The sequence below is a fragment of the Nonomuraea cavernae genome (assembly GCF_014646355.1).
GTDB classification, from domain to species: domain Bacteria; phylum Actinomycetota; class Actinomycetes; order Streptosporangiales; family Streptosporangiaceae; genus Nonomuraea; species Nonomuraea cavernae.
This window is the reverse complement of the sequence record NZ_BMNH01000011.1, coordinates 110,678-165,710: the sequence shown is the minus strand read 5'-3', so window position 1 is coordinate 165,710 and position 55,033 is coordinate 110,678. Positions and strand designations below refer to the sequence as shown.

53 protein-coding genes and 1 pseudogene (2 of these 54 cut by a window edge) are annotated in these 55,033 nt (G+C 71.1%); 30 read left to right on the top strand and 24 right to left on the bottom strand.

Annotated features, from left to right (window positions below):
* The 8 genes from IEY82_RS19700 to IEY82_RS19665 all read left to right on the top strand — a co-directional run.
* Positions 1-470 carry the 3' portion of an MFS transporter gene (locus IEY82_RS19700; protein ID WP_225263368.1) on the top strand. It extends 967 nt beyond the left edge of the window, so only the last 470 of its 1,437 coding nucleotides appear in the window; the start codon falls outside the window, past its left edge; its stop codon occupies positions 468-470.
* Between the two features lie 239 nt (positions 471-709).
* Positions 710-1,576 (top strand): alpha/beta fold hydrolase, encoded by an 867-nt coding sequence (locus IEY82_RS19695; RefSeq protein ID WP_189125615.1) that lies wholly within the window; start codon positions 710-712, stop codon positions 1,574-1,576.
* A gap of 284 nt (positions 1,577-1,860) precedes the next feature.
* Entirely contained in the window at positions 1,861-2,304 is a 444-nt protein-coding gene (locus IEY82_RS19690; protein WP_189125614.1) for a hypothetical protein, read from the top strand.
* A gap of 16 nt (positions 2,305-2,320) precedes the next feature.
* Entirely contained in the window at positions 2,321-2,875 is a 555-nt protein-coding gene (locus IEY82_RS19685) for a MauE/DoxX family redox-associated membrane protein (RefSeq protein WP_229697612.1), read from the top strand.
* A complete protein-coding gene (locus tag IEY82_RS19680; RefSeq protein ID WP_225263367.1) occupies positions 2,872-3,279 on the top strand; it encodes a hypothetical protein in 408 nt (135 codons plus the stop codon). The genes IEY82_RS19685 and IEY82_RS19680 overlap by 4 nt, the downstream gene beginning before the upstream one ends.
* 174 nt (positions 3,280-3,453) lie before the next feature.
* Entirely contained in the window at positions 3,454-4,095 is a 642-nt protein-coding gene (locus tag IEY82_RS19675) for a hypothetical protein (RefSeq protein ID WP_189125612.1), read from the top strand.
* A 149-nt stretch (positions 4,096-4,244) separates the two neighbouring features.
* Complete coding sequence (locus tag IEY82_RS19670; protein ID WP_189125611.1) at positions 4,245-4,679, top strand: MarR family winged helix-turn-helix transcriptional regulator; 435 nt, start codon at positions 4,245-4,247, stop codon at positions 4,677-4,679.
* The gene (locus IEY82_RS19665) at positions 4,676-5,137 is read left to right on the top strand and encodes a hypothetical protein (protein ID WP_225263366.1); all 462 of its coding nucleotides are present in this window, start codon (positions 4,676-4,678) and stop codon (positions 5,135-5,137) included. The genes IEY82_RS19670 and IEY82_RS19665 overlap by 4 nt, the downstream gene beginning before the upstream one ends.
* Before the next feature lie 165 nt (positions 5,138-5,302).
* Here IEY82_RS19665 and IEY82_RS19660 read toward each other — a convergent pair whose 3' ends face one another.
* The 4 genes from IEY82_RS19660 to IEY82_RS19645 all read right to left on the bottom strand — a co-directional run bounded on the left by IEY82_RS19660 (position 5,303) and on the right by IEY82_RS19645 (position 8,675).
* On the bottom strand, positions 5,303-5,446 hold the full coding sequence (locus tag IEY82_RS19660; RefSeq protein ID WP_189125610.1) for a hypothetical protein: 144 nt from the start codon (positions 5,444-5,446) through the stop codon (positions 5,303-5,305).
* 280 nt (positions 5,447-5,726) lie between these two features.
* The gene (locus IEY82_RS19655; protein WP_189125609.1) at positions 5,727-6,290 is read right to left on the bottom strand and encodes a dihydrofolate reductase family protein; all 564 of its coding nucleotides are present in this window, start codon (positions 6,288-6,290) and stop codon (positions 5,727-5,729) included.
* A 253-nt stretch (positions 6,291-6,543) separates the two neighbouring features.
* The gene (locus tag IEY82_RS19650; protein ID WP_189125608.1) at positions 6,544-7,647 is read right to left on the bottom strand and encodes an epoxide hydrolase family protein; all 1,104 of its coding nucleotides are present in this window, start codon (positions 7,645-7,647) and stop codon (positions 6,544-6,546) included.
* Positions 7,648-7,712: 65 nt separating this feature from the next.
* Positions 7,713-8,675, bottom strand: coding sequence for a LysR family transcriptional regulator (locus tag IEY82_RS19645; RefSeq protein ID WP_189125607.1), 963 nt, complete (start codon positions 8,673-8,675; stop codon positions 7,713-7,715).
* Positions 8,676-8,794: 119 nt separating this feature from the next.
* Here IEY82_RS19645 and IEY82_RS19640 point away from each other — a divergent pair, with 119 nt between their 5' ends.
* Complete coding sequence (locus IEY82_RS19640; protein ID WP_189125606.1) at positions 8,795-9,493, top strand: MBL fold metallo-hydrolase; 699 nt, start codon at positions 8,795-8,797, stop codon at positions 9,491-9,493.
* 182 nt (positions 9,494-9,675) lie between these two features.
* On the opposite strand, the gene IEY82_RS19635 is transcribed toward IEY82_RS19640, so the two are convergent.
* The 6 genes from IEY82_RS19635 to IEY82_RS19610 all read right to left on the bottom strand — a co-directional run bounded on the left by IEY82_RS19635 (position 9,676) and on the right by IEY82_RS19610 (position 16,576).
* A complete protein-coding gene (locus IEY82_RS19635) occupies positions 9,676-12,015 on the bottom strand; it encodes a hypothetical protein (protein WP_189125605.1) in 2,340 nt (779 codons plus the stop codon).
* Between the two features lie 85 nt (positions 12,016-12,100).
* Positions 12,101-13,258: a sulfotransferase family protein gene (locus IEY82_RS19630; RefSeq protein ID WP_189125604.1), complete on the bottom strand. Its 1,158-nt coding sequence runs from the start codon at positions 13,256-13,258 to the stop codon at positions 12,101-12,103.
* Between the two features lie 13 nt (positions 13,259-13,271).
* Positions 13,272-14,183, bottom strand: a complete 912-nt coding sequence (locus tag IEY82_RS19625) for an SDR family oxidoreductase (RefSeq protein ID WP_189125603.1) — start codon at positions 14,181-14,183, stop codon at positions 13,272-13,274.
* Positions 14,183-15,361, bottom strand: coding sequence for a hypothetical protein (locus IEY82_RS19620; protein WP_189125602.1), 1,179 nt, complete (start codon positions 15,359-15,361; stop codon positions 14,183-14,185). The genes IEY82_RS19625 and IEY82_RS19620 overlap by 1 nt, the downstream gene beginning before the upstream one ends.
* A gap of 75 nt (positions 15,362-15,436) precedes the next feature.
* Positions 15,437-15,940 carry a nuclear transport factor 2 family protein gene (locus tag IEY82_RS19615; protein ID WP_189125601.1) on the bottom strand — a complete coding sequence of 168 codons (504 nt, stop codon included), beginning with the start codon at positions 15,938-15,940 and terminating at the stop codon, positions 15,437-15,439.
* 45 nt (positions 15,941-15,985) lie between these two features.
* The gene (locus tag IEY82_RS19610) at positions 15,986-16,576 is read right to left on the bottom strand and encodes a TetR/AcrR family transcriptional regulator (protein ID WP_189125600.1); all 591 of its coding nucleotides are present in this window, start codon (positions 16,574-16,576) and stop codon (positions 15,986-15,988) included.
* 71 nt (positions 16,577-16,647) lie between these two features.
* Between IEY82_RS19610 and IEY82_RS19605 the strand changes: the two genes are divergently transcribed.
* The 3 genes from IEY82_RS19605 to IEY82_RS19595 all read left to right on the top strand — a co-directional run bounded on the left by IEY82_RS19605 (position 16,648) and on the right by IEY82_RS19595 (position 19,146).
* Positions 16,648-17,142, top strand: a complete 495-nt coding sequence (locus IEY82_RS19605; RefSeq protein WP_189125599.1) for an FBP domain-containing protein — start codon at positions 16,648-16,650, stop codon at positions 17,140-17,142.
* A gap of 61 nt (positions 17,143-17,203) precedes the next feature.
* Positions 17,204-18,349, top strand: coding sequence for a serine hydrolase domain-containing protein (locus IEY82_RS19600; protein WP_189125598.1), 1,146 nt, complete (start codon positions 17,204-17,206; stop codon positions 18,347-18,349).
* 125 nt (positions 18,350-18,474) lie between these two features.
* On the top strand, positions 18,475-19,146 hold the full coding sequence (locus IEY82_RS19595) for a Crp/Fnr family transcriptional regulator (RefSeq protein WP_225263364.1): 672 nt from the start codon (positions 18,475-18,477) through the stop codon (positions 19,144-19,146).
* On the opposite strand, the gene IEY82_RS19590 is transcribed toward IEY82_RS19595, so the two are convergent.
* The 3 genes from IEY82_RS19590 to IEY82_RS19580 all read right to left on the bottom strand — a co-directional run bounded on the left by IEY82_RS19590 (position 19,130) and on the right by IEY82_RS19580 (position 23,860).
* Complete coding sequence (locus IEY82_RS19590; protein WP_189125597.1) at positions 19,130-22,531, bottom strand: ATP-binding protein; 3,402 nt, start codon at positions 22,529-22,531, stop codon at positions 19,130-19,132. The two genes, IEY82_RS19595 and IEY82_RS19590, sit on opposite strands and share 17 nt — an antisense overlap.
* A 184-nt stretch (positions 22,532-22,715) precedes the next feature.
* Complete coding sequence (locus IEY82_RS19585; RefSeq protein WP_189125596.1) at positions 22,716-23,150, bottom strand: hypothetical protein; 435 nt, start codon at positions 23,148-23,150, stop codon at positions 22,716-22,718.
* Between the two features lie 131 nt (positions 23,151-23,281).
* Entirely contained in the window at positions 23,282-23,860 is a 579-nt protein-coding gene (locus tag IEY82_RS19580; RefSeq protein ID WP_189125595.1) for a TetR/AcrR family transcriptional regulator, read from the bottom strand.
* A 90-nt stretch (positions 23,861-23,950) separates the two neighbouring features.
* Here IEY82_RS19580 and IEY82_RS19575 point away from each other — a divergent pair, with 90 nt between their 5' ends.
* Entirely contained in the window at positions 23,951-25,339 is a 1,389-nt protein-coding gene (locus IEY82_RS19575) for an MFS transporter (RefSeq protein WP_189125594.1), read from the top strand.
* On the opposite strand, the gene IEY82_RS19570 is transcribed toward IEY82_RS19575, so the two are convergent.
* Together IEY82_RS19570 and IEY82_RS19565 are read right to left on the bottom strand one after the other, a co-directional pair.
* Complete coding sequence (locus IEY82_RS19570) at positions 25,317-25,736, bottom strand: hypothetical protein (protein ID WP_189125593.1); 420 nt, start codon at positions 25,734-25,736, stop codon at positions 25,317-25,319. The genes IEY82_RS19575 and IEY82_RS19570 overlap by 23 nt on opposite strands.
* Before the next feature lie 13 nt (positions 25,737-25,749).
* On the bottom strand, positions 25,750-28,269 hold the full coding sequence (locus IEY82_RS19565) for a PKD domain-containing protein (protein ID WP_189125592.1): 2,520 nt from the start codon (positions 28,267-28,269) through the stop codon (positions 25,750-25,752).
* Positions 28,270-28,745: 476 nt separating this feature from the next.
* On the opposite strand from IEY82_RS19565, the gene IEY82_RS19560 reads away from it, so the two are divergent.
* From IEY82_RS19560 to IEY82_RS19540, 5 genes are all read left to right on the top strand, one after another.
* The gene (locus IEY82_RS19560) at positions 28,746-29,543 is read left to right on the top strand and encodes a class I SAM-dependent methyltransferase (RefSeq protein WP_189125591.1); all 798 of its coding nucleotides are present in this window, start codon (positions 28,746-28,748) and stop codon (positions 29,541-29,543) included.
* A gap of 103 nt (positions 29,544-29,646) precedes the next feature.
* On the top strand, positions 29,647-31,095 hold the full coding sequence (locus IEY82_RS19555) for an MFS transporter (RefSeq protein WP_189125590.1): 1,449 nt from the start codon (positions 29,647-29,649) through the stop codon (positions 31,093-31,095).
* A gap of 73 nt (positions 31,096-31,168) precedes the next feature.
* Positions 31,169-32,248, top strand: a complete 1,080-nt coding sequence (locus tag IEY82_RS19550) for a lipase family protein (protein WP_189125589.1) — start codon at positions 31,169-31,171, stop codon at positions 32,246-32,248.
* A 69-nt stretch (positions 32,249-32,317) separates the two neighbouring features.
* Positions 32,318-32,809, top strand: a complete 492-nt coding sequence (locus tag IEY82_RS19545) for a hypothetical protein (RefSeq protein WP_189125588.1) — start codon at positions 32,318-32,320, stop codon at positions 32,807-32,809.
* A gap of 284 nt (positions 32,810-33,093) precedes the next feature.
* Positions 33,094-35,031, top strand: coding sequence for a hypothetical protein (locus IEY82_RS19540; protein ID WP_189125587.1), 1,938 nt, complete (start codon positions 33,094-33,096; stop codon positions 35,029-35,031).
* A 42-nt stretch (positions 35,032-35,073) separates the two neighbouring features.
* On the opposite strand, the gene IEY82_RS19535 is transcribed toward IEY82_RS19540, so the two are convergent.
* The 4 genes from IEY82_RS19535 to IEY82_RS19520 form a co-directional block, all read right to left on the bottom strand.
* Positions 35,074-36,105: an ABC transporter ATP-binding protein gene (locus IEY82_RS19535; protein WP_189125673.1), complete on the bottom strand. Its 1,032-nt coding sequence runs from the start codon at positions 36,103-36,105 to the stop codon at positions 35,074-35,076.
* Entirely contained in the window at positions 36,102-36,965 is an 864-nt protein-coding gene (locus tag IEY82_RS19530; protein ID WP_189125586.1) for an ABC transporter permease, read from the bottom strand. Before IEY82_RS19530 ends, IEY82_RS19535 begins: the two co-directional genes overlap by 4 nt.
* Positions 36,962-37,765 carry a molybdate ABC transporter substrate-binding protein gene (gene modA / locus IEY82_RS19525; RefSeq protein WP_189125585.1) on the bottom strand — a complete coding sequence of 268 codons (804 nt, stop codon included), beginning with the start codon at positions 37,763-37,765 and terminating at the stop codon, positions 36,962-36,964. The genes IEY82_RS19530 and modA overlap by 4 nt, the downstream gene beginning before the upstream one ends.
* 294 nt (positions 37,766-38,059) lie before the next feature.
* On the bottom strand, positions 38,060-39,013 hold the full coding sequence (locus IEY82_RS19520) for a helix-turn-helix domain-containing protein (RefSeq protein WP_189125584.1): 954 nt from the start codon (positions 39,011-39,013) through the stop codon (positions 38,060-38,062).
* Between the two features lie 98 nt (positions 39,014-39,111).
* Here IEY82_RS19520 and IEY82_RS19515 point away from each other — a divergent pair, with 98 nt between their 5' ends.
* The 3 genes from IEY82_RS19515 to IEY82_RS19505 all read left to right on the top strand — a co-directional run bounded on the left by IEY82_RS19515 (position 39,112) and on the right by IEY82_RS19505 (position 41,678).
* Complete coding sequence (locus IEY82_RS19515; RefSeq protein ID WP_189125583.1) at positions 39,112-40,143, top strand: saccharopine dehydrogenase NADP-binding domain-containing protein; 1,032 nt, start codon at positions 39,112-39,114, stop codon at positions 40,141-40,143.
* Between the two features lie 92 nt (positions 40,144-40,235).
* A complete protein-coding gene (locus IEY82_RS19510; protein ID WP_189125582.1) occupies positions 40,236-40,841 on the top strand; it encodes a TetR/AcrR family transcriptional regulator in 606 nt (201 codons plus the stop codon).
* Positions 40,842-40,850: 9 nt separating this feature from the next.
* Positions 40,851-41,678 carry an SDR family oxidoreductase gene (locus IEY82_RS19505; protein ID WP_189125581.1) on the top strand — a complete coding sequence of 276 codons (828 nt, stop codon included), beginning with the start codon at positions 40,851-40,853 and terminating at the stop codon, positions 41,676-41,678.
* Positions 41,679-41,810: 132 nt separating this feature from the next.
* On the opposite strand, the pseudogene IEY82_RS19500 reads toward IEY82_RS19505, so the two are convergent.
* Positions 41,811-42,176 (bottom strand): annotated as a pseudogene (locus IEY82_RS19500) (SDR family oxidoreductase); the annotation flags it as partial.
* A 48-nt stretch (positions 42,177-42,224) separates the two neighbouring features.
* Positions 42,225-43,250 (bottom strand): helix-turn-helix transcriptional regulator, encoded by a 1,026-nt coding sequence (locus IEY82_RS19495; RefSeq protein ID WP_189125580.1) that lies wholly within the window; start codon positions 43,248-43,250, stop codon positions 42,225-42,227.
* 138 nt (positions 43,251-43,388) lie between these two features.
* Here IEY82_RS19495 and IEY82_RS19490 point away from each other — a divergent pair, with 138 nt between their 5' ends.
* Complete coding sequence (locus IEY82_RS19490) at positions 43,389-43,850, top strand: VOC family protein (RefSeq protein WP_189125579.1); 462 nt, start codon at positions 43,389-43,391, stop codon at positions 43,848-43,850.
* A 43-nt stretch (positions 43,851-43,893) separates the two neighbouring features.
* Here IEY82_RS19490 and IEY82_RS19485 read toward each other — a convergent pair whose 3' ends face one another.
* Positions 43,894-44,301, bottom strand: a complete 408-nt coding sequence (locus IEY82_RS19485) for a RidA family protein (protein ID WP_189125578.1) — start codon at positions 44,299-44,301, stop codon at positions 43,894-43,896.
* Between the two features lie 209 nt (positions 44,302-44,510).
* Here IEY82_RS19485 and IEY82_RS19480 point away from each other — a divergent pair, with 209 nt between their 5' ends.
* The 4 genes from IEY82_RS19480 (at position 44,511) to IEY82_RS19465 (ending at position 49,136) form a co-directional block, all read left to right on the top strand.
* Entirely contained in the window at positions 44,511-45,020 is a 510-nt protein-coding gene (locus tag IEY82_RS19480; RefSeq protein WP_189125577.1) for a PadR family transcriptional regulator, read from the top strand.
* Complete coding sequence (locus IEY82_RS19475) at positions 45,017-45,706, top strand: ABC transporter ATP-binding protein (RefSeq protein ID WP_189125576.1); 690 nt, start codon at positions 45,017-45,019, stop codon at positions 45,704-45,706. The genes IEY82_RS19480 and IEY82_RS19475 overlap by 4 nt, the downstream gene beginning before the upstream one ends.
* Positions 45,706-48,201: an ABC transporter permease gene (locus IEY82_RS19470; RefSeq protein ID WP_189125575.1), complete on the top strand. Its 2,496-nt coding sequence runs from the start codon at positions 45,706-45,708 to the stop codon at positions 48,199-48,201. Before IEY82_RS19475 ends, IEY82_RS19470 begins: the two co-directional genes overlap by 1 nt.
* A 587-nt stretch (positions 48,202-48,788) precedes the next feature.
* Positions 48,789-49,136 carry a histone-like nucleoid-structuring protein Lsr2 gene (locus IEY82_RS19465; RefSeq protein WP_189125574.1) on the top strand — a complete coding sequence of 116 codons (348 nt, stop codon included), beginning with the start codon at positions 48,789-48,791 and terminating at the stop codon, positions 49,134-49,136.
* Between the two features lie 295 nt (positions 49,137-49,431).
* Here IEY82_RS19465 and IEY82_RS19460 read toward each other — a convergent pair whose 3' ends face one another.
* Positions 49,432-50,055, bottom strand: a complete 624-nt coding sequence (locus IEY82_RS19460) for a LysE family translocator (protein ID WP_189125573.1) — start codon at positions 50,053-50,055, stop codon at positions 49,432-49,434.
* Positions 50,056-50,126: 71 nt separating this feature from the next.
* On the opposite strand from IEY82_RS19460, the gene IEY82_RS19455 reads away from it, so the two are divergent.
* Positions 50,127-51,473, top strand: a complete 1,347-nt coding sequence (locus IEY82_RS19455) for an aminotransferase-like domain-containing protein (protein ID WP_225263361.1) — start codon at positions 50,127-50,129, stop codon at positions 51,471-51,473.
* Here IEY82_RS19455 and IEY82_RS19450 read toward each other — a convergent pair whose 3' ends face one another.
* Positions 51,474-52,130: a TetR/AcrR family transcriptional regulator gene (locus tag IEY82_RS19450; RefSeq protein WP_189125670.1), complete on the bottom strand. Its 657-nt coding sequence runs from the start codon at positions 52,128-52,130 to the stop codon at positions 51,474-51,476.
* 187 nt (positions 52,131-52,317) lie between these two features.
* On the opposite strand from IEY82_RS19450, the gene IEY82_RS19445 reads away from it, so the two are divergent.
* From IEY82_RS19445 to IEY82_RS19435, 3 genes are all read left to right on the top strand, one after another.
* Entirely contained in the window at positions 52,318-53,541 is a 1,224-nt protein-coding gene (locus tag IEY82_RS19445; RefSeq protein ID WP_189125572.1) for an oxygenase MpaB family protein, read from the top strand.
* A 170-nt stretch (positions 53,542-53,711) separates the two neighbouring features.
* Positions 53,712-54,929, top strand: coding sequence for an oxygenase MpaB family protein (locus tag IEY82_RS19440; protein ID WP_189125571.1), 1,218 nt, complete (start codon positions 53,712-53,714; stop codon positions 54,927-54,929).
* A protein-coding gene (locus IEY82_RS19435) for a molybdopterin cofactor-binding domain-containing protein (RefSeq protein ID WP_189125570.1) crosses the window boundary here: on the top strand, positions 54,926-55,033 show its 5' end (the start). Its footprint extends 2,190 nt past the window's final position; only the first 108 of its 2,298 coding nucleotides appear in the window; its start codon is at positions 54,926-54,928; the stop codon falls past the right edge of the window. The genes IEY82_RS19440 and IEY82_RS19435 overlap by 4 nt, the downstream gene beginning before the upstream one ends.

Here is a 55,033-nt window from a genome sequence, read left to right as displayed (position 1 = left end):
CCGTCGGCGCCCGGCTGTCGGCCGCCCGCGGCCCCAAGGTCACGCTGATCACCGGCAGCCTCATCATGGCGCTCGGCTACGGCTCCTCCCTGGTCCTGCTCGGCTCACCCTGGGGCATGCTGGTCGTCACCTGCGTCTGCAGCATCGGCATCGGTTTCGCCTACGGCTCGATGCCGGCCCTCATCATGGGCGTCGTGCCCCGTTCGGAGACCGCGGCGGCCAACAGCTTCAACACGTTGATGCGGTCCATCGGCACCACGACCTCGGCGGCCGTGATCGGCCTGGTCCTGTCGCAGATGACCATCCGGTTCGGGTCGGCGATGGTGCCCTCGGAGGGCGGCTTCCGGGTCGGCATGCTCATCGGCTGCGGCGCCGCGCTGACCGCCGCGGCGATCACCCTGGCCCTTCCGCGCCGGGCCGCGCAGCCCGAGGCGCACGCCGAGCCGATCGTTCCCGCCGCGAGCCACTGATAGCGGGCGCGCGATCGTCCCGGCGCCTGAGCGTGCCTTGACCGGAGCCTGCTGCGGCAGCGCACCACGGCTGGTACAGTCAATGGCGATCGAACAAGTGAGCGATAACCAAGCTCGCAACCCCCGGATTCGTCCGTGCGGAGCGCTTCAAGCCGGACGTCCCTGTCAGGAGCCGGTCGGTCGATGAGTTTCGCGGCTCCCGATGGTCCCTATGGCAAACATCGGAACGGAGAACAGCCGTGAGCGAGCCCAAGACCCGCACCCTTGAGGTGCCCGGCGCCATCCTGCACTACGACGTGCGGGAGGCCGAGGCGGGCACCGAGCCGATCCTGCTGATGATCGGGTCGCCGATGGACGCCACCGGGTTCGCCGGCCTGGCCGAGCGTTTCCGGGACCGTACGGTGGCGACCTACGACCCGCGCGGCATCGGCCGCAGCGAGCGGACCGACGGCGCCGCCGAGTCGACGCCCGACCAGCACGCCGACGACCTGCACCGGCTGATCACCGCGCTCGGCGGCGGACCGGTGGACATCTTCGCCAGCAGTGGCGGGGCGGTCAACGCCCTGGCGCTGGTGGCCCGGCATCCGGAGCAGGTGCGCACCCTCGTGGCCCACGAGCCGCCGGCCGCCCCGGTGCTGCCGGACCGTGAGCAGGCGATGGCCGCGATCGCGGACGTCCGCCGGACGTACGAGCGCGAGGGCTTCGGGCCGGCGATGGTGAAGTTCATCGCGGTCAGCAGCCTGCGGGGCGAGATCCCGGCCGACCTCGCCGGACGGCCGGCTCCGAGCCCGGGCGACTTCGGCCTGCCGGCGGAAGACGACGGTTCCCGCGACGACGCGCTGTTCGCGCAGAACCTCATCAGTTGCACGCACTACGAGCACGACTTCGAGGCGCTGCGCGCGGCGTCGACCCGCGTCGTCATCGGCGTCGGAGCCGAGTCGGAGGGGGAGATGGCCCACCGCGCGGGCGTGGCGGTCGCCGAGCGGCTGGGCACGACCCCCGTGACCTTCCCCAGCCACCACGGCGGTTTCCTCGACGGCGACTTCGGCATGAAGGGCGACCCGGACGCCTTCGCCGTCACCCTCCGCCAGGTCCTGGCCGGCTGAGACGGCCCGATCCAGCGCACGTGGCACCGCGATGGCCCCGCCACACGTCCGGCGGGGCCATCGCCGGCACGCTCGGTCGGCGAAGTGGATCCACGGTGTAGAGACCGCCATGGCGTTCGAACTGCCGTGCCGGCCGGGGCCCGGCCCGGCGGGTGTGACGCGCCCACCACTGAGGCCTTGGCCGCGTACGGACGCCATCTGGGGATCGCGTACTCACTCGTCAAGGGGGCCCAGAGCGACCTGGGCGGTTCACGCGACGAGGAGTTCTTAAGAAGTCAGCCGCGGTGGCGGCCGGTGCGGCCGGTGTGGTCGCCGTGGGCGACAGCGCGGCCATCGGATCAGCGGGCCCCGGCGCGCAGGTCGGACAGGTGACCCGAGCAGACGGTGCGCTGGTCGAGGTAGCGCTCGACGCAGGCGGTACCGTGCTGGTCCCGCCGGTCGGTTTCCCTCCCGGTTGGCAGTTGCGGCCGGGCGACCCTGTCATGGTGATGAAGGCCGAGTTCCACGGCGTGCCCGACCATGCGGCGCCGGTGGTCGTCTCCGTCTCCGGCTCGCTCGGCACTCAGCGCGGACGCTCCGTGAGCGTGGCGGGCGCGAGCATGAACATCACCCCGCAGACGATCCAAATGGGCGAGAAGTCGGCGGACGGCTCCCATGCGGATGCTTTCTGCATCCGCAACCGGACAGACAATTCTTTGACCGCGGTCGCTTTACGCTTCCATGGCTGAGGCGGGGATAGCGGCATTGCTGCTGACGTTTCCGCTGTCCGGGATCCTGCTCTGGGCAGGGCTCGAAAAGCTCCGGGAACGCGGGCAGTTCATGGGCACCCTCGCGCAACTCGGTTTCGCCGGAAGAGCGGGGAGCCTGCTCGCCGTCGCCGTTCCCGTCGCCGAGATCGTCACGGGCGCCGGCCTGGTTCTGGTCCCGTCGGCGACCTGGCCGGTCGCATCGGTCGCCGGGCTGGGAGTGTTGTTCGCCGTCGCCGGGTTGCTCGCTCTCCGTACCGGCCGAAACATCACGTGCTCATGCCTTGGCGCGGGCGGCAGCATGCTCGGTCGTCGGCAGATCGGTCTCCTACCGGCCTGGCTGGGCGTGGCCGCCGCGCTGTACCTGCTGGCTCCGGACTGGCCGGCCGCTCAGGGCATTCAATCGACCCCGGTGGCCATCGTGGTCGAGGAGGGGCGGTTCACCCGGGCGACCACCGTTCCGTCCTCCCGACAGCTCTACGCGCTGCTCGAGTCGCTGCGCGCCAACCGAACGATCGAGGTCGGCGGGCCGTCCTCGCTGGAGGTGAAGTGATCGTGAAGATGACTGCCCCGCCCCTTACCGGTTCAGTCGCCGAGCACGCCCACGACGAGTCCGCCGGCTTCGAGCCGATCCGTCGTCGCGGCCTGCTCGGAATCCTCTCCAAAGGTGGGATCGCCTTGGTGGGAGGCATCGCCACCATCGTCGCGACCTCCTCCCAGGCCTCGGCGGACGGCTACCACAAAGCCTGCTGCCACCTGGCGAGGAACAACAACTGCAGCCGCGGTTGCCCGAGCAACTGCAGCTTCTGCTGCCCATCCGGCTGGACGAAACGGTCATGGGGCTGCATCGCCGGTGTCCGGCCGATCACGTGCGGAGAGTGCCAGAAGGGCGGCACCTCGTGCTGGAACGGCACCTCCTACACCTGCTCCGTCATGATCGACCAAAACGCCTGCTGACTGATCTGAGGATGAACGGGGTGGAAGTGCTCACGGCAGCCGGGCCGGGCGACCGCCGTCAGGCAGGGCCGCGTCACCGTGCCCCCTGACGCCATAGCCCTGGGGGCGGTCCTGCTGGCGGCGGTGGCCGGGTTCGCCCAGCTGTTCAGCCCTTGAGGCCTCTCCTTCGTCGGCATGTTCAGACCAGCCATGGAACTGCCGCACCCCCTGGTCCAGGGGGCCACCAAGATCCGTCGCCACCGCGCAGCGCGTCCCCTCGCCGCGCTGGCTGCCGGATTCGTGCTGTCCGCCACGCTGGTTTTCGGCTTGGTGACCTTCGTCGGCGCCGCGTTCGGGATCGGCTGGTTGCCGGAAGGCGTACGGGTGGCGCCGGCGGGGATTCTCGTCGTGGGCATGCTCGTCGTCGACATCATCAGTCTCAGGGCAGGGGATGTCTGCAAGCTGACGCTTCGCAGGCAGACGCCCAAGGCGTTGGAGGACAGGTTCGGCCCTTACCTGGGCACGTTCATGTGGGGCATCGACACCGGGACGGCGGTGACCACGATCAGGGTGTCCTCCCTGACCTGGGTCACCCTCGGCCTCGTGCTGCTCCAGCTCGCGCCCTGGTGGCTCGGCCTGGCCTACGGCCTCGGCTTCTCCTTGTCCTTGGCCGCCTCCACGCTCCTTCCTCCCTGGCGACCGGTCAACGCGTTCGGTGAACCCATGTGGGTGCAACGACTGCTCACCCGCTCCCGGCCGGCCGTGCAGGTGGTGTGCATCCTCGGGTTGATCGGTTTCGGTGCCGTTGCCGGCGCCGCCGTCATAGGCGCGCTCTGACACCGGTCCCGCGAGGGGCGTCGTCCGCCATCGGAGCCGCACCGGCCGGTGGTTCAGGCGCGTCTTGGGCGGTGACGCATCGAGGTGATCCCCGAGCCGTACGGCTGGCGTCTTGCAGCAAATCTACCGATATCGTAATATCCGAAAACGTGAAATCCGAATCCGTATCATCGGGCCGGTCAGCGCTGCTGGCCTTGCAGCGCGCCACCCACGCCACCTTGCACCTGATCGCCACTGAACTCGTCGACCTCGACCTGACCGCCTCCGAGATCAACGCACTGGCCAACCTCGCCGACGGTCATGCCCGCACCGTCTCCCAGCTGGGGGCCGCGGTCGGGGCCCGCCCCACGACGCTGACCAGCGTGCTGGACCGGCTGGAACGCCGCGGTCACATCACCCGCGGCACGCGCGCCGGCGACCGCCGCTCGGTGCTCATCGAACTGACCGACTCCGGGCGCGCGGCGGCCGCCGTCATCACCCAGACCCTGACCGACGTCGAGAACCGCGCGCTGGAGGGCCTGCCCGCCGAAGCGGTCGCCGGCTTCTACGCCGTTCTGGACGCGCTGGTCAAGGAGGGGTCATGACCACACCCGACCACGGCCCGCACTCCGGCCACGGCGCGAACGGCACGGACGAGGAGTCCTCGCCGTTCGCCGAGTTGATGGGGGAGGTGATGGCGACCGCCGAGCGGTTCGGACACCGCCAGCACGTCCAGCTGACTTGGCTGGCCGTCCGGCGCTACGGCACCACTGCGGCGGTCGACCTGGTCAGCGACGGCATCCAGCGCACCGCCCGCTACGCGGGCGCACCGCGGAAGTACAACGCCACCGTCAGCCGGGCCTGGATCGAACTGGTGGGCCACCACGCCGGACAGTCGGAGACCGCCGACTTCGACGCGTTCGCCGACCAGAACCCTGCGTTGCTCGACAAGAAGCTGCTCGCCCGCTTCTATCGGTCCTCGACGCTGGCAAGCGACCCGGCCAGGACCGGCTGGGTCGAGCCGGACCTCGCTCCCTTCCCCTGGCGGCAAGCCGGCGAGTGAGACGGGGCTCAACACTCGCCCCTGTCTGCCGGTCTGGTCGAGCTGGGGGGCTGAAGCCGGCCCGCAGGATCGGCAACGGCCCTCCCGCCTCGCCTGGCAGCGACGTGAGGGGGATGGACGCGGGCGCTCTGCCGACCAGCGGCGGTGCCGCATGCGGAAAGACGGTCACAGGTACCACAGCCCGGCGATGACGTCGATCTCATCGAGTGAGCGTTCCATGAAGGTGTCAAGCACGCGCATGGCGGCGTTCGCCCTACGCCAGCGCCAGGTGGTGCGGTCTCCCCGGGATTCGGCCTTCACCGTGGTCAACACATCAAGGTGATTCGCTCGGTCCCAATACAACTGGCTGCCGAACTCGCCGGGCGGGGTCTGTATCGGGGGTCCGGCCGGTCAGGACCGCCGCAACCGAAACAGCGCTTAATCGTCGCGCGAGCCGCATCGCCCCTCCTTGATCGCCGCAAGGCGTCCCATTATGGTGGCGCGCTAGCACAACTCCTTGTTGCTCGGCCAGTCCCGCGAGAAGGCGAGGTGCGGTTCCGTTGGAGGGCCACCTCCTCGTCCGCCATCGGAACCGCACCGGCCGGGTGGTTCAGGCGCGCCTTGGGCGGTAACGCATCGAGGTGATCCCCGAGCTGTACGGCTTGGCCTCGATGAGCTCCAGGTCGAGGCGGCCCAGGTCGTCGGGGAAGAGTCTCTGACCGGCGCCGACGGCCACCGGGATCACGCGGAGCTGGAGCTCGTCCAGCAGACCCGCCCGGATCAGCGAACGGGCGAGCGACAGACTGCCCCAGAGCATGATGTCGCCGCCCGGCTCGCGCTTGAGCTCGGCGACCTTGTCGGCCGCGTCGCCGCGCACCACCCGCGCCGGTTCCCAGTCTCCCCACGGCGCCTTGTCGAGGGTGCTGGAGAAGACCAGCTTGGGCATGGTGTTCACCGACCTGGCGACCGTCTCGTCGGCGGTGGGCCAGTACTCGACGAACATCCGGTACGTCGCGGCGCCCAGCAGGACGGTGTCCACGTTCTCCATGATCTGAAGGTTGTCCTGGTCGACCTGGCTGTAGTCGGTGACGGACTCGAAGAAGTCAAGCTCTCCATCGGGTCCGGCCGCGTAGCCGTCGACCGTGACGAGCTCTTGGATGATGAGTTTGCGCATGCCGATCAGACTAGGCGAGCTGATCGAACTCATCGGTTCACACGGGCGGATGGTCGTAGGTGATCGTTTGACCCGGCGGAGGACGAGGGTGGTGTCCACGTCAGGACGCCGGCCCAGGCGCCGATCGTGTCGCTCAGGCACAGGTCGCCGGTGGCGCGCGGCCGCTCCATGCGCCGCCCGACCACGGCCTCGGTCCGACCACTGGCCGCCCGCCACCCGACACCGACAGGGCAGTCAGGCCACCCGGGCAGTGTCACTTCACCTGCTCGAAAAAGGTGCGCAGATCCGAGGCCAGCACCTGCGGCGCCTCCATGGCCGGGAAGTGTCCGCCCCGATCGTGCTCCACCCAGTGGGTGCCGGCGGGCGGGGCGAGCAGCTTCCGGACCGTGGTGTCGGCGCCGAACACCGAGAATCCTTGCGGAACCGCGGACGGCGCCCCCCAGTCGGACGAGTGTGCCTGCTCGTACAGGTAACGGGCGGCGGAGACGCCGGAGCCGGTGAACCAGTAGAGGCTCACGATCGTGAGCAGCTGGTCCCGGTCGTACGGCAGGTCGGTCCACTCCTCGAACTTCTCGACGATCCAGCCGAGCTGCCCGGCCGGCGAGTCGTTGAGCAGATATCCGATGGTCTGGGGCCGGCTGTTCTGGATCGCCAGGTAGCCGCTGCCCTCGCGCTGGAAGGCCGCCATCCGGTCCAGCGCCGGCTTGTCCGCGGGGTCCGCCGGGTCCAGCCGGTCGGCCATGCCCGGCAGGAAGGTGGCCGTGTTCGCCGCCGTGAGCGGGTCGGTCACCACGTGGACTCCCACGACGTGCTCGCCGTCGATGCCGGCCACGGCGCCCGAGACACCCGCGCCGATGTCGCCGCCATGGACGCCGTAGCGGTCGTAGCCGAGGCGGCGCATCAGCTCGGCCCAGGCCCGGGCGGTGCGGCCCATCGCCCAGCCGGGCTCGCGCACCGGGGTGGAGAAGCCGAAGCCGGGCAGCGACGGCGCCACCACGTGGAAGTCCTGCCGCAGGTGCCCGATCAGCGTGCTGAACTCGGCGAACGAGCTCGGATATCCGTGCGTGAGCACCAGCGGGAGGGCGTCGGGACGGTCGGAACGGACGTGCAGGAAGTGGATCCGCTGCCCGTCGATCTCGGTGGTGAACTGCGCGAACTCGTTGAGCCGCGCCTCGGCGGCACGCCAGTCGTAGCTCGACGCCCAGTACGTGGTGAGCTCCCTCAAGAACTCCAGTGGTACGCCGCGGCTCCACCCGGCACCGGGCGTTTCGTCGGGCCAGCGGGTCTTCGCCAGCCGGTCGGTCAGGTCGTCGACGGCGGACTGCGGGACGGCGATGGTGAACGGCTCGATGCTCATCGAAAGACTCCCTCGGATCGTTGGGTACCGCCACGGTACGAGCCGATGCGGAAGACTTCTTGCCGCTATCGAAGGCCGGCCTCCCCTGGTGAAACCGGGGCCCGGTCGATCTCCGGAATCCAGTGCCGCCGGTCGGCCGGATCGGGCGGGGACACGGGCCGCAGGTGGCCGAGCAACGTTCGCAGCAGCGGGCGCGGGTTGCGCCGGTGCCAGACCACCGACCACGGCATGAGGGGTGTCGGTTCGACGATCGGGATCCTGCGCAGCCCGCTCCCGGCCGCGTCGATGCTCATCTCGCCCAGGCCCACGGCGTTCTTCTCGCGCAGGAACTGCTCCACCAGATGCCGCTGGCCGATCGCGGGCGCGGTGAAGCGCAACGGGACGCCGAACCGGCCGGCGAGGCGTCTCAGGTAGCCGCGCCACTCCGCGGCGCCCGCCGGGTCGGGCATCGCGATGCCCCCCGCTCGCAGGTCGGCGGGCCGCAGCTCGCTCCTTCCCGCGAGCGAATGATCCTCCGGCACGTACGCGGCCAGCGGCTCCAGACGGATCAGCCGGGACGCCAGCTCCTCCGGCCACGGCCCGGGCAGGTCGCGCGCCCGCCCGAAGGCCGCGTCGATCTCCCGTCGGCGCAGGGCCGGGAGCGCGACCGCCAGCCCTTGCCGCATGCTCAGCTCCACCCGCAACCGCGGATCGCGCTCGCTGGCCTCGCGGACCATGCGCAGCGGTGTGAACCGCTCGTCGTAGACATCCACCCGGACCGGGTCGTCCGCCACGCGGACCGCCTCGACGGCCCGGTCGAACGCGGCGATCGCCTCCACCGCCATCGGCAGGAAGTCCCGCCCCGCCGCTGTCAGCTCGACGGACCGGGTGCTCCGCTCGAACAGCGGCGTGCCCAGCGCCTCCTCCAACCGGCGGATGCGTCTCGACAGCGCCTGCTGGGTGACGAACAGCCGCGCTCCTGCCCTGCCGAAGTGCAGTTCCTCGGCGGTCACGACGAAGGCACGCATGCCTGGGATGTCCGCATCCATGCCGGGAGCCTGGAGCGACAACGATCGGTTGTCAATGCGGCGTCGATCATTGTTGGACGGCGACCTCGATGAGCGGGTTGTCTGGTCGCCTGACGTCATCCGGAAGAGAGGGCTGGGCAGTGGAGATCGTGGAGATCCGGCGAGGGCTGCACCTGCTGCGGCTGGAGTTCGGGCAGGCCTACCTGTGGAACGACGCGGGCGCGCTCACGCTGGTGGACACGGGCATCGCCACGTCCGGCGACGAGATCGCCGAGGCGATCGGCCGGCTCGGGCTGCGCACGGACGCCGTACGGCAGGTCGTGCTCACCCACTACCACGAGGACCACAGCGGCGGCGCGGCGGCGGTCGTGACGTGGGGAGAGGTGACGGTCATGGCTCATCGGCTGGAGGCGCCGGTGATCCGGGGCGAGACGCCCGCGCCGCCACCGAACTTCACCGACCAGGAGCGGGAACTGCACCGCAGCCTCGGTGCTCACCTGCTGCCCCCTGTCCCGCCGTGCCGCGTGGACCGCGAACTGGAGGACGGCGACCTGATCGGTTTCGGCGGTGGAGCCCGCGTGATCGCCACCCCCGGGCACACCGCCGGCAGCATCGCCCTCCACCTGCCGGATGCGGGGGTGCTGTTCACCGGCGACACCGTGGCGCACGTCAACGGCCAGGTCATGCCGGGGGTGTTCAACATCGACCGCGACGAGACGCTCCGCTCGTTCCGCCGGCTCGCGGACCTCGACGCCGAGGTCGCCTGCGTTGGCCACGGCGACCCCGTCACGGGAGCGCGCACCGCGCTCCAGAAAGCGGCGGCCGCCCTCTCCGCCTGACCGGCCGCGTGCGTGAGCGGCCTCGGATCGGCGAGAGTGGGTGGCTGGTGCGCCGGACCGGCTACGAGTTCCTCACCTCGGCCGCCGCCCGCGAACTCCTCCGCGAACAGCAGATCACCGTCATCGACTACCGGCTGATCCAGCGGGCCTGGCCGATGGAACATCGGCCAGGCCCGCTGGCGTCAGTTGTGCGCGACGACCGAGCCGTGCGCGATCTCCTGTGGCCGGGCCACGTCGAGGTCGAACCCGGCGCCTCTGACGTTGTCGTACGTCAGCGTGTCCGTCGGATAGGCCCCCGCCGTCAGCGGCCAGACCACCAGCCGCACCCGGTCGGGGTCGGCGTCGTAGGAGTACTGGACGAACCCGTAGCCCGGCCGGCCGTCGACGCTGCCCGTGCCCTTGACCGCGAGCTTGTCGTCGGGCGTCACCACCAGCCATTCGAGGCTGGTCGAGTCGAGGTCGAACCCGGCCGGAGTCACCCGGAAGGAGACCTTGCCGTTGCCGGGCACGGGCCCCTGGTCGTGGGGGAGATACTTCACGTTCGCCTGGAAGTGCCCCTTACCGCTCGCCGACGGGTCGGCGGTGACCGAGCCGGCCGGCGAGGACAGCCATCCTCCCTGGGTGCCGAAGCCCGCGTCCGGATCGTAGACGATCACCATGACCTCGTGCCCGCCGGAGCCGGTGTCGTCGTCGGTGATCTCGGTCTTGATCGTGAACATCCCCGGCCGCGTGTAGACGTGGCTGTCCCGGCAGGTCAGCCCGTCGGCCGCGCCGGTGGACGTCGTGCCGTCGTCCCAGTCGGTCAGGCAGGTGTGGGTGTCGTTGCCGCCCGGGTCGGTGAAGGGCACGCTCAGCGACACGGCGGCGCCGGCGCGGAACACCTGCCAGGGCTGGGGAGTGACCGCCGAGGCGGCTCGCGCGGCCCTCGGCGTCTCCGTGGCGGGCGCCACGTTCGTCAGCTCCAGCCGCGCCTCGTCGCCGACCGCCGCGTTGACGCCGTCGTACGCCGACAGCCTCAGGGTGAACGTCCCGTCGTCGTCGCAGGTCACCGTGGTACGGGTGGCCGTCGGGGCGGAGAAGGAGCAGGAGGCCCCGGCGTCGACGTCCGGGCCGGGCTCGACGCTCCAGTGGACGGCGGGCGTGCCCTTGTCGTCGTTGGCGAGCCCGGCCAGCTCGATCGCCTGGCCCTCGGCGCCCGTGCGGTCCGGACCGGCGGAGACGACAGGGGGCTGGTCGGGATCGGGGTCCTGGGGGCCGCCCGTGTGGTTGAAGATGGCGCCCCGGTCGCCGCCGTTGGCCACGTTCGTGTTCAGCTTCAGGATGTAGCTGCCGTACAGGCCGTAGACGGTCTTTTCGCAGACGCAGTCCGGCCCGCCGACGGCGTCGCCCTCGTCGACGACGATGCCGTTCGCGGCGTCCACGAGCTTCCAGTGCACGGTCGAGCCGAGCTTGGCGCCGATGTCCACCCGTACCCAGTGCTGGCTGCGGTGGGAGCGCAGCGGGTGGTCGGTGCGGCACTCCATGTCCGGCGAGGAGATGAAGCAGTCCTCGTTCTCGAAGTCCCAGCAGGTGTTGTCGCCGTTCAGTTCGCGGATTCCGCAGTTGACCTGCTCGGCCACCTTGTTGAGGCGCTTGATGCCGTTGAAGGGCCAGTCGTAGGGGCCGGGGATCTCGACCTCCTCGTTGCGGTCGCTGAGGAAGGCCGTGACGTAGTCGTAGCCCTGGTTGCCGCCGGAGACGTACCCGGCGACGTTCGTGCGCCATTCGTGGTTGCTGCCGCCGAGTTTGCTGAAGCCGACCTTGAGCGCGTGCGTGGTGCCCGGCGGGGCGAAGGACGGCACGCCGTAACGGGGTTCGGCCCGGCGCAGGAGGTCGAGGGCGTAGGCGCGCCGGGTCTCGTTGATGACCGGGTTGGGCGCGCTGAACAGCCGGAACAGCCTGACCTGGTCGCGGGCCGTGGTGTGGGTGTCGCCGAAGGCGCCCTCGTCGTCGGGATAGGTGTTCTCCATGCCCGCCGCCTCGAGGAACGCCCTGAACAGGTCGCACGGCCGTACGGTGCCGTTGTCGTCCTTGCCGCAGCCGAGCGACTCCCGCCACAGGCGCAGGGAGGTGTCGTTGTCCGACTCGAGGATCATCTTCTCCACCAGCGGCCGCTCGGCCGCGCTGAGGTCCTGCGGCCGGTGCAGCAGCGCGCCCATGATGGACGCCTTGACCAGGCTGCCGGTCTCGAAGAACTTCTCCGTCGTGCTGTAGCACTCGGTGCCGGTGACGTGGTCGTAGAAGGCGACGCCCGGCTCGCGCAGTCCTTCCAGCCTGACGACGGTCCCCACGTTGACCGCGATGCGGATGAAGTCGGCCATCTGGTCGGCGAACTGCGGATGTCGTTCGGAGGTGCAGGTCACCTCGGGCTTGCGGTCGTACTCACCGGCCCAGGCGGGCTGCCCCGTCACGAACAGGGTGCCGATCAGCGCCGCGAACGCGACGACGGCCTGGGGTAAGCCCTTCTTCCCCGTCTTTCTCATCACATGTCCTCTCTTGGCACGGCGAGTGCCGGGTCCTCGGCCGAGTGTGCCGGAGACCCCGGCGCCGCGAAAGCCGGAGGACGTGTCAGCGGGCGAGGCTCGCCAGGTACCCGGCGAAGCGTTCGTCGATCTCCTCACCGGTCAGCCCGAAGTCGGCCAGGTCGTAGCTGTGGGACGGACGGCCCCCGCCGGAGCGGCTCTCCTCGTGCAGCCCGGCCATGGCCGCGCGGGCCGCGTCACCGAGCGGCAGCCCGAACCGGTCGTAGACGGCCTCGACGGTGCCCAGCGGGTCGCGGACGAACGCGTCGTAGTCGACGTCGCAGAACCGGGCCGGGTCGTGCCGGGCCCGCTCGGCCCGGAACCGGTCGAGGCCCCGGCTCCACAGCTCCACCTGGTCGCGCCCGATCACCGCGCCGGTGAACACCTCCGACCAGCCCTCCGTCGCGTGCGCGGCGAGGCTGCACATCGACGCCATCGCCGTGCGCGGCGAGCGGTGCGTCTGGACGACCAGCGCGTCCGGATAGACCTCCAGCAGCGCGTCCAGGGCGAACAGGTGGCTGGGGTTCTTCAGCACCCAGCGCCGGCCGGGGTCGCGCAGCCCGATGAGCCGCAGGTTGCGCCGGTGCCTGCGGTAGGCCGCGGTCCAGTCCTGGCCGTCCAGCCAGGCGGAGTAGGACGGCAGGTGGGCCAGGCACTCGAAGGAGACCGACCGCATGGACTGGCGCAGCAACCGCCAGCACTCCTCGACCTGCCCGGCCGACATGTAGTGGACGCCCATGAACTCGGGGTTGCGCACGTGGTGCCGTTCGTAGGCGGCCTGGATCCGCTGGAAGGCCGGGTTCGCCGGCCAGGTCTCGCGGGCCGGGCGCGGCTGCGGCACCTCGGTCAGCCACACCTCCAGCCCCTGGTTCGCCGGGTCGGCGGTGAGCAGCCGGTGCAGGGCGGTCGTGCCGGTGCGCGGCAGCCCGGTGACGAAGATCGGCCGCTCGACGGGCACCTCCGCGTGCTCGGGGTGCTCCCGCCAGGCCGCCTCCGACAGCAGCCGTGAGGTCAGCGCCCCGCGCAGCGTCGCGCGCGTCACCTTGACGCCCAGCGGCGTGAGCGCCTCGTCGCGGGCGTAGGACTCCAGCAGCGCGTCGAGCCCGTCGAGGTACGGGTCGTCGCCGAAGTCGTGCAGGCCCGTGTAGGCGGTGGCCGAGGCGAGCAGGTCCGCGGCCGTGCCGACACCCGTGTCCGTGGTCATCGTCCCTCCGGGGTCAGTGGTGCCATTCGCCGCAGTTGACGTCGAGGCACTGGCCGGTGACCGCCCGCGCGAGCGGGGACAGCAGGAACACCGCCGTGTCCGCGACCTCGTCGGGCTCGGGCAGCCGGCGCAGGTCCAGCGTGGCGGTGATCTCGTCGTACACCTGCTGGGCCGGGACGCCGCGCGAGCGGCCGAGATAGTCGAAGTACCGCTTCAGGTTGTCCGCCCAGATGTAGCCGGGCGCGACCGAGTTGACCCGGATGCCCTGCGGGCCGAGCTCGGTCGCCAGGCTCTGAGCCAGGGCGAGCAGCGCCGCCTTGGTGATCTTGTACACGCCGAACGTCCGCCTGGAGTGCCGCAGCACCGCCGAGTTGATCATGACGACGGAGCCGCCGCGCTCGGCCAGGGCGGGGGCGAAGAGCTGGGTGAGCCGCAGCGCGGCCAGCAGGTTGGTCTCGAAGGCGGCGCGCACCACGTCGAGGTCCACGGTGGCCAGGTCCGTCAGCGGCGGCATCGCGAAGGCGTTGTTGACCAGGCCGTCCACCCGGCCGTACGACTCCAGCGCCGTCTCGGCCAGCTCCCGGCAGGACGCCTCGTCGGTGATGTCGGTCCGCACCGCCACCGCGCGGCGGCCCAGCTCCGCCACCTCCTTGGCCACCTCGGCCAGCCGCGCCTCGTTCCGCGCGGCCAGCACCACGTCGGCGCCGGCCCTGGCGCACTGCAGCGCCAGCCCGCGGCCCAGCCCCGGCCCGGCACCGGAGATCACGACCACCCGGTCCGCCAGCACCCGGTCCGCCGGCACCCGGTCCGCCAGCACCCGGTCCGCCGGCACCCGGTCCGCCGGCACCCGGTCCGCCGGCACCCGGTCCGCCGGCACTCGGTTCGCCGGCACTCGGTTCGCCAGCACCTCGTTCGCCGGTGACATCAGCCCAGCATCCGCTTCGCGACGGCGCTCTGGCGCGCGGCGATCCGGTTCGCCCACTCGACCGGGGTCACCCGCTGGCGTTCGTAGTGGGGGAGCCGCTCCGCCAGCTCGCCGAACGGGATCACCTCCACCTCGGGGCCGTCGTCCGGCTTGAGCTCGCGGGTCAGCCGCTGCCAGCGGAACTGCAGGTAGCCGCGCCGGTGCCCGGTGCGCTCGATCCAGTTGGCCAGGCCGGGATCGCGCTCGCTGACGACGTAGCGGATCCTCCCGTCGGGGTCGGCCCGCGCCTGGCCGGCCGTGAGACTGGTCTGGTGGTTGATGTAGTCCAGCGAGACGTACCACATGCTGCCGAGCTGGAATCCCTGGTACGGCGCGACGGCGCGGCCGGCCACCGGCACGGTGATCACCATGACCTGGTCGTCGTCGAGGTCGTAGTGGCCGACCGACGAGTACTGGGTGGCGAGCCCGCCGGGGGTGGGCCGCGGCTCGGTCATCGTGTTGACCGGCAGCGTGAGGTAGTGCCGTTCCGGGAAGGCGAGGAACGTGCGCAGCCGGGAGACCAGCATCCGGCCCGCGATCTCGTACCTCCTGGCCATCCGCTCGGCGGTCGGTGGCGGTGGCGCGGTGCCGAGCGCGCCGGCCCGGTGGATGCGGATCTCGCCGGGCCGCTCGGTGTCCCAGTCGCTGAAGACCTCGCGGGCGATCAGCATCGCCGCGCCCGGCCCCAGCGTGAACCGGTTCGGGCCCGTCCCGGCTCCGGCGGGACCGAAGCGCAGCTCGTACGATCCGTCCGCGGCGATCTCGATGTCCCGGTCGTCGAACGCGGTGAGGCTGTCCGGCGAGCGCGACGGCGAATAGTCGCCGTTGAGCACCTGGAAGCTCAGGTCGGCCGTGCTGCCCCGGCGGCCGGTGACCACGTACTCGGCGTCGTCGCGCAGGTAGGCGTGAAAGTAGAGGGTGTCCGGGTTGTCCAGCCCGAGCTTGGTGTAGGGGCCGGTGGAGGTCGCGAAGTAGGGGAAGTCCCGGTCGTAGGCCCAGACCATGTGCAGCGTCGCCTTGATGCTGCCGGCCAGGTAGTCCAGCCCCTCGGCCAGGTCCTGGTCGGTCCGCACGTGGGGCGCCGACCGGATGATCCGCTCGGCCTCGGCGATCGCCTCGGCGAATGACTGCGTGGCCACCGGACTCCCTCGTCGTCGCGGTACACCCGGGTACCGGAGCGGTCGGCTTCCTTCCAGGAGAGAGTAGAACCCGTTCTAGGTGGGGTCAATGGGCGATCGGCCCGCGGCGGGATCAGACCAGCGGTTCGCGGTGAACCTCAGGCTGGGCAGGTCGTCGAGGGAGACGGTGTACTCGTACGTGCGGCGGTGGCTGGTGGCGGCGATCCGCCACCGCCCGTCGGAGCAGCGGCGGTAGGTGTCGCTGTAGTAGGCCGACCCGCGGATCAGCAGGCGGTACGCCATGGCGATCACGGTGTCGTCCAGGCACCACGTGCCGGTGGCGTGGTCGCCGTCGACCTCGATCTCGGGGTGGCTGACGACGTGCGTGGTGATCATCTCGGGGCCGAGGTTGCGGCGCAGGTAGCCGACGATGTCCGCGCGGCCGTCCAGGTGCAGCGGGTGGCCGACGACCGGGGCGTCGTAGTCGGCCACCGCGTCCTCGGTGAGCGTGTCGGCGAGCTCGTCCCAGAGCTTCAGGTCGACGGAGCGCAGGTAGCGCGCCTTGGCCAGGCGGATCTCCTCCAGCGCGATCAGGTCCATGCGCCCCAGCATGCGCTCCCGCCGCGCCGCTGACAAGAACGTGTTCTAGTGCAGGGGGCATGGATCCTTCGCGGGCCAGTTGGCCAGCGCGACGTGCAGGCCGTCGAGGGATCGTTCCCAGGATCTCCGCACGTCGCGCGTATGCCTGAACCCGCCGTTGGCCTCCAGGGTGACGTAGCCGTGGAAGGCGCTGCGCAGCAGGCGGCCCGCGTCGGTCAGGTCCGGCTCGACCAGGTCGTACGCGCGGAGCATCGCGTGGGTGAGCTCGACGGTGCGGACATGGACGGTGGATCCCGCGAGGACGGCGGGGCTCGGCTGGACCGCCTGGGTCGCGGTGTAGCGGCCGGGGTGGGCCAGCGCGTAGTCGCGGTAGGCGTTGGCGAACGCGACCATGGCGTCCTTGCCGGCCCGGCCCGCGACCGCCGCGGCGATGCGGTCGGCCAGCTCCTCCGCGGCCAGCAGCGCGACCCGTTCGCGCAGCTCCTGAAGGTTCCTGACGTGCGAGTACAGGCTCGCGTCCTTGACCCCGAAGCTCCGCGCCAGCGCGGACACGGTGATGTTCTCGAAGCCGACGGCGTCCGCGAGCTCCGCGGCCGCCCTCGTCACGCGCTCGGCTGTCAGTCCCGCACGGGCCATCCGCCACCTCTGTTTTCCTAGGATAAATAAGCGTTTGCCTAATATATCTAGGAACTGTAGCGTTCCGCGCCATGAAAGCAGTCACGGAACAGCAGATCCGCGCCTCGTTCGTCAACTGCTCCAAGGGGGAGGCCAAGCGGCTGACGCTCCCGCGGGGCCTGGCCGAGCAGCCCTGGGACGACCTTGACTTCCTGGGCTGGCGCGACCCCGGCGCGCCCGACCGCGGCTACCTCGTCACCGAGCACGGCGGCGACGTCGTCGGCGTGGCGCTCCGCCTGGCCGCCCAGCAGCGCGGGCAGCTCCACCGCGGCATGTGCTCCCTGTGCCTGACCACGCATCCCGGCAACGGCGTCTCCCTCCTGACCGCCCGGCGAGCGGGTCAGGCCGGCCGCGACGGCAACTCCGTCGGCGTGTACGTGTGCAGCGACCTCGACTGCTCCCTGTACGTACGCGGCAGGAAGATCCCGGACCTGGGCGGGCGGCTTGAGGAGTCCCTGACGGTCGAGGAGCAGATCGATCGCACCAGGAGCAAGCTGTCGGCCTTCCTGGACAAGGTCCTGGCCTGAACCGGCATGACCGTGAACACATCGCATCCATCGACCCCACGTCAGGAGAGAGAGGATCACCGTGAAGAGCAGTGGGTGGGCCGACGAGCGGTTCGGGGCGGTCGCCGACGCGTTCTCCCGGAACTTCACCGACCACGGTGAGCTCGGCGCGGCCGTCACCGTGTACGCCGGCGGCCGCAAGGTCGTCGACCTGTGGGGCGGGATCGCCGACCCACGTGACGGCCGCCCGTGGGCGGAGGACACGGTCGTGCCGGTCTTCTCCTGTGCCAAGGGCGTCGTCAGCGTCTGCGCCCACCTGCTCGCGCAGCAGGGGCGGCTGGATCTCGACGCCCCGGTGAGCCGCTACTGGCCGGAGTTCGCCCGGAACGGCAAGGAGGCGATCACGCCGCGCATGGTGCTCGGGCACCGCGCCGGGCTGCCCGCCCTCGACCGCGTGCTGAGCTTCGCGGAGATCACCCGGTGGGCGCCGGTGGTTCGCGCGATCGAGGAGCAGGAGCCGCTGTGGAAGCCGGGGGACGCCTACGAGTACCACGGCCATGTCTTCGGCTTCCTCATCGGCGAGGTGATCCGCCGGATCACCGGACTCACTCCCGGCGGGTTCTTCCGCCAGGCCGTCGGTGACGCGCTGGGGCTGCGCACCTGGATCGGCCTGCCGCGGGACGAGGACGCCCGGCTGGCCAGGCTCGTCGAGGCCGAGGGCCGCCCCGCGATGCCCGGCCCCGAATCGCTGATCACGCGCATGGTGACGATGAACGGCGCGCTCGCCTTCCCCGGCCTGGACGAGCCCCACGGCTGGAACGATCCCGCGCTGCTCCGCGCGGAGCTTCCCGGGGCGGGCGCGGTCTCGTCCGCGAGCGGCCTGGCCGGCCTGTACGCGGCGGCCGTGACCGGGGTGGACGGCTCGGACCGCCTGCTCACCCGTGACACCGTCACCGACCTGGTGCGCGAGCTGTCGGCCGGGGCCTCCTGGTCGGGCCTGCCGGACGTGGGCGCCCGGTGGGGGAGCGGCTTCCTGCTGCACGCGCCCCGGTTCCGGCCCATGCTCGGCCCGCGCGGCTTCGGCAACGACGGCGCGGGCGGGCAGTTCGGCTTCGGTGACGACGAGTTCGGCGTGGGCTTCGGCTATGTCGCGAACCGCATGATCGGCCACGGCGACGGGCGCGCCGCCCGGCTCGTCGCGGTGGTGCGGAAGTCACTGAACATATGAATCTACATTGTAAAGGCGCTGGCCTGTCGCACCTTCTTGAACAGCGCAGAAAAACCACTAACACCACACAAACGACGCACTGACGGTGCGGTCGCCATACTCGGCCCAACGTGATGGAGGTGGCCGTGGAACGGTGGGAAGAGGGGCTGGCGGACCTGCGGGGGCGGGTGCGTCGCTGGCCGGCGGGGGCGGTTCTGTTCCGGGAGGGAGACCGTTCGGACTGGATGCTGCTGATCAGGGCGGGCCGGGTGAAGGTCACCTGCTCGACCGAGGCGGGCAGCGAGACGGTGCTGTGGGTGCTCGGTCCGGGGGAGGTGCTCGGCGGGTTGTCGGTGCTGGGTGAGGGGGAGCGGGCCATGTCGGCGACCGCGCTTGAGCCGGTGACCGGGCTGTCGCTGCCGTCCTCGGCGTTCGACGGGCTGCTGCGCGACAGTCCCGCCGTGGTGGTGGCGCTGTTGCGGCTGCTCGGCAGGCAGCTGCGGGAGGCCGAGGACAAGCTGGCCGAGTTCGGTTCGCTCGACACGCTCGGCCGGGTGACCAAGCGGCTCGTCGAGCTGGCGGACCGGTTCGGCGACGACTGCCCGGCGGGGCTGCGGATCAGCCTGCCGCTGTCCCAGCAGGAGCTCGCCGGTTGGACCGGCTCGTCCAGGATCGCCACCGCGCGGGCGTTGCGTACGTTGCGGGACCGGGGGTGGATCGAGACCGGCCGCCGGGAGATCGTCATCCGGGATCTGGCCGCCCTGCGGCGCCGCGCCGGACGGCTCTCCTCGCCGGTGGCGTTCAGCGCCGCCGGATGAGGGGCACGGGAGCGGGCGCGTGCGGTAACGAGGTGAGGGGAGCGGTGCCCAGTTCGGCGTGCAGCCGCGCGGCGTGGTCGGTCTCGCCCAGGGCCTCGTACGACCGGGCCTCGTCGAAGGCGATGCCGAGGCCGCGGGCGGCGGCCAGTGCCCGGGCGGCGGCGCGCCGGGCCGCCGGCGTGCGGCCGGTGAGGTCGAGCAGCAGCGCCGCCGCCCAGCCCATCCGGGCGGCGGCCGACGGGGTCCGCCTGGCCAGCTCGCCCATGTGGCGCAGCAGCCGGGGGATGGCCGGGTCGGTCATCCGCAGCGCCCGCAGCACCTCCGCCAGCCCCGCCCACGCCTCCAGGGTCCCCCGCAGCGGCATGTCCGGCCGGTCCGCGGCGCGCAGCGCGTCGATCACGACCCGCCGCGCGGTGGCCACGTCACCGTCCAGCAGGCAGAGCTGGGCCTGGAGCGTGCCTAGCCGCAGCCGCTGGATCGTCTGGATCTTGCCGCCGGCGTGGGCGAAGTGGGTCTCGTCGAGCCGGGGGAGGGCCGCCGTCGCCGCGCGTGCGGCCTTCAGCACCCGGGCGATCTCGGCGGGTTCGCGGTCGGCCAGCCGTAGCAGGGCCTCGGCCTGGCCGGTCAGGCACCAGTAGCCGGACAGTTCGTTGCCCATGCGCGCCACGGAGATGCCGGCCACCGTCGCCAGCAGCGGGGCGGCGTCCGCGTAGCGACCGCGCTGGACCTCCAGTTCGGCGAGCAGCCCGTGGCAGTGTTCGGCGAGGCGCCGGTCGGCGGGGTGGCTTCGGGCCGCCGTCAGGGTCTGCCGTGCCGTGCCGAACCGGCCCTCCGTGGCGAGGAGCAGCCCTCTGGCCAGGCGGGCGCGGGAGACGGTGATCGGGTCGGGCACCGTGGCGACGGCCTCGTCGGCCAGCCGGCCGTAGTGGCGTGATACCTTCCGGAGCCCGGCGAGGGCGGCCACGACCGCGACGTTCGCGTACGCCTCCGCGCGTTCGGCGATGCCGCCCGACCGTTCCGCCGCGTGCAGGTGACGCAGGACGGCGAGCAGCATGACGGTCTGGTCCTGCCGGTGGTAGCCGTGCTCGCCGAGCATCGACAGCGTATGGGCGGCTTCGGCGGCCAGGGCGCGTCGCGGGGCGTTCCTGGCCGCTCCGGTGAGCGGTGTCAGGCGGTGGGCCGCCTGACGGAGCGCCGTCGTGGCCAGGGTCGCGAGGATGCCGAGCCGGGTGGTGGGCAGCGGCCGGTCGGCCACGGCGAGCGCGCCGGTCAGGGCCGCCAGGCTCTCGCCGCCGCGCTCGAACTGGAAGTGCGCGATCCCGGCCAGCCGGTGCCAGCGTGCCAGCTCCGCCCGCTGCTCGTCCGTGTCCGCGGCGGGCCTGCCGGCGATCATGTCGGCGGCGATCGACAGGGCCTCGGTGTAGTAGTGCCTGCGCAGGCAGAGCGTCCAGTAGTGCTCCGCGAACACGGCCCGGCCGGGGCCGATGTGACGCCAGGCGAGCCGGAGGTTGTCCATGTCGGGGTCGAGCTCGTCGAGGACGGCCGTGTCGGCGTGGTCGCGCAGCCTGGGCGCCCGTTCGCTGAGGAGGCGCGCGTACCAGGCGGCGTGCCGGGCTCGCGGGGTGTCGTCGGTGAGCCGGGCGACCGCGCACTGCCGGACGAGTTCGTGCACGCGGTAGCGGCCGTCGCGGTCGCGGCGTACCAGGGAGTGGTCGGTGAGCCTGGCGAGGACCACGGCGGTGGTGGCGGCGACCTCCAGCGCGGCCGCGAGCGTGAACCCGCCGGCGAAGACCGACACGCGGGCCAGGGCTCGCTGTTCCGGTGCGGTGAGGAGCCGCCAGGAGGCGTCGAAGACCTGTCTCATGCTCGCGTGCCTGCTCGTCGCGGGGGCCGGATGCTCCAGCAGGACCACGGGCGTGGCCCGCTCGCCCGGGTCGCCGGTCGGTGCCAGCCGGTCGGCGATCTCCTCGCAGGTCAGCGCGCGTGTCAGTGAGGCGGCCAGTTCGATCGCGAGGGGCAGTCCGCCGACGGCCGCGCAGATCCGGGCCAGCGTGCGAGGGTCGGTGTCGAAGCCGGGATCGAGCCTGCGGGCCAGTTCCGCGAACAGGGTTCGGGCCTGGGCGTCCGGCAGGGCGGGCACCTCGTGCACGTGTTCGGCGCAGCTGCCCAGCCTGCGCCGCGAGGTGGCCAGGATCCGCACGCCGGGCGCCGCCGACAGGATCGCCTCGGCGAGGCCCGTCATGGCGGGCAGGTGTTCGAGGTTGTCCAGGATGAGCAGGGCGCGCCGGTCGCGTACGGCGGCGAGCAGCAGGTCGCGTGCCGGTTTCGGTGGCGTCAGGTCGACGCCGGCCGCCTTGGCCAGGGTCAGCGCCACGGCGTCGGCCTCGCTCACGCGCTCCTCGGCCGCGCCGGCCTGGCCGTCGCCGTCGGGTGGGCGTACTCCGGCGAAGGAGACGAACAGCACGTCGCCGTCGAAGCGCTCGCCGGTGGCGATGGCGAGTCTGGTCTTTCCGACGCCTCCGGGGCCGGTCAGCGTCAGCAGGCGGACGTGGTGGTCGCGTAGCCGCGCCGTCACCTGTTCGACCTCTTCGTCCCGGCCGACCAGTCCGGTCAGCGGGCAGGGCAGCCGGCGCACCACGCCGGCACTCGCCACGCCGGCACTCGCCACGCCGGCAGTCGGCACGCCCCTTCCCGGTGCGGCCAGGATCCGCCGCCGCAGCGCTTCGGTGCTCGCGTCCGGGGGGATGCCGAGTTCCTGGTCCAGCACGCGGCGGCACGTCTCGTAGTGGGTGAGCGCGCCGGCGCGGTCGCCCAGCGCGGCCAGGGTCTCGATGACCATGCGGTGGGCGCTCTCGTCGAGCGGGTCGAACTCGAGCAGGCGGCGGGCCAGCCGCGCCGCGCCTTCGTGGTCGCGTTGCCGGTGCGCGGTGCGTGCCCGCTCGCGCAGTGTCAGCGCCGCCGCCCGTCCGGCCTGGCGGCGGCGTTCGGCCGCCCAGTCGTCGAACCGGGGGGCGTCGGGGAGCGCCAGGTCGTCGAGGAAGCCGCCCCGGTAGTCGTCCGGGACCGAGCCGTTCGTGACGAGGTCCTCCCAGTCGAGGGTGTACGGCAGGGTGCGGTCGAAGGCGACCTGGGTGGGGGCGATGGTCAGGTGGTCGGCCACGGTGCGGCGCAGTTCCATCAGGGCGAGCCGCAGGCTTCCGCGGGCGTTGGTCTCGGCTCGCTCGCCCCACAGCAGACCGGCCAGGGCCGACCTGGTGTACGGCCTGCCTTCGATCATCAGGTAGCACAGCAGCGCCCGCGCCTTGGCGGACCTGATGGGGACGGCGTGGCCGTCTCCTTTGGTGATCGAGCTCATTCCCAGCACTCGTACGCGCAACTTGTTCATCCGGCGTCCCCCGTCGGCACGATCTCGTGCGGCGGCCCCGAGCGTAATTATCCGTCCGAGTTACGAGAAGGCAATTGTCCTCATAAGTCGCCTGAGATCGGGGTGGGGAATGCGGAAGACGCTCCGACCCGCCGGGGAGTCGGAGCGTCCGTGAATCTAATCCTGGTGATCGATGCCGTGACCGTCAGGCCGGGTTGACCTCGTAGACGATGGTGTACTTGGCGCCGTTCAGGTGGTCGAACTCGTCGACCTGGACGCCCGCGCCGGACTCGGTGTCGTTGACGATGACGTTGCCGAGGAAGTCGTCGACGCCGCTGTCCTCCTCGAACAGCTCCATGACGGCGCTGCTGCCGGTGAAGTCGTGCGTCCTGCCCACGAGCGACTCGGTGTCGCCCTTGCCCATCTCGACCGGACCGAACTCGCGTGTCCCGTCGATGTTCAGGTACGGCCTGTCCTTGCCGACGGTGGTCTGCTTCTTGTTGCACGTCAGCGAGATCAGCTCGATCGTGTACGTGGTCGTCGTGCTCGTCGTGGTCGTCGCCGCTGCCGCCGGCAGCGCCGCGCTCGCGAGCGCGGCCACGGCGAGCGGCAGCACCGCCCACCGAAGAACCTTTCGCATGGCCTTTTCTCCCCGTTGGATGCTCGCCCGAGGACTTTTCCGGGCTGTCACCATTCCAGCCGGAAGCGCATGCGGGGTCTGTCTCGTCCGATACGCAGGCACGGTGTCCTTCGACACCCACGGTGGAAGGGTCAGCCGGTCAGTACCGATTGGACGGATCTGGTCACCACGTAGGCGGCCTCATCTGAGGGCAGCCGTCCGGCGCGCACCTCGGCCGCCGCGCCGTGCAGGATGTACTGGACCAGGCTGACCAGCCAGGTGGTGGGCAGGTCGGTGCGGAAGGCGCCCTGTTCCTGGCCGCGTCGGATGAGCTCGGCCATGCGCCGGGCGGGCTCGGCGTGCATGTCTCGCACCCGTCCCTCGGGGAGCACTCCCTCGGCGGCGGCCAGCAGGGCCGCGGACTCGGCCACGAGTGCCCAGCTCGACGCCAGCAGGCGGGTCATGGCGTCGCCCGCGTCTCCGGTCAGGTCGATGGACGACAGGGTCTCCTCGCCGGTCCGCAGCGCGTCCGTGAGCGCGGCTTCGACCAGGTCGGCCCGCGTGCGGAAGTGCCCGTAGAGGGTCATCCGCCCGACCCCGGCGGCCTGCGCGATGTCGTCGGTCGTCGCGTTCGGATCCGAACTCAGCAGGGTGCGCGCCGCGGACACGATGCGGGCGATGCTGCGCTCGGCGTCGGCGCGGCGTCGGGAGCGGGCGGAGGGCGCGGCCATGCCCACATCTTAACTCGTACGGACGGATACGGGTTATAGTGAAGGCAAAAGCTCGTACATGAACGTACGAGTTAGTCGCATGGAGGTCCGATGACCCAAGCACCGGCACAGCAGACATCACCTCACGAGCCGCATCCGGCACGCTGGCGCATCCTGGGCTTTCTCGGGGTGGCACAGCTCATGCTGATCCTCGACGTCACCGTCGTGGCCATCGCGCTGCCCCACATCGAGACGGACCTCGGGCTCAGCCGTGAGGTGCTGACCTGGACGGTCAGCGCCTACACGCTCACCTTCGGCGGCCTGATGCTGCTCGGTGGCCGTCTCGCGGACCTGGTGGGAGCCAAGCGGGTCGTGCTCGCCGGCCTTCTCGTGTTCACCGCGGCGTCGCTGGTGACCGGCCTGGCCGGATCCGCGGGGATGCTGGTGGGCGGTCGCATCGGCCAGGGCGTCGGGGCGGCGCTGCTCTCTCCGGCGGCCCTGTCACTGGTGGTGGCCCTGTTCGACGGCGAGGAGCGGAACAAGGCCCTGGGCGTCTGGTCCGCGCTCGGCGGCGGCGGCGCGGCTCTCGGCGTGCTCCTCGGCGGCCTGCTCACCGCCGGGCCCGGGTGGCCGTGGGTCTTCCACATCAATGTGCCCATCGGACTGGTGATCATCGCGGTGCTCGCCGCCCTGCTGCCGGCCCGCTCGTCCGCGCCCGCCGACCGGCCCCGGCTCGACGTCCTCGGCGCGATCCTGGTGACGGCCTCCTCCGCATCGCTGATCTACGCCTTCATCGCCGCGGGTGAGAGGGGGTGGCTCAGCACGTTCACCGGGGGGCTGGTCCTGGCGGCCGCGGTGGGTTACGTGCTGTTCGTGCTGTGGCAGAGGCGGACGCGCTCGCCCCTGATGGACGTCCGGCTGCTGGCCCGGCGGCCCGTGGCGACCGGCGCCTTCCTCATCCTGATGGCGACGGCGCTGATGATCGCGGTGTTCTTCCTGGGCACCTTCTACTTCCAGCAGGCTCTGGGATACGGCGCGCTGCGGACAGGGCTGCTGTTCCTGCCGGTGGCGCTGGCGACGATGCTCGGCGCCAACCTGACCGGCCGCATGCTCGGCCGATGGGGCGGACGCGGGCTGGCCGTCGCGGGCCTGACGGTCGCGGCGATCGGCATGGCCGTCCCGGCGGTGTCGATGAGCCCGGTCAGCGTCGTGGCCGGCGTGGCCGTCGCGGCGGCGGGCACCGGCGCGCTGTTCGTCATCGCCTCGGCGACCGCGCTCGGCCAGGTGGCGCCGCACGAGGCCGGGATCTCCTCCGGCATCGTGAGCACCTTCCACGAGTTCGGCGCGTCCATCGGAGCCGCGGTCATGTCGAGCGTGGCGGCCGCGAGCCTGGCCGGGACCACATTGAGCGGCTTCGCCGGCGGATTCACCGTGGCCGCGGTCGCGGCGGCGGTCGGCGCCGTCGTCGCCGCGCTGGTCACACCCGGCCGTCAGAGATGACCGGGGCGGGCCACAGCTGGAACAGGTAAGTCTCCGCCGTGGCCGTCGCCCGCAGGTGGTAGGTGCCGGGGCCGCCCACGTTCAGCCACTGCGCCTCGTCCTCCACCAGCGGGTTGACCTCCAGCAGTCCGCTGTCCAGCCGCAGCAGAGCCTGCGCGGCGCGTTCGGCGGAGCCCGGGGCGGCGGGGCGGGCGTCCCAGGCTTCGATGCTGACGTCCGCGTCGTGCGGGTCGCCGTCGAGGGTCACCACGATCACGGAGTTGCGTCCGGCGAACAGCCAGCGGGCGGGATCGCCGAACTCGCGGACCGCCTCCTGAGGACCGCCGTCGTCCAGCAGATCGAAGCTGCGGTGATCGACGTGGGTCACGGTCCTCAGGGTGGCGATCAGCTCGGCCATGCCTCGCAGTCTGTCAGTTGTGGGCCTGGATCGAGCCGTGGTCGATGTCCTGGGGGCCGGCCAGGTCCAGGTCGTACCCCGCACCGCGGACGTTGTCGTAGAGCAGGGTGCTCGCCGGGTGGTCGCCTGCCGACAGGGGCCAGACGACCAGCCGGAACCGGTCGGGGTCGGCGTCGTAGGCGTAGAGCACGAAGCCCTGGTCGCCGCTGGCGCCCTTGACGGCGATCCGGTCGTCGGGTGTGACCACCAGCCAGTCCAGTTCGGTCGAGGTCAGGTTCAGGGGGACGCCCTGGATGCGGTAGGCGACCTTGCCGTTGCGGGGAGCGGGTCCTTCGTCGTGCGGATGGTACTTCGGGTTGAACTGGAAGTGCCCGCGCCCCGTCGCCGCCGGGTCGCCGGTCAGCGCGCCCGCGGGTGAGGTGAGTTGGCCGCCCGCCGTGGCGAAGCCGGCGTCCGGGTCGTAGACGATGACCATGACGTCGCTGGAGTTCGTGCCGGTGTCGTCGTCGGTCACCTTGGTCTTGATGGTGTACATGCCGGGATGGGCGAAGGTGTGGGCCGATCGGCAGGTGAGCTCCTCGCCCGCGTACGTCGACGTGCTGCCGTCGTCCCAGTCCGTCAGGCAGGTGTGGGTGTCGTTGGCGCCGGGCTCGGTGAACGCGGCCACCAGCTTGACCTCCGTCCCCGCGCGGAAGACCTGCCAGGGCTTCGGCTCGTGGACGCCCGGGGTGTCCGGGGGCGTGACGGGATCGTCGTCGTCGGCGTCGCCGGCCCTGGCGCGGATGGACGGCGTCGGGCCGAAGCCGGGGGCGACGTTGCCGAGCGTGAGCGTGGTGCTGTCGCTCACCGGGCCGTTGACCGAGTCGCGGGCGGTCAGCGTCAGGGTGAACGTGCCGTCGTCGGTGCAGGTCACGGTCGTGGCGGCCGACGACGAGCCGCTGAAGAAGCAGAACGCTCCGGGATCGACGCCTGGTCCCGGGGTGACGCTCCAGTTCAGGAAGAGGGCGGAGTTCTCCGGGTCGCTCGCGGAGCCGCCGAGCGTCACGGGGGAGCCTTCGTCACCGCGGACGTCGGGTCCGGCGTCGACCGTCGGCGGCAGGTCGACCGGTGGAGTGCCGCCGCCGTCGTCGGGCTCGTCCTCTTCGGGCGGGATCGCCTCGCAGGTGTCGGGGCCTGCCGGCGGGTCCTCCTTGATGTGCACGAAGAAGCCGTCCTGCTCGTAGAGGATGCGGTCGTCGCGGTAGTACTTCTTCAGGGCCCGCCCGGCGCACTCGTTGTCGTCCTTGTGGGCGCCCAGGACGGAGAAGTCCCAGTCGAACTTGGGCGGAGCGCAGCACGCCGCCCCTTCCGCCGTCGAGGCGAACGGGTACTCGTCGCACTGCTGGTCCTTGGAGGTGTCGTAGATGTCCGGGGGGAGCGTGGCGCAGGTGCTGCGCACCGTGTTGCGGTTGGCCGTGTAGCGCGGGTCCGGGGTCTTGCTCGCGTTGATCCGGTGCAGGGCCAGGGCGTCGTCACGATTGTCCGGATGGAACTTCCCCGGGATGAGCTTCACCGTGTCCTTGCGGGGATAGGTCCGGAACGGCACGCCGTCGCGTTCGCACCACGGCTCGGCCTGCGCGCAGCGGATGTGCTTGGCCACCTCGTCGACCTTGCCGTCGTTCACCGAGTACTGCAGGTGCGGGATGACGTCGTCGAGGATGCAGGCCCCCCGGCGCTTCAGGCCGAAGTTCGTGGCCGAGTCGCAGCGGATCGTCCGTTCCTCGGAGGAGCCGTCCGCCAGCCGGAAGTTCCAGCTGTCGATGACGTACCCGTGGAAGAACCACCGGTGGCGGGAGACCTTGTCCGGCAGGGAGCTGACGGACCCGTCCGAGGTGAGCTCGAACGACGTCCACCTGCCGATCCAGTCCTTGATCGGCATGCCGGTGTGCGCGAAGTTCTCGCCGCAGCCGCTTTCCCCGAAGCAGCCCACCCGCTGGTAGAGCATGGATTCCGGCCGGATGTAGCCCTTGGTCGTGGGCCAGTAGTCGGCGTCGTCGCCGCGGAAGAACACGGTGATGCCGCGCTTCCCGTCGTCACGCCCGTAGGCGACGGCCGAGAACTCCATGGTCATGCTGGCGGTCAGCCGGGTGCCGGTCTGGCCGGTGGTGAACTTCTTGGCCTCGACCTGGTACCTCTGGCACCACATGAACCTGTTGTAGACCCGCCCGAACTTGTTGCGCGCGCCCTCGCTGTTCAGGCAGTCCTCCACGTCCGGCCCGCTGGGGGAGCCGGGCGGGGTGCGGGGCGGCGTGGCGGCCGCGGCGGTGGACGGGTCGAAGTACGACTTCTCTCCGCGTTCGCGGGCGGTCCGGCGGGCCGCCTCTCCCAGGTCGCCGGAGAGCTTTCTGGTTTCGGGCCGTGGAACATCGCCCTTCTCGTCGATGCCGGTATAGGAGACGACGCCGAAGTCTCGCGCCGTCTCCGCCTGGCCGGTGCCGCCGAGCACGGGTGTGCATAAGGCGGTGAGCAGGATGGGAATGAGCAGGCGGGGCATTAATCGTCCCGCGCGCATACGTTCGCGCATTGAAATTCTCCCCCGTGGGTGAATCGCCGACATGCGTGATCATTCATGCCACGAGCGCAGTTTACGATTCCGCCGAATGGCTGCCAGGACCCAATCACTGCGAGTCAACAACCGTGTCGACAGAGACGCGGGCCGGGCGGCGAGCGGGTTCGGACGGATGCCCGCGGCGAGCGGTCCGCCGCGCTCAGGCCGGACGCGGGGCGCGGCGGTCCCCGCGCCGGGCCAATTCGTCGTCGTCGACCAGGGTGAGCATCGGCTGGCCGGGCTCGCACAGCATGGTGACGGTGAACCGCAGGGGGATGTCGTCGCGGTTGTTGCCGTCCTGGTAGTGGATGACGTCGCCGCCCGGCTCCCAGAGGCCTCCCCGGCGCGTACGACCCGCTCCGGCTCGGTCAAAGCAGGACGAAGCGGTGACAGCGGTGCCGCCGCGCGATCAGGCTTGGATCATGGCACACCATCTTCGGCTGCGAACCACCTTCGACAGCGTGGCCGGCTCCTATCAGAACGCCCGCCCCGACTACCCGGCCGAGCTGTACGCGGATCTGCTCGCGATCACGGCGATCACGCCACCGGCGCACCTGCTCGAAGTCGGATGCGGGCCGGGGAAGGCCACCCTGCCCCTGGCCCGGAGGGGCTTCGGGATCACCGCGGTCGAGCTCGGCGAGGCTCTGGCGGCGGAGGCGCGGCGCCGCCTCGCCGCGTTCGCCGGCGTTTCCGTGGTCACGTCATCGTTCGAAGACTGGGAGCCGCCGGCGGGGGTCCGCTTCGATCTCGCCTACGCGGCCACGGCGTGGAAGTGGGTGGACCCGGAGGTCAAGTACGCGAAAGCAGCCGAGCTGCTCACCGAGGGCGGCCACCTGGCCGTGTGGGACGCCGACCACGCGTTCCCGGCAGGCTTCGACCCCTTCTTCACCGAGATCCAGCAGGTCTACGACGAGATCGGCGAAGGCGACGGCGCCCCGTGGCCCCCGCCCCGGCCCGAGGAGCGGTTCGACCCCACCGCCACGGAGTTCGGGGCCTCCGGGCGCTTCACGGTGGTCGGGACCCGGCGCTACGTATGGAGTTCGCGCTACGCGGCAGACGAATACCTCGCCCTGCTCGACACGTTCTCCGGCCATATCGCCATGGAGCCGGCCAAGCGGCAGCACCTCTACCAGGAGATACGCCGCCGTCTCGCCGCACGCCCGGACGGACGACTCACCCGTCACTGGTCGGTCGTCCTCACGATCGGCCGACGCCTGTGACGCGGCGCGAAGCAGGAGGGCACGAGGCTGGAACACCGGTGGAACGGGATGGAACACGGTGAGGGGCAGCCGCTAGTCACAGCGCCTTCACCGGGGGTTCGGAATGGCACGTTCCACAACGCACTTACGCTTCGAGTCGAAGTCCCTGCGAGCGCTCAGCCCGTTCGCGTTGCCGCTCATCTGCACGGCGCAGTTGATGGCGACTCTGGACGTGACGATCGTCAACCTCGCCCTGCCGGCCGTGCAACGGGAGCTCGGCCTGTCGAACTCGGGTCTGGCGTGGGTGATCGACGCCTACACGCTGGCCTACGCGGGCCTGCTGCTCCTGGGGGGACGCGCCGGGGACCTGGCCGGTCATCGTCGTACGCTCATGATCGGGATTTTCGTGTTCACGGCCTCGTCCCTGCTCGGCGGGCTGGCGCAGGACTCCACGCTGCTGCTGGCCGCGCGTGCCGGGCAGGGAGTGGGCGCCGCGCTCGCCACCCCGACGACGCTCTCCCTGATCACCACGCTGTTCGCGCCGGGGCCGGCGCGCACCAGGGCGATGGTCGCCTACGGGGGCATGGCGGGGCTCGGCATCACGCTCGGGCTGGTTCTCGGCGGAGTCCTGACCGAGCTGGCGTCCTGGCGGTGGGTGTTCCTGGTGAACGTGCCCATCGGGATCATGCTGCTGACCACCGCGCGGCGGGTCCTTCCCGAGTCGACCGGGCCGCGGCGCCGGCTGGACGTGCCGGGCGCCGCGCTGGGGACCGGCGCGCTGGCCGCCCTGGTCTACGGCGTGATCCGCGCGGGCGCCGACGGATGGGGCGACCTGACCTCCTCGATCGCCCTCGGCCTGGCCGCGCTGCTGTTCGTGGTCTTCGTCGTGGTCGAGCGGAGAACGGCCGAGCCGATGCTGCCGCTGCGGCTCCTGGCGCATCGCACGCGGCTGGGGGCGTACCTCATCGCCGGGCTGCTGTTCGCCTGCCTGTACCCGTCCTTCTTCTTCCTCAGCCGGGCGCTGCAGGACGTGCTCGGTCACGATCCGATCGAGGCGGGTCTCAGGTTCCTGCCGATCGGGATCGGGGTGCTCATCTTCGCGATCGTCACCCGGCGGCTCGTGCACGTGTCCGGGCCCCGGACGCTGGTGCTGGGCGGCACCGCCGCGACGGCGGTCGCGGCGCTGTCCCTGGTGACGCTCGACACCGGCGGCTCCTATCTCACCCTGCTGCTGCCCGCTTTGGTCGGGCTCGGCGCCGGGGTGGGGACGACGTTCGTGGCCAACGCCGCCGCGGCCATGACCGACGTCGCCGAGGCGGACGCCGGAATCGCGTCCGGGCTGCTCAGCACCTTCCAGGCGGTCGGCGGCACGGTCGGCGTCGCGGTGCTCGCCGCCCTGGCGGCGTCGCGGACCACGGCGGACCTGACCGAACGGGCTCGGACGGCCGCCGCGCACCCGCCGAGCGTGATCGGTGAGGCGCTCATGTCGGGATTCGTGCAGGGGTTCGCCATCGCGGGCGGCCTGGCCGTGGTCGCGTTCGGCGTCGCCCTGATGACCGCGCCCAAGCGCTGAACCCCGGCGTCGCCCGTGTCACCGCACCGAAGCGGTGAACTCCACTTTCACTTTCACCCAGAAAGGTGTCGTTGTGGGTATTCCTGTTCCAAGTGCTGATCCCTTCTACGCGCCGGTCGACCGGCCGGGCCGCCCCGGGGACCTGCTCCGGTTCCGCGAGGTCGACGTCAAGAGCGGTGAGACGTGCGTCGCCTGGCAGGTGGTCTACGTCTCGACCGATTCGCGTGACCGGCCGATCGCGGTCTCGGGAACGGTCCTCGTCCCTTCCGCGCCCTGGCGGGGCGCCGGTGTCCGGCCGATTCTCAGCTACGGGGTCGGCGTGCACGGTCTGGGCCGCGATGTCGCTCCGAGCTATCTGATGCGGGCGGGTACGGAGTTCGAGATCACGATGGTCGAGTCCGCGCTGGCGCGCGGCTGGGCGGTCGCCGTGACCGACGGGGAGGGCCTCGGCATGCCGGGACCCCACACCTACGGGGCGGGCCGAGCCGGCGGCCACACCATGCTGGACATCGTGCGGGCGGCTCCCGGCCTCGGCGCGGAGCTGACCCCGGGCGGGCCGGTGCTGGTCTGGGGGTACTCCGAAGGCGGCCGCAACGCCGCCTGGGCGGCGGAACTCCATCCCTCCTACGCGCCGGACCTGGATGTGCGGGCAGTGGCGGCGGGCGGGGTTCCCTCGGACCTGCTGGCGGTCGCGAAGGCCATCGACGGGGGACCGTTCTCCGGGCTCGGGCTCGCGGTCCTCGTCGGCCTGGCGCACGCCCACCAGGACCCCGCCCTCGAAGCGGTCCTCAGCGAGCGCGGCAAGCAGGCCGCCGCACGGGCCGCGACCCTGGACGTGACCGGGCTCATCGTCGACTTCCCCGAGCCGCTGCACCACCACACGGTCCGGGCCGAGCCCTGGGACGATCCGGCCTGGCTGACGCTCCTCGACCGGGAGAAGAACGGCCGCCACAGGCCGGGCGCGCCCGTCTACCTCTACCACGTCGCCGGCGACCTGCTGGTGCCCACCGCTCAGGGCCGCGAGCTGTTCGCGGACTACGCCGCGCTCGGCGCTCAGGTGACCTGGGCGGACGTGCGGGCCGAGGAGCACCTCGCCGGCGCGTTCGCGGGAGCCCCGGACGCCGTCGAGTGGCTGGCGGAACGGCTCGGCTGACCTCTGTCCACCTGGCACGCACGCCACCCGGGCCTGCTGCCGCACCACCTCGCGACCACTGGAGACATCATGTCGATACTCAAGAGAACCATCCGCACGGCCGCCGTGCTCGCCGGCGCCACGGCGGCGCTCCTCGGCCTGGGGACGGTGTCCGCGCACGCCGGCACCGCGCCCGGCGTCATGGCCAAGCCCCGCCTCACGATCAACAAGCTGGGCGGTGACCAGTGCCAGCTGACCGTCATCACCACCGTCGGCATGACGCAGGCCCAGGCGCAGTACCAGGTCGACAACAGGGCGACGGCCCGGATCGAGGTCTGGGCCGACGACCTCGTCTACGACAACCGCGTCTACAAGGCGCCGAACGCGCTGATGACCGCGAGCAAGTACGACGGCGGCCTCATCATCACCGCTCAGCCCAAGCTCCCTTGCTTCTACCTCGACGAGGACCAGAGCCAGAACTTCGACGCCGAGGGGGATGAGATCTACGTCAAGGTCGTTTTCGAGGGCCCCGGCTATTCCCGGATGGCGAAGAACTCGAACGTGGTGAATGGCCGTTGGTAGTGGCGTGGCCGTCGGTATGAGCCCTGCCCGCCGAGTTCGGAACCGGCGGGCAGGGCTGTTTCACGTACGAATCGCTCGCGCCGCGCGGCGGCCCGCGGCGAATCCGGCAAGGGGCGGCGCGAAGAATGTCGAAGTCCCGGCTATCCGAGCTGCCGTCGAATCTGAAGAATCGTCGCTATGAAACTCCGCTCACCGGCTTGGAGTGGTGCATGATCCGCCAACCGTCCCCTTCCCGGGAGTGTCCGTCGCATCAGGGACTGGACGTTTCGGAGCGGGTCGGCTCGATGCTTCTCCGTGGGCTGCGCGCCTGGTGCGTCGAGGGCGACCAGCGCTCCAGCCGGGACCATTTCGAGGCGGCCCACCGCGCGGCCGAAGCCGAGGGCGACGGCCGGGCGACGGCTCTGGCGGTGCTGGGCCTGGCCGGTCGGTGGGTGCACGACCACCGCGGCCTGACGGCCGGCACGTCGATCGAGGTGCGGCTGCGGCACGCGTTGTCGGCGGTGGACCCGCGTTCGACGCTCGCGCTCCGGCTCCGGGTACGGCTGGCCGCCGAGGCCGACTACCGGTCGGGCGAGCACGCGGCCATCCTCGCCCTGCTGGAGGAGGCCAGGAGAGCCGGTGATCCGGCCGCCCTGGCCGAGGCGGCCGACCTGGCCCACCAGTGCCTGCTGGGTCCCGGCCATGGTGAGACGCGTCACGAGGTCTCCCGGGAGCTGCTCGCGGCGGGTTTCCAGACCCGGTGCCGCGGCGATCTGCTGCTGGGCCTGTTGTGGCGCACCATCGACCATATTCTCGACGCCCATCCGCACACCGAACGCTGCCTGGCCGAGTTACGCGGCGAGCTGGCGCGGCAGGACCATCAGGCGATCGGGTTCGTGCTGCAGGCGATCGACGTGATGCTCAGCATCCGCGCGGGCCGGCTGGAGCAGGCCGAGGCCGAGGCGACCCGCTGCGTCGAACGGGGCATGGTGGTCGGCGACCCCGACGCCGTCAGCTGGTACGGCGGGCAGATGGTGGCCATCCGCTGGTATCAGGGCCGCCTGGGCGAGCTGGTGCCGATGCTGGCCGAGGTGGTGAACTCGCCCGACCTCAGCGCGGTCGACAACTCCTACCTGGCCGCGCTGGCCGTGGCCGCCGCCTCCGCCGGGGATCACCGGCAGGCCGCCGGGGCGCTGGCGCGGCTGCGCCGATTCGACCTGGCCCTGCTGCCCCGGTCGAGCACCTGGCTGGCCGGCATGTTCGGCATCGTGGAGGCCGCGAACCTGCTGGGCGACGCCGAGACCGCCTCCGTGGTCTACGAGCTGCTCACCCCGTTCGCCCATCTGCCGCTGGTGGGCAGCCTCGGCATCGCCTGTTTCGGGTCCGCCCAGCACACGCTCGGCGTGGCCGCGCTGACCATGGGCGACGCCCAGCGGGCGAACGAGCACCTGCGCATGGCCGTCAGGGGCAACCTGGCCATGGGGCACTGGCCGGCGGCGGTCCTGTCGCGCATGCGCTGGGCCCAGGCGCTCCTGCTCCGGGCGGGCACCGGTGACGTCGACGAGGCGGCCCGGCAGCTGGAGGTCGCCTCGCGTGAGGCGTCCGGGCTGGGCATGGTCCTGCCGGGGGAGCGGGAGCTGTATGGCGCGGTCGCGGACGCCGTGTCCGGGGGGCGGCGGCCGCTCATGGAATGCCGGCGCGAGGGCCGCTGGTGGCGGGTCGGGCTGGGCGTCCGGAGCGTACGGGTGGAGCACAGTTTGGGGATGGCCTATCTGGCGGTCCTGCTGGCCAATCCCCGGTACGAGATCCCGGCCATCGAGCTGGCCGCGGGACCCGTTCCGGATCAGCGGGCGGCCGCGACCGCCAGGGGCGGCATCGGGCATCCGACGCTGGACGAGGAGGCCATCAAGGCCTACCGCGAACGGCTGTCGTCGTTGCAGGAGGAGATCGACGAGTACGAGTCCGCCAACGACCTCGCCCGGACCGAGCGGATCCGCGCGGAACGCGACTGGCTGATCGAGGGACTGGCGTCCGCGACCGGTTTAGGCGGGCGAGTCCGAAATTTCACCGGAAATGAGGAGCGCGCCCGCATTTCGGTCGGTAAGGCCATTCGGCGGGCCATTCAGCGAATCGCCGACGCCGACCTGATGCTCGGCGAGGAATTGCGGGTCACCGTACACACCGGACGACTGTGCTGCTATCAACCTCGGGATGACAGGCCCGTGCGTGGCCGCGTTCCCTGATTTCGCGACAGGGGCGGAGTCGCCGCCTTCGGGTGTGGAGAGTCATGCCGGGTAGGCGTGGGTCTCGGTGGCCTTGACCGAGGCCCAGATCCGCTGGCCGGGGGTCAGGTCCAGATCGGCGACGGCGGCCGGGGTGATGTCGGCGAAGGCGGCGATGGGCCCGTCGAGGTGCACGCGGACGTTGTCGCCGTGTCGTTCGATGCCGTCGATCGTGGCCTGCCACAGGTTGCGCGGGCTGCCGTCGGGGCGGGAGCGGTAGAGGGCCACGGCGGCGGGCGCGAAGGCGACGAACGCGGGCCCGTCGAGTGAGTCGGCGGTGCTGAACAGCAGCTCGTCCACCTTGACCTGTGTTCCGTCGGCCAGCCCCCGGTACAGGTTGAGCCCGACGAGGCGGGCCACGTAGTCGGTGCGCGGGCGGCGGGCGACCTCGCCGGGGGTGCCTTGCTGGACGATGGCGCCGTTCTCGATGACGATCAGCCGGTCGGCCAGCACCATGGCGTCGAGCGGGTCGTGGGTGACCAGGACGGTGACGCCGTCGAAGTCGTTCAGGTGGCGGCGTAGCTGGGAGCGGACCTCCAGCCGGGTGTGGGCGTCGAGGGCGGCCAGCGGCTCGTCCAGCAGGAGCAGCTCGGGCCGCACGGCCAGCGCCCGCGCCAGGGCCACCCGCTGCGCCTGCCCGCCGGACAACTGCCGGGGCTTGGCGGCGGCGCGGCCGGCCAGGCCGACCCGTTCCAGCAGGGCGGCGGCCGCACGGCGGGCCTCGGTTTTGGGCACGCCCTGGCAGCGTGGCCCGAAGGCGACGTTGTCCAGCGCTGACAGGTGCGGGAAGAGCAGGTAGTCCTGGAAGACCATGCCGATCGGGCGGCTCTCGGCGGGCAGGGTGTGCAGCGGCCGGCCGCGCAGGCCGATCTGGCCGCCGGACATGCGGGTGAGCCCGGCCAGGGCGCGCAGGGCGGTGGTCTTGCCCGCGCCGTTGGGGCCGAGCAGCGCCACGACCTCGCCCGGTTCGACGCGCAGGTCGATGTCCAGGGTGAAGGCGGGCCGGGTGACGACCAGGCGGGCGTGCAGGGTCATGGGCTGCTCACCCACCGGTCGCGCAGGCTGGCCAGGATGATCACCGAGACGGCGAGCAGCACGAGGCTGAGCACGATGGCGGCCTCCGGCTCGGTCTCCAAGGCCAGGTAGACGGCCAGCGGCATGGTGCGGGTGGTGCCGGGGAAGTTGCCGGCGAAGGTGATGGTGGCGCCGAACTCGCCCAGCGCCCGCGCCCAGCACAGCACCGCGCCGGCCACCACGCCCGGCATGATCATCGGCAGCGTGACGCGGCGGAAGACCGTCCAGCGCGAGGCGCCGAGCGTCGCGGCCGCCTCCTCGAAGCGCTGGTCGGCGCCGCGCAGCGCGCCCTCGACGCTGATCACCAGGAACGGCATCGCGACGAACGCCTCGGCGATGATCACCCCGGCGGTGGTGAACGGCAGCGTGATCCCGAACGTGGCCTCCAGCCACTGCCCGACCAGCCCGCGCCGCCCGAGCACGAGCAGCAGCGCCACCCCGCCCACGACAGGCGGCAGCACCAGCGGCACGGTCACCAGGGCCCGCACCAGCCGGCGCCCGGGGAAGTCCACCCGGGCCAGCAGCCAGGCCAGCGGCACCCCGAGCAGCAGGCACACGGCGGTCGCGACGCTGGCGCACACCAGCGACAGCCGCAGTGCCTCCAGCACCTGCGGCTCGGCCAGCCGCTCCAGCAGCGTCGGCCAGGGGGCGCGGATCAGCAGCCCGGCCAGCGGCAGCACCAGGAACACCAGCCCTGCCACCGCGGGCAGCACCAGCATCCAGGGCAGCCGACCCGAGACCTCACGGCCCGCCGGCCGGCGGGCGGCGGGCTCACCAGGCGGGCCTGCCCGGTCGGGTCGCGATGGTGCGGAAGAGCTCATCGCTGATCGGGAGCCTCGAAGCCGGCCCTGGTCAGCACGTCCTTGCCCTGCTGCGACAGCACCAGGTCGACGAACCGCCGGGCCGCCTCACCGGCCGGCGCCTTGGCCAGGGTGGCGATCGGGTAGTCGTTGATCGCTCGGTCCGCCTCCGGGAAGTCGATCCCGGTCACCTTGCCCGCTGAGGCGATCACGTCGGTCTTGTAGACCAGCGCGGCGTCCACCTCACCCAGCTCCACCTTGGTGAGGGTGGCCTTGACGTCCTGCTCCAGGGTGACCGGAGTGACCTTCGCCCCGGCCGCGTCCAGCGCCTTGACCGCCGCCGCCCCGCATGGCACCTGCTCGGCGCAGAGCGCCACCTTCACCTTGGCGTCGGTCAGGTCCTCCAGCTCCGCCACCTTGGCCGGATTGTCGGCCGGCACGGCGATCTGCAGCTTGTTGCGCACGAACGTGGCCGGCGAACCGGCCAGCGCCGCGTCCGTCACCGTCTTCATCGTCGCCGGGCTGGCCGCCGCGAACACGTCGGCCGGCGCGCCCTGAACGATCTGCTGCGCCAGCGTCGCGCTGGAACCGAAGTTGAACCGCACCGTCGTGCCCGGATGCGCGGCCTCGAAGGCCTTGCCGAGCTCGGTGAACGTCCCGGTCAGCGACGCCGCCGCGAACACCGTCACCTCCTTCGCCCCGCCCGCCGAAGCCGAGGTCGTGGACGCGGCCGGCTCGCCGGAGCCGCAACCGGACAGGCCCGCCAGCGCGAGCGCGACGGGCAGGGCGATCGCCCATCGGGAAAGACGCCTGACTGCCAAGGGGGCTCCTCACACCTGACCGGCCCCGCGTTCGTGACCGGGGCTCTCCACCGTCGCCGCAAACCCTCACCATACCCCCGCATATTCCAGTCTGAATACCCTGGTCGCATCGCAACAGCGGCGTGATCCACGCCTTGGTCATCGCAATCACGAGAGGCCGCAGCGCGGCGGCGTGACCGCCGGGACCGTCGCCGTGCCCGCCTCTGCGCCGGCCGCGCGGCGCATCCTGCCCGGCAACGGATCTCCCGCCGGAACGCTCATCCCCAGCAGCGGCCCGATGCCGCGCGCCGCCGGTCAGTTCTCGGGCGGCTGCGCGCCGCGGAACGAGCGCCGGTAGCTGTCAGGTGGCACTCCGACGATCCGTTTGAACTGGCGTCGGAGTGTCGTGGCGGTGCCCATGCCGGTGGCGACGGCGACCGCCTCGATGCTCTCGCCGGTGGTCTCCAGCAGCTCCTGGGCGCGGCGCACGCGCTGGATCTGGAGCCACTGAAGCGGTGCCTGCCCGGTCACCGCCCGGAACTGACGTGCGAGATTGCGCGGGCTCGTGTTCGCTCGCCGTGCCAGGTCCGTCACCGTCAGCGGCTGGTCCAGCCGTTGCCGGACCCAGGCGAGCAGGCCGGCGAGCAGGTGGTCGTCCGCGACCCGCATCGGCGTGGCCACGAACTGGGCCTGGCCGCCGGGCCGATGGGGCGGCATGACGAGGCGACGGGCGACCGAGTTGGCGACGGCGGCGCCGTGATCGAGGTGGATCAGGTGCAGGCAGAGATCGACGGCGGCGGCCTTCCCCGCCGAGGTGAGCACGCTGCCGCTGTCGGTGTACAGCACGTCCGGGTCCACGACGGCCCGCGGATGGCGGGCGCTCAGCTCCGCCGCGTGCGCCCAGTGGGTGGTGGCTCGCCGGCCGTCCAGCAGGCCCGCCGCGCCGAGCGTGAACGCCCCGGTGCAGAGGGAGGCGACCCGGGCGCCCGCCTCGTGGGCCGCGCGTACGGCGTCGACCAGCTCGGGTGGCGGCGGATCGTCGATGTCCGCGCACGCGGGCACGATCACGGTGTCGGCGCTGGTCAAGTGCTCCAGGCCCTGTTCGGGTTCGACCGTGAACGGGCCGATCCGCACCGGTCCGGGCCCGCAGAGCAGCACGTCGTACCAGCCCGTCGTGGCCTCGCGCGGGGGCGTGCCGAAGATCTCGTAGGCCACGGCCAGCTCGAAGTGCAGCAGGTGGCCGGCGGTCGCCAGCGCGACGGTGTGCATGTCCGAAATTGTACGCATGATGTCGTTTCGGACCCTCACGATCGGGTTCCTCGTTCGGCGAGAGTGGACCCGCTTGGAACATCGAGTTGAGGAGAGTCATGGGTACATCGGACGCGGTGGTGGTCTACGGAGCGACGGGGCATACGGGGCGCTTCGTCGTCGCCGAACTGCTCCGGCGCGGTCTCACCCCTGTCGTCTCAGGCCGTGACGCGGGCCGGCTGGAGACGCTGGCCGCGGAGTGGGGACAGGTGGCGGTCCGGCCGGCCGCGGTGGACGACCCGGACGCGTTGGCCCGGGCCCTCGCCGGCGCGGCGGCCGTCGTCAACTGTGCCGGGCCGTTCGCGGTGACGGGAGGCCCCCTCGTCGAGGCGGCCCTGCGCGCGGCGATCCCGTACGTCGACGTCGCCGCGGAGATCGAGGCGAACGCCTCGATGTTCGCCGACTACGCGGAAGCGGCCCGAAAGGCGCGCGTCCCCGTGGTGCCGGCGATGGCCTTCTACGGCGGACTGGGCGATCTGCTGGTGACCGCCGCCATGGGGACGTCGACCGCCGCGGACATGGCGCACATCGCGTACGGGTTGAGCGACTGGCATCCCACCGCGGGGACCCGGGCGGCGGGTCAGGTGTCGCACCAGCGTCGCTCGGGCCGCCGGGTGCGGTTCAGGAACGGGGCGCTGGAGTACCACGACGACAAGCTGTCGGAGCAGGACTGGCCCTTTCCGGAGCCGCTCGGCCGGCGAGCGGTGATCGCGGAGTTCACCATGGCGGATGTCGTGACCGTCCCCAGCCACCTGGACGTGCCCGACGTCCGCACGTACATGACCGTCACGGCCGCGAGTGACCTCGCCAGGGAGGACACACCGGAGCCGACGGCGGTCGACGCTCTGGGGCGTTCGGGTCAGGTCTTCGTCGTCGACGTCGTGGTGAGCGCGGACGGCGTCGAGCGACGGGCCACGGCCCGTGGCCGGGACATCTACGCGGTCACCGCGCCACTGGCGGTGGAGGCCGTCCAGCGCGTCCTGACGGGGCGGACGCGGGCGGTGGGCGTGGCCTCGGCCGGCGCCATGTTCGACGCGGCGGACTTCCTCCGGGCGCTGACTCCGCACCTGTCGGTGGAACTGCCGCACTGATCCGCCACCGGGGTGTCCGGTGCGGGGTGTCCGGCGGCGTCTCCTGGTCGGGGGCAACACCAGTCAATCACTGATTGGAATATGATTGGAACATGACGGAAGACGCGCCCTCGACCCGCGTCCGGCTGCTGGCCGCCGCCGAGCGCCTGTTCCTGGACAAGGGCTACGACCAGGTGTCGGTGCGCGCGATCAACGCCGAGGCCGGGCTCAACCCGGGAGCCGCGCACTACCACTTCGGCTCCCGCGAAGGGCTCATCGCGGCGTTGCTGGAACAGGAGCTCTCGCCGCTGTGGGCCGACCGGATGGACGCCGTCGCCCGCCGTTCCCGGGGCGAGGGGGAGCCGTTCGACGTGCGTGACCTGGTCGCGGCCATCGTGGAGCCGTTCGAGGAGCTGGCGCGCACGGAGAAGGGCCGGATGCTGTCCCATCTGCTGGCCCGCTCGGCGCTGCGCGACGGGCGGCCGGCCCACGTCTCGACGTGGTTCGGCGCCGCGCCGTTCGAGGTCATGCTCGGCCGGGCACTGCCCGGCCTTCCCGTGCGCCAGGTGGCCGAGCGGTGGCGGCTGGCGTTCACGCTCCTGCTGGAGGTCTACGGGCGATCAGTGGCTCCCGCCCCGGCCGCCGCCGTGTCGCTGCCGGAGACCGCGACCGTCATCGCCTTCGTCACCGCGGGTCTGACCGCGCCCCCTCACCCCTAAGGAGCAAGCATGGCGACGTTCGCCGTCACAGGTTCGGCCTCGGGCATGGGCGCGGCCAGCGCCGCGGCCCTCAGCGCGGCCGGGCACACCGTCATCGGCGTGGACCTGCGCGCCGCCGACATCCTCGCCGACCTGGGCACCGCCGAGGGGCGCGACCTGGCGGCCGAGGAGATCCTGGCCCGCTGCGGCGGGAGGCTGGACGGCGTGGCCGCCATCGCCGGGGTCGGCCCCGACCTGCCCGACGCCGCGGCGGTCGTGTCGATCAACCACTTCGGCCCGGTCCGCCTGCTGGAGCGGCTGCTGCCCGCGCTGGCCGCCTCGGGCGCCGGACGCGCCGTGGTGATCGGGTCCAACTCCGCGTCGACCGTCCCGTTGATCGATGACGGTCTGGTGGAGCTGGCGCTGGCGGGGGAGGAGCAGGCGGCCCGCGAGCGGGCTCGCGCCGCCGCCGAGGCGATGCCGGCCGAGGTGCGCGCGATGGCGCCCAGCATCTCCGCCTACGCGTCCTCGAAGTTCGCGCTCGCCCGATGGGTCCGCCGCACCGCCGTCACCCCCGAGTGGGCGCGGCAGGGCGTGCTGCTCAACGCCATCGCGCCCGGCGCGGTGCTCACCCCGCTCATGCTCGGCTCCACCGGCGACGCCGCCGACCACGACCCGGACGCGTTCCCGACGCCGATGCCCCTGGGCGTCTTCGGCCGGCCCGAGGACATCGCGTTCTGGGTGCAGCAGTTCCTGCGGCCCGAGGCCCGCTTCACCACCGGCGCGGTCCTGTACGTGGACGGCGGCACCGACGCCGCCATGCGCCCCGACGCCCAGCCGACCGCGATGACGCCGTAGGCGCTTCCCGACGAGGTGGGCAAGCGCGCCGCCGGCGGCAGCGGGCGGCGAGATGGAGCTGTTCGAGGTTCATCTCATCCCGCGCGATCCGTCGTAGCTCGGTCATCAGGGCCACGCCGAGGCCCTGGCCTCTCAGAGTGGCGGTGGGCCGGCCACGGCTGTCGTATGGCTGTCAAAGGCGCAGCCCGAGGGGCGCCGCTGCCACGAGGCCGCCGGGAGGCCGCGGTGCAGGGTCCAGGATGCGTTGATGACGATGGCGCCTCCGTCGCCCATCAGCGGCAGCGCGTTCTGGATCGTGAAGAACACTCCCTCGACGTTGATTCCGACGGTGTGGTCGAAGTCCTTCGGGGTGAACTCTGGCCTGAAGTCCGCGATGCCGGCATTGGCGAAGACCACGTCGAGGGCACCGCGCCAGATCTCGACGCGCCGCACGAGGAGATCGAGGTCGGCGTCGACGCTGACGTCCGCGCGGACGGGCAGGACCCGCTCGGAGCGGAACTGCGCCGCTGCCGCGCCTCTGTGGAGAGCCGGGAAACGCCCATCAGGTCATGCTATGTCGTGATCAACAGACCTCGTCGGTACGGCGTCCCCACCCGGGTCGCTGCCCGGGGGCGCCGCCGCCAGCAGTCTCTCCGCCAGCGCGCGGCAGCGCGTCGCGAGCTCAGGAGGGTCGAGGGCCTCGAAGTCGTGCCCCAGCAGGAGCACGTGCATGAGCACGAAGTCGAGGCTGCCGGCGCCGCTGAGCACCTCGCACCGTTCGCTCCCTCGCCCTCGTACGACGGCCGCCGACGCCGGAATCTGCGCCCGTACCGTGTCGGCCGGCGCGTGCACGAGGAAGCGCGCCTGGTGCGGGTAGACCCGGCTGGCCACCCCCTCCTGCACGTACGTCGCCGCGTCGGGCGCGGCGCGCGGCCGGAAACGCCAGGTACGGGCGGACACCTCGGTCATCCGGTCGACGCGGAAGTTGCGCCAGCCGTCGCGATCGAGGTCGTAGGCGAGGAGGTACCAGCGCAGGTCGGAGGCGACCAGGCGGTAGGGCTCGACCCGCCGCCGTCGTACCTCGCTCCCGGACGGGTAACAGAAGCCGACCTCCACCTCGTCGCGGCACGCTCTGGCCAGCGTCATGAGGAGCTCGGGGTCGACCGGCGGGCGGCCGCCGCCGAAGGACTCCACCGCGCCGGAGAGCGCGCGCACCTCGTGCCGCAGCCGGGTGGGCAGCACCTGGTCGAGCTTGGTCAGCGCCCGGAGCGCTGCGTCGCCGGCGCCGGCGACCGCGCCCCCCGCGCCGGCCAGCAGCGAGACCGCGGTGGCGATCGCCTCCTCGTCGTCGAGCAGCAGCGGCGGCAGGTCCTGCCCCGGGCCGAGCCGGTAGCCGCCGCCGACCCCCTGTCTGGCATGCACCGGGTAGCCGAGCGCGCGCAGCCGCTCGACGTCACGCCGCACCGTGCGCGGCGTGACCCCGAGCCGGTCGGCGAGCTCGGGCCCGGTCCAGACCTGGCGCTGTTGCAGCAGCCCGAGCAGGATGAGCACCCGCTCCGTCGTGCCTCGCTCGTCACCACCTGCTCCGTCCATGCAGCCACCCTGCCAGAGATTGCGGACCGATCCTGTCCGCCAGGGGTGTCAGAGTGGCTCCGTGGACGCGGGCGAGTCGCCTGGCACCGATGCCCGAGGTCTGCCCGCAACCGAAATCCGCTACGAACGGAGCAACCGATGAGCCGCCACATCCAGGTCACCTTCGACGCCCATGACCCGCGGGCGCTGTCGTTCTTCTGGCGCGACGTGCTGGGCTACGTGCACCCCGGCCCGCCCGGAGTCGACCTGCCCGAGGGCGCCGACCCGCTGGCCGCGTGGGACGACTTCCTCGCCCGGATCGGCGTGCCGGAGGAGCAGCGCACCACCAGGTCGGCCATCGAGGACCCGGACGGGCACGGCCCACGGCTGTTCTTCCAGCAGGTCCCGGAGGGCAAGGTCGCCAAGAACCGCGTCCATCTCGATGTCCGTGCGGCTCCCGGACTGCAGGGAGAGGAGCGGATGGCGGCGCTGGAGGCCGAGTGCGACCGGCTCGTCGCGCTGGGAGCGTCCCGGGTTCACCGCGAGGAGCCCGAGCCCCCGCTGAGCGCCGGCCACATCGTGATGACCGACCCCGAGGGCAACGAGTTCTGCCTCGACTGACCCGGCTCAGCCGCGGCCGCGCGAGCCCCGGCCGGTGGGCGGTTCAGTCGATGATCGCGGTGGCTTCGATCTCGACCAGATGCTCGGGTACGTCCAGCGCCGCGACGCCCAGCAGCGTGGCCGGGGCCAGCGGGGTTTCGCCCAGCTTCGCGGCCGCCCGGCTGATCCCCTCCAGCAGCAGGGGCATCTTGTCCGGGGTCCAGTCGACGACGTGGACGGTGAGCTTCGCCACGTCGGCGAAGGACGCGCCGACCCCGGCCAGGGCGGTCGCGATGTTGAGGTAGCACTGCTCGACCTGGGCGGAGAGATCGCCTTCGCCGACCGTGACCCCGTCGGAATCCCAGGCGACCTGCCCGGCGACGAAGACCAGCTTCGACCCGGTCGCGATCGACACCTGCCGGTAGACGTCGATCTCCGGCAATCCGCTCGGGTTCACCAGGGTGATGGCCATACCGTCCGCCTCCTTGTTCATGAGCGCCCGAGGGCACCGTTTCTGCGCTTCGCTCTCTTGTGGTTACTCGGGAACTGTAAGAGAGTGCCCGCTGACGTGCAAGAACGCACTTTTAAGTGCCTGGGGAACCTCATGGTGACCGGGCGGCGCGGTGGCATGACGGCCGATCCGGTTGAAGTATGCATACTGCGTATGCATACTTAGTATCCATGTCGATCAGGCACGGGCTGCTCGCTCTGCTCAGCAGGGGGCCCAGATATGGCTACCAACTGCGGGTGGAGTTCGAGGCGTCGACCGGGGCGACCTGGCCGCTCAACATCGGCCAGGTCTACACGACGCTGTCCCGCATGGAGCGCGACGGACTCGTCGAGCCGGGGGAGTCAGATGAGCAGGGGCGGGTGGTCTACACGATCACCGCGGCCGGCCGGGCGGAGATGACGCGATGGTTCAGCACCCCCGTCGTCCAGTCCGACCGGCCGCGGGACGAGCTGGTCATCAAGCTGGCCATGGCCGTCGCCGCCAAGGAGGTGGACGTCGCCGAGGTCATCCGCGGGCAGCGCACCGCGACCATGCGCGCCCTCCAGCAGCTGACCAGGGCCAAGCGCGCCGTCACGGAAGGCGTTGGTCAGCGGCTCGTGCTCGACTCGATGATCTTCCAGGCCGAGGCCGAGCAACGGTGGCTGGACCACTGCGAGGCCGTTCTGAAGGAGGAAAGATGACGGTCGTACGACTGACCGAGGTGACCAGGGTCCACGGCGAGGGGGCGGCGGCCGTGCACGCGCTCAAGGGCGTGAGCCTCGACGTCGACGCGGGGGAGCTGGTCGCGGTCATGGGCCCGTCCGGGTCCGGCAAGTCGACCCTGCTCAACCTCGCGGGCGGGCTCGACCGGCCCACGTCGGGGAGCGTGCACATCGACGAGCGGGATCTGGCCGGCGTGCGCGACCTGGCGGCGCTGCGCCGCCGCAGTGTCGGCTACGTCTTCCAGGACCTCAACCTGATCACGTCGCTGACGGCGGCGGAGAACGTGATGCTGCCGCGTGAGCTCGACGGCGTGCGGTCACGTGTCGCCCGCGAGGAGGCCATGGCCGTGCTGACGGAGATCGACGTGGCAGACCTGGCCGACCGCTTCCCCGAGGAGTTGTCCGGCGGCCAGCGCCAGCGGGTCGCGATCGCCCGCGCTCTGGTCGGCGAGCGGCGCCTGCTGCTGGCCGACGAACCGACCGGTGCGCTCGACACCCGCACCGGCGACGAGATCCTGCGCCTTTTACGCGCTCGCTGTGACGCGGGCGCGGCGGTGCTGCTCGTCACCCACGAGTCGCGCTACGCCGGCTGGGCCGATCGCGTGGTGTTCCTCCGCGACGGGATGATCACGGACTCCACGGACGCGTCGCTGGTGAGCACCTGATGGCCGCCCTGATCGCCGCGCTGCGCATCGCCCGCCGGAGCGCGTGGCGTTCCCGGGGACGAAGCGCGCTCATCATGGTGATGATCGGTCTGCCGGTCTTGGTGATCACTGCGATTCTCACCCTCACCGAGACCATGACCGTCACTTCGCAGGAGAGGCTGGTGGCCGAGCTCGGCGCGGCCGACGCCCGCCTCGTGCAGGCACCCGAGGGTACGGAGCTCCAGCAGCGGCCGGGCGGCGGGGGGCGCTGGAGCACGGGCGTCGACGGGGCGGCCGAGCCCAGGCTCGGCGCCGCCGAGGTGGTGGCGCTGCTCGGACCGGGCGCCCGGCTGATCCCCTTCAACACCGGCGAGCTCCGGCTGGGCACCGAGCGGGTCGACGCGCTGGAGACCGACCTGCGCGACCCTCTTACCAGGGGGATGCTGACGTTGAGCGAGGGCAGGCTTCCCGCCGCCGGTGAGGTCGCGGTGACACCCGCGTTCGGCCTGCGGCCCGGCGACCTCCTGCGGCCATCCGGCGCGGCGCCGCTGACGGTCGTGGGCGTGGTCGAGCACCCGCACCAGCCGTCGCTTCGGCAGGTCGTGGGGCTGGACCTCCCATTGACGTCGTCGGACGAGTTCTGGTCTCCGCGCGGGTACGGCACCGGCTGGCTCGCCGACACCGCGAAACCCGTGCCCTGGACCGACGTGCCCACGCTGAACAAGGCCGGTCTGCACGTCACCTCCCGCGCCACGATCATGGACTCGTCGCGTTTCGAGGTTCGTCCCTTCGACATCCGGCAGAAGGTCGGCATCGGCATCATGGTGATCATGGTGGTGCTGGAGACCGTGCTGCTGGCCGGGCCCGCCTTCGCGGTCGGGCTCCGGAGAAGGCGCCGGGAACTGGCCGAGATCGCGGCGCAGGGCGGCTCGGCCGGGCACCTGCGGACGATCGTGCTGGCCGACGGACTGGTCCTCGGTGGCACGGCCACCGTCATGGCGACGGTGCTGGGCATCGGGGCCGGGGTGCTGGGCGCGCCTGTCGTGGCGCGCTGGGGAGGGCAGGTCGGTTCGCCGGGAGTGCCGTGGACGCCTGTTCTGGCGGTCGCCGCGCTGGGCCTGCTCGCCGGGCTCGTGGCGGCGTTGGTGCCCGCCGTACAGGCCGCTCGGCAGGACACCGCGACCGTGCTGGCCGGCCGCGCGCCCGCGGTGGCCGGTCGGCGGGGCTGGCCCCTGGCGGGGGCCGCGCTGGTGCTGGCCGGGCTGGTGGCGACCGTGGTGGCGTGGCGCCGGCCGGACTCGGTGTGGGTGCTCGCCTCCGCGGTGCTGGTCCTGCTCGGGCTGGTGGTGCTGACGCCGTGGCTGGTCCGTCTCACCGGCCGGCCGGCCGGGTGGTTGCGGCTCCCGCTGCGGGTGTCCGTACGCGACGCGGTCCGTCACCGAACCCGGACGGCGAGCGCGGTGGCGGCCGTCATGGCGGTCACGGCCACGGTCGTCGCGATGGGCATCGGCACCCACAGCGAATACGTGCACGGGCGCAACGCCTACACCTCGGCGCGCCCGACCGGCATGCTGGCGATCTGGGGCGGCAATGTCGGCGACGCGTCCTGGGACAGGCTGCGCGCCGAAGCGGCCCGCCTGCTGCCGGGCGTGCCGCTGGCCGCCGGTTATCACGCGAAGGACGCCCAGGGTCGCCGGTACGCGCTGCGGTACACGGTGCGATGGAACGGGATCCGGACGCGTCGCACCGTGGCCATCGGTGACCAGGATCTGCTCAGGCTCCTGCAGGGGCGCCACGACCCGCGGACGGCGGCGGCGCTGGCGAGTGGCAAGGCCGTGGTGTTCGACGCGGCCGCGGTGCGGGACGGCAAGCTGACGCTGCGGGCGAGCTCCACGTCCGGCCCTCCGCGCACGCTCGACGTGCCCGCGGTGACGGCCACACCCGCCGACGAGTACCAGGGCGGTGCCCTGCTGCCGCGCGCCCTGGTCGAGCAGGCCGGTTTCGCCACGGCGGAGCGCCAGCTCTACGCCATGCACCAGCCGCCGGCCGACTCACCGTTGTGGCGCGAACTCACCAAGGTGACCGCCAAAGTCACGATCGCCTTCGAGCACGGCCACCGCAACGTGTCCGAGCCGGGCCTGTGGGGCTGGCTCGGCGGCGCTCTCGTCCTCGTCGTCGGCGGGACACTGGCCGCCACTCGCCTGGCGGCCGCCGACATGCTGCCTGAGCGGGCGACCATGATGGCCATCGGCGCCCCGCCCTGGACGCTGCGCATGGTCGTGGCCGGTCAGGCTCTCTACATCTCGGGGCTCGGCGCGCTGGTGGGGTTGGTCGCGGGCGTGGTGACGGGGGTGGCGCTGAGCCGGCCGATGACGACGCACGGCGCCGGAGGTCCCGCCACGATCGCCATACCGTGGCCGTTCGTGATCGCCGTGGTGGTCGGGCTGCCCGTTCTGGCGACAGTGGCGGCGCTGATCACCCGGACCAGACTGCCCCTCGTCCGCCGCCCCCTGTGACTCAGCCGATTTCCACTGAGTTACCAGGTGCGTTCATCGGGTTGCGGGGCTTGCCGCCGCACCTCGCCGCCGCTGCGGCAAATCGTTTGAATTCGACTTTGACAGTGGGAACCTCATCAGGATGAGCCGCGGACGGGATATCGCCGTCCGCGGCGACCCGGCGACGAGGACCGCTGACGGACCAGGAAGTGCGGACATCCAGGGCTGTCGCGGCCGTGGCCCATCCGTCCTGACCGCGGCGGCGAACTGAAACGGTCAGGACGGACCCGGAGGTCGGGGCGCGCTCGGCGCCGGGCGAGCGTGTGGCTTACTCCCGCTGGTCAACGCCAGGTGAGAGGAGTGGAGTCATAACCAAGGTGCTCGTGTGGGCGCGTGAAGGGGGGAGTTCGGGGAAGGGCTTCGCGTGTTCGCGGATCGACACGGTTGGCGGCGGGCCGCGCGTTCCCGGTCGGGGAAGTGTGATGAATGACTTCACGCGACGACAGTTCGGTGACTTCGTCGCTTGGGCACAAAGGCTCTAGGCTGCTCTTGCTCTACTGAAGACCGCTACAGTAGCCAACATTCCTATCGAGCATGGAGTGCCCAGCATGGCCAAGCAGATTCAAGAGATTTTCATTGACGACCTCGACGGGACCCCGATGGAGTCCGAGAACATCGTCAAGTTCGGTCTCGACGGCGTCGCCTACGAGATCGACCTGGGGGAGAAGAACGAAGAAGCCCTGCGTAAGGCTCTGTCGCCCTTCATCACCAAGGCTCGCGCGGTCCGGACTGAGCGGACCGGCCGAGGGCGGCGCGGAGCCGGTGGCAGTGCTCGTACCATGAGCCGGGAGAAGTCTGCCGAAATCCGGCAGTGGGCCAAGACGCACGGCCTGCCGGTGAGCGAGCGAGGGCGCATCGCCTCCACGGTGGTGGAGAAGTACGAGGCCGCCCACTAGGGCTCGCACGACGTGTCAAGGCGCATGGCTTGCCGGCCTGGGCGCTGTCACCTGAATTGCCGTGAGCTGGATCAGAGGTAGGACGTAGACCCGTGCCGCAGGCGGACTTCGCCTGCGGCATTTCTCTGTTCGTCGGTGCTTGTTACTATTTTACTTTGCAAAGGGCGTCGATTTTGGCAAAATCCTCATCGACTGATCCAAAAACCAAACATCTACAAGGATGACCGGCGTCTTGAGCTGATCGGCCGACGGGGTCAGTGAGATCGCCCGGAGCCTCGCAGGCTGCGAGCCGTGCTCAGGTGAAGGCCAGCGTCAGGGCGAGGACGGCGAGGAGTGAGCCCATGGTGAGGCGTTGGGTGCGCAGCCAGGAGGGGTGGGTCGACAGGAAGCCGGCGATGCCGCCGGCGGCCAGCACGATCGAGAGGTTGACCAGGAGGGCGACCGCGATCTGGATGCCGCCGAGGGTGATGCCCTGCAGGAGGGTGTTTCCTCGGTCGAGGTCGATGAACTGCGGGATGATCGCGACGTACAGGAGTGCGATCTTCGGGTTGAGCAGGTTGGTCATCAGGCCCATGAGGAAGAGCCGTAGCGGAGGGTCGGGTGGCACGTCCTGTGTCGCGAAGACGGATGCTCCGCCGGGCTTGAGCGTCTTCCAGGCCAGCCACAGGAGATAGAGGGCTCCGGCGATCCGGATGGCGGTCAGAAGTTCGGGGACCGCGGCGAACAACACCGCCAGGCCGAGGTTGGCCCCCACCAGGTAGACGAGGAAGCCCGCCGCGACCCCGCCCAGCGAAATGATCCCGGCTCGCCGTCCCTGACTTGTGCTCCGGGACACGAGGTACATCATGTTCGGCCCCGGCGACAGCACCATTCCGAGCGCCACGGACACGACGCCGAGCACCGCGCTCTGTTCAATCATGTGAAAAAGCTATCGATGGGGCAATCTCAGTACAATATTTGGAATTGTACTCGGAGCAATGTCGTGTTTGGATGGCGGATGTGGAGGATTATCGTCGGGTTGCCGATTCTGTCGCCGCGGAGATCGGGGCGGGGAGGCTGCGGCCGGGGGATCGGTTGCCTCCGCAGCGGGTCTTCGCGCGGCGGCATGGCATCGCCAACTCCACCGCCGCCCGCGTCTACGGTGAGCTGGCTCGCCGTGGCCTGATCGTGGGGGAGGTCGGGCGCGGCACTTTCGTGCGGGCCGCCGCTCCGCGGCCGGGGTTTGCGCTGGTCGAGCCCGCGGGCAGCAGGGTCGATCTTGAGCTCAACTATCCGGTGGTGCCCGGGCAGTCGACGCTGCTCGCCGATGGCATCGGTCCGTTGCTGCGTGCGGATGTGCTGGAGTCCGTGATGCGGCCGGTGGGGGCGGCGGGCACTCCGCTGGCGCGGGGCATCGTCGCCGATCTGCTCGCGCGTGGGGAGTGGCGTCCGGATCCGGAGCGGTTGTTGTTCGCGGGCAATGGTCGTCAGGCGGTCGCGGCGGCGATCGCCGCGTTGGTGCCTCCGGGTGCGCGGCTCGGGGTGGAGGCGCTCACTTATCCGGTGCTGAAGGGGATCGCGGGCCGGATCGGGGTCACGCTGGTTCCGTTGCGGGTCGATGCGGCTGGTCTGGATCCCGCGGCTGTCGAGGTCGCCGCGCGTAGGGCGTCGCTGAGGGCGGTCTATGTGCAGCCGACGTTGCACAATCCGCTTTCGGTCAGTATGCCGGTGGAGCGCAGGGCTGAGTTGGCGGGTGTTCTGGCGCGTCTGGATGTGTTTGCGATCGAGGATGCCGTCTGGTCTTTTCTTCGTGAGGATTTGCCGCCTTTGGCTGCTTTTGCGGCTGAGCGCACGGTCCTTGTCGACAGTCTTTCGAAGCGTCTGGCGCCGGGTTTGTCGCTTGGCTTCGCCGTCATGCCTGGCTCCGTTGTGGCGGGGGTGGGGGCGGCGTTGCGGTCGGGTGGGTGGACGCCGATGCGGTTCGCGCTGGAGGCGGCGACTCGGTGGTTGACCGATGACACCGTGCGGTCGGTGGCCCGGGCCAAGCGGCGGGATGCGGCTCTGCGTCAGGAGATAGCCGCTCGTCACCTGGAGGGTTTCGCGATCCGCAGCGACCCGCGTTCTTATTACTGCTGGTGGGAGCTTCCGTCGCCGTGGCGGGCCGACACGTTCGTGGCGGCCGCCGCGCGGCATGACATCGCGGTGACTCCTGCGGCGGCTTTCGCCGTTGGCCGCAACAGTGCTCCGAACGCGATCCGTCTCGCTCTTGCCTCGCCTTCTCCGGAGGTCTTGTCGTGGGCCTTGGCCACCCTGGCCGACCTTGCCCGATCGACGCCGGACGATCTGGTGGCGGAGTGATCAGCCGGGGGAGCCGGTCGGCCGCAGCATGGGGACGAGGAACTGCCGGGCCACCGCGGCGAGTTGGTCGTCGTCGTCGAGGTCGATGATGAGACTCGGGATGGCCAGGAAGGAGGCGGAGACTCGGACCATCAGTTCGGCCACGAGGTCGGTGTCGAGGTCGCCTGACACGTTGCCGGCGTGTTGTTCTCTGCGGAGCTGGCCTGCGACGAACTGTCGCACGGTGGCGAGGGTCCGGCCTCCGTCGCTGGTCATGGAGGGCACCAGCAGGTCGGGTTCGGCGGCGATCAGGCCGCCGATCAGTGGGTTGTTCCGGATGGCGCGCAGCGAGCTGACGAAGCCCAGGATCACTCGGTCGGCGGCGGTGTCGGCCTGCTCGATGTCGATGAGGAACTGGTCGAAGTAGCGGCGGAACTCTCGGCGTACCACGTGTTCGACCAGCACGTCCTTGGTCGCGAACCGGCGGTAGACCGTGATCCTCGAGACCTTCGCGTGGCGGGCCACGTCTTCCATCGTGGATCGGCGGATGCCCATCCGGCAGAACTGGTCGTATGCCGCGTCGAGGATGCGGGCCCGTGTTTCGTCCGTGTCGTCGACGCGTTCGACGGCATCAGAGTAGGCGCGCTCCAGCAACGACTCTGAGTCTGGCGGTGCCATGAGCCCGGACAGCGCAGATTCCACGATCACCTCCTGTCTTTGATTCTGACTCAATCCGCAACAGTCCACTTCGCGGTCTTGTGATGCGTCTCACAGTGTGCTGTCATGAACGATGATACGCGGAATCGTTCCTTGTTTCATCGTATCAGGCGGTTGTGTCGCGGCTCCGACGAGGAGGAACGAAGGGATGGACAAACTCAGCAGGCGCAACGTGCTGAAGGCGGGCGGGGCGTTGGGCGCACTTGGTGCGCTGAGCGTCGCGACGCCGGCGCACGCGCTCCCGCCCTGGACGTGGTCGGCCCAAGGCTCGGTGGCGGGCGCGGGGACAGGCACCGATCCGCGGTGGGTGTGGGACGAGCAAGCCGACCCGCTGGTCGCCTCGCTGCTCGACCGAGGTGACGTGCCCAGGGTCAACCAACTGTTACGGACCTGGACCAAGAACGGCCAGCCGTTACCGGCCGGGCTGCCGGCCGACCTGCGGGACTTCATGGAGCAGGCCCGCCAGCTGCCGTCATGGGCCGACCACGGCAAGCTCGCGACCGCGTTCCGGTTCAACGAGAAGCGCGGGCTCTACCTCGGCGTGTTGTACGGGCTGGCGAGCGGCATGATGAGCACCGTCATCCCGAAGGAGGCGCGCGCGGTCTACTACTCCCAGGGCGGCGCGGACATGAAGGACCGCATCTCCAAGACCGCCAAACTCGGGTACGACATCGGCACCCGGAACGCCTTCGCGGCTGACGGCGAGATGATCGTGACCTGTGTCAAGACCCGTCTGGTGCACGCGGCGGTGCGACACCTGCTGCCGCAGTCGCCGTACTGGCCGAACGTCGCCGACGAAGAGATCCCGATCAGTCAGCGGGACATGATGGTCACCTGGCACAGCCTGCCCACGACCGTCATGCAGAAGCTGAACGCGTGGAAGGTGCCCATCCCCGCCGCCGAGTCCGCGGCGTTCCTGCACTCGTGGCAGCTGGGCGGGCACATGCTGGGCATCAAGGACGAGTACCTCCCGGCGTCGTGGGCCGAGGCCAACGCCCAGGCCGACCAGGTCCTGAAGCCGGTGCTCGCTCCGACGCCCGAAGGCATCAAGCTGGCCGACATCCTCCTCAACCTCGGTGCCTCGGTCGACGCGGGCATCCTCAGCAAGCCCATTCTCGGCGCGTTCACGCGCTTCCTGCTCGGTGACCAGATCGCCGGATGGCTGAAGATCGGCAGGGAGCCCATCTGGGACCCGTTGCTCAGGCTGTCCTGGGGGCCCTTCATCGCCGTCCGCGAAGGGCTGCTTCCCTTCCCGCTGGCGCCGGAGGCCTACTGGCTCTTCGACGAGTTCCTTCGTAAGGCGGCGCTGCTCTTCCTGTCCGAGGCGCGGCCGATCAGCATCGAGATCCCGGACACCAACCGCCCCTCCTGAATGCGGCGGTCTGAATGCTCGGCCCGGAATTTTCGTTTCCGGGCCGAGTTCTTCCGCGCCACGCTTCTCCGTTGGAGAGGTGCGTACGGAAAGCCTCGATGTCTTTGTCCAGATATACAGATCCACGCTCGTAGCGGTATGTCACCACGTTCGGGAAAGGAGCTCACGGCATGGCGGAGCTGAGCAGACGCAGGATGCTGATCTCGGGTGGCGCCTTGGGGGCGCTCGGGGCGCTGGGGATGGCGTCCCCGGCGGAGGCCCTGAAGGCGTGGACCTGGGCGCCGAGCGGTTCGATCGCCGGCTCCGGCGCCGGGACCGATCCGCGGTGGGTGTGGGACGAGGAGGCCGACCCGCTGGTCGCCTCGCTGATCGATCGCGGTGCCGTGCCCGAGGTCAACCGGCTGCTGTGGGACTGGAACCGCAACGATCAGCCCTTACCCGACGGGCTGCCGGCCGATCTGCGGGCCTTCATGGAGAAGGCGCGGCAGCTGCCGTCGTGGGCCGATCAGGGCAAGCTGAACACCGCCGCCCAGTTCAACAAGTCCAGAGGGCTGTACCTCAACCTGCTCAACGGAGTGGGCGGCGGCATGCTGAGCACCGCCATCCCCAAGGAGGCCCGCGCGGTCTACTACTCCAAGGGGGGCGCGGACATGGAGGATCGCGTCGCCAAGACCAGCATTCTGGGATTCGCCGTCGGAGCCCTCAACGCCTACCGGCCCGAGGGCTCCTGTGTGGTCGAGTCCGTGAAGACCCGGCTGGTGCACGCGGCGGTGCGGCATCTGCTGCAGCAGTCTCCTCACTGGGGCGGGGACATTCCGATCAGCCAGGAGGACATGCTGGTCACCTGGCATACCCTGCCGACCTTCGCCATGCGCAAGATGCTCGAATGGCAGGTGCCGATCAGTTCCGCGGACTCCGAGGCGTATCTGCACGTGTGGCAGGTGACCGCGCACATGCTCGGCATCAAGGACGAGTACATCCCTTCCACCTGGGCCGCGGCCAACGCCCAGTCGGACCAGATCCTGCCTCGTAACATGGGCCCGACGCCCGAGGGTGTGGAGCTGACCGACATCCTGCTGGGTCAGCTGGCCGAGCAGACCAGTCCGGGCAGCATCAGCCGTCCGCTGTGCAATGCCCTGGCCCGTTATCTGGTCGGTGACCAGGTGGCCGACTGGGACGGCATCAGGCGTGAGCCGGTGTGGGGGCCGCTGATCAGTTCCGCCTGGCCGAAACTGGTGAAGTTCCGCGAGGGGCTCATTCCGCTGCCGTTGGTGCCCAGTGTCGCCTGGGTGATCGACGAGGCCGTGCGGCAGTACATCCTGTTCTTTCTCACCAAGGGCAAGGAGACCAAGATCGAAATCCCGACGACGAACCGTCCCGGCTCATGACGGGATCGAACGGCGGCGGGCTCGACGAGGCCATCGGGCGGCGGCGGTTCCTCGGGTACGTGCTGGCGGCTCCGACTCTGGTGGCCGCCGCCGAGCTGGTTCCC

What these genes read in the sequence shown, in the direction of transcription:
- IEY82_RS19650 (WP_189125608.1), bottom strand. Translation starts at nt 7,647, where the DNA reads ATGAGCATCGAGCCGTTCACCATCGCCGTCCCGCAGTCCGCCGTCGAC.
- IEY82_RS19665 (WP_225263366.1), top strand. Translation starts at nt 4,676, where the DNA reads ATGACCACACCCGACCACGGCCCGCACTCCGGCCACGGCGCGAACGGC.
- IEY82_RS19465 (WP_189125574.1), top strand. Translation starts at nt 48,789, where the DNA reads ATGGCCAAGCAGATTCAAGAGATTTTCATTGACGACCTCGACGGGACC.
- IEY82_RS19630 (WP_189125604.1), bottom strand. Translation starts at nt 13,258, where the DNA reads ATGACCACGGACACGGGTGTCGGCACGGCCGCGGACCTGCTCGCCTCG.
- IEY82_RS19490 (WP_189125579.1), top strand. Translation starts at nt 43,389, where the DNA reads ATGAGCCGCCACATCCAGGTCACCTTCGACGCCCATGACCCGCGGGCG.
- IEY82_RS19555 (WP_189125590.1), top strand. Translation starts at nt 29,647, where the DNA reads ATGGCACGTTCCACAACGCACTTACGCTTCGAGTCGAAGTCCCTGCGA.
- IEY82_RS19575 (WP_189125594.1), top strand. Translation starts at nt 23,951, where the DNA reads ATGACCCAAGCACCGGCACAGCAGACATCACCTCACGAGCCGCATCCG.
- IEY82_RS19560 (WP_189125591.1), top strand. Translation starts at nt 28,746, where the DNA reads ATGGCACACCATCTTCGGCTGCGAACCACCTTCGACAGCGTGGCCGGC.
- IEY82_RS19590 (WP_189125597.1), bottom strand. Translation starts at nt 22,531, where the DNA reads ATGAACAAGTTGCGCGTACGAGTGCTGGGAATGAGCTCGATCACCAAA.
- IEY82_RS19515 (WP_189125583.1), top strand. Translation starts at nt 39,112, where the DNA reads ATGGGTACATCGGACGCGGTGGTGGTCTACGGAGCGACGGGGCATACG.
- IEY82_RS19540 (WP_189125587.1), top strand. Translation starts at nt 33,094, where the DNA reads ATGCTTCTCCGTGGGCTGCGCGCCTGGTGCGTCGAGGGCGACCAGCGC.
- IEY82_RS19615 (WP_189125601.1), bottom strand. Translation starts at nt 15,940, where the DNA reads ATGGACCTGATCGCGCTGGAGGAGATCCGCCTGGCCAAGGCGCGCTAC.
- IEY82_RS19475 (WP_189125576.1), top strand. Translation starts at nt 45,017, where the DNA reads ATGACGGTCGTACGACTGACCGAGGTGACCAGGGTCCACGGCGAGGGG.
- IEY82_RS19565 (WP_189125592.1), bottom strand. Translation starts at nt 28,269, where the DNA reads ATGCCCCGCCTGCTCATTCCCATCCTGCTCACCGCCTTATGCACACCC.
- IEY82_RS19545 (WP_189125588.1), top strand. Translation starts at nt 32,318, where the DNA reads ATGTCGATACTCAAGAGAACCATCCGCACGGCCGCCGTGCTCGCCGGC.
- IEY82_RS19445 (WP_189125572.1), top strand. Translation starts at nt 52,318, where the DNA reads ATGGACAAACTCAGCAGGCGCAACGTGCTGAAGGCGGGCGGGGCGTTG.
- IEY82_RS19585 (WP_189125596.1), bottom strand. Translation starts at nt 23,150, where the DNA reads ATGCGAAAGGTTCTTCGGTGGGCGGTGCTGCCGCTCGCCGTGGCCGCG.
- IEY82_RS19605 (WP_189125599.1), top strand. Translation starts at nt 16,648, where the DNA reads ATGAAAGCAGTCACGGAACAGCAGATCCGCGCCTCGTTCGTCAACTGC.
- IEY82_RS19610 (WP_189125600.1), bottom strand. Translation starts at nt 16,576, where the DNA reads ATGGCCCGTGCGGGACTGACAGCCGAGCGCGTGACGAGGGCGGCCGCG.
- IEY82_RS19520 (WP_189125584.1), bottom strand. Translation starts at nt 39,013, where the DNA reads ATGCACACCGTCGCGCTGGCGACCGCCGGCCACCTGCTGCACTTCGAG.
- IEY82_RS19625 (WP_189125603.1), bottom strand. Translation starts at nt 14,183, where the DNA reads ATGTCACCGGCGAACGAGGTGCTGGCGAACCGAGTGCCGGCGAACCGA.
- IEY82_RS19440 (WP_189125571.1), top strand. Translation starts at nt 53,712, where the DNA reads ATGGCGGAGCTGAGCAGACGCAGGATGCTGATCTCGGGTGGCGCCTTG.
- IEY82_RS19485 (WP_189125578.1), bottom strand. Translation starts at nt 44,301, where the DNA reads ATGGCCATCACCCTGGTGAACCCGAGCGGATTGCCGGAGATCGACGTC.
- IEY82_RS19570 (WP_189125593.1), bottom strand. Translation starts at nt 25,736, where the DNA reads ATGGCCGAGCTGATCGCCACCCTGAGGACCGTGACCCACGTCGATCAC.
- IEY82_RS19455 (WP_225263361.1), top strand. Translation starts at nt 50,127, where the DNA reads ATGGCGGATGTGGAGGATTATCGTCGGGTTGCCGATTCTGTCGCCGCG.
- IEY82_RS19495 (WP_189125580.1), bottom strand. Translation starts at nt 43,250, where the DNA reads ATGGACGGAGCAGGTGGTGACGAGCGAGGCACGACGGAGCGGGTGCTC.
- IEY82_RS19470 (WP_189125575.1), top strand. Translation starts at nt 45,706, where the DNA reads ATGGCCGCCCTGATCGCCGCGCTGCGCATCGCCCGCCGGAGCGCGTGG.
- IEY82_RS19480 (WP_189125577.1), top strand. Translation starts at nt 44,511, where the DNA reads ATGTCGATCAGGCACGGGCTGCTCGCTCTGCTCAGCAGGGGGCCCAGA.
- IEY82_RS19580 (WP_189125595.1), bottom strand. Translation starts at nt 23,860, where the DNA reads ATGGCCGCGCCCTCCGCCCGCTCCCGACGCCGCGCCGACGCCGAGCGC.
- IEY82_RS19635 (WP_189125605.1), bottom strand. Translation starts at nt 12,015, where the DNA reads ATGAGAAAGACGGGGAAGAAGGGCTTACCCCAGGCCGTCGTCGCGTTC.
- IEY82_RS19510 (WP_189125582.1), top strand. Translation starts at nt 40,236, where the DNA reads ATGACGGAAGACGCGCCCTCGACCCGCGTCCGGCTGCTGGCCGCCGCC.
- IEY82_RS19505 (WP_189125581.1), top strand. Translation starts at nt 40,851, where the DNA reads ATGGCGACGTTCGCCGTCACAGGTTCGGCCTCGGGCATGGGCGCGGCC.
- IEY82_RS19535 (WP_189125673.1), bottom strand. Translation starts at nt 36,105, where the DNA reads ATGACCCTGCACGCCCGCCTGGTCGTCACCCGGCCCGCCTTCACCCTG.
- IEY82_RS19655 (WP_189125609.1), bottom strand. Translation starts at nt 6,290, where the DNA reads ATGCGCAAACTCATCATCCAAGAGCTCGTCACGGTCGACGGCTACGCG.
- IEY82_RS19450 (WP_189125670.1), bottom strand. Translation starts at nt 52,130, where the DNA reads ATGGCACCGCCAGACTCAGAGTCGTTGCTGGAGCGCGCCTACTCTGAT.
- IEY82_RS19460 (WP_189125573.1), bottom strand. Translation starts at nt 50,055, where the DNA reads ATGATTGAACAGAGCGCGGTGCTCGGCGTCGTGTCCGTGGCGCTCGGA.
- IEY82_RS19675 (WP_189125612.1), top strand. Translation starts at nt 3,454, where the DNA reads ATGTTCAGACCAGCCATGGAACTGCCGCACCCCCTGGTCCAGGGGGCC.
- IEY82_RS19645 (WP_189125607.1), bottom strand. Translation starts at nt 8,675, where the DNA reads ATGGATGCGGACATCCCAGGCATGCGTGCCTTCGTCGTGACCGCCGAG.
- IEY82_RS19530 (WP_189125586.1), bottom strand. Translation starts at nt 36,965, where the DNA reads ATGAGCTCTTCCGCACCATCGCGACCCGACCGGGCAGGCCCGCCTGGT.